Source organism: Methylobacterium sp. 092160098-2 (assembly GCF_028920805.1).
In the GTDB taxonomy this organism is placed as follows: domain Bacteria; phylum Pseudomonadota; class Alphaproteobacteria; order Rhizobiales; family Beijerinckiaceae; genus Methylobacterium; species Methylobacterium fujisawaense.
The window spans coordinates 1166350-1223143 of the sequence record NZ_JAQPZJ010000002.1 but is presented as its reverse complement, the minus strand read 5'-3'; the positions used below and the strand labels follow the sequence as shown (position 1 = coordinate 1223143).

Here is a 56794-nt window from a genome sequence, read left to right as displayed (position 1 = left end):
GTGCCTCCTGCAGGATGCCGGCGGTCGTGGCATTGCGCGGCACGTAGGCGAGCAACCCGAGATAGTCGCCGTCCTTCAGCCGGCCGAGCTGCGCCTTCAGCGCCGCCTCGAGGCCATCCGAGGCCTGCTTCAGGCCGTCGGCGTTGCGCGGGTCGGCGTAGAGGGCGGTCGCGTTGTCGGAGAAGAGTGGCGTCTCCGGGGGAAGGGCGCCGCTCGCCTCGGCTTCCGCGAACAGCTTCTTGGTCTCGACCTTGCTGGCCTCGACATCCGGCTGATCGAACGGGTTGATGCCGAGCACCGCGCCCGCCACCGCGGTGGCCATCTCCAGACGGTAGAATTCCTGGGGCAGCTGCTCGACCCGGTCGAGGGTGATGCGGGCGATCGGGTGGCCGTCCCGCTCCAAGGCGCGCAGGGCCTCGTCCTGCGCCGCCTCGGCTTGGCCATCGAGGCGCAGGTAGATGAAGAACCGGTCGCGGCCGTAGACTGCCGGAACATCGACCGGCTCGCCGTCCACCGGCACCAGGCCCTTGCCCTGCTTGCCGGTCGATTCCGCGATGAGCTGCTCGGCCCAAGCGCCGAAGCTGTCGATCGCCGGGGAGGCGATGACCGTCACCTTGTCCCGCCCCGCGAGCGCCGCCGCGCCCATGGCGGTGCCGAGCAGGACGGCGGGGTTCACCGCCGGAGGGACCACCGGCCCGCAGGAGCGAACCATGATCCGTGCCGTCTCGAGGAGCGCCTTCACGTCGAGGCCCATGGCGGCCGCCGGCACGAGGCCGAAGGCCGAGAGCACCGAGTAGCGCCCGCCGATCTGCTTCACCCCATAGAAGATCTTCTTGAAGCCGTCCGTCTTGGCGGCGCGCTCCGTGTCGGAGCCCGGATCCGTGACCGCGACGAAATGGTCGCCGGCCCGATCACCGAGCACCTCCTGGGCGCGGCCCAGGAAGTAGTCGCGAAACACGTTGGGCTCCAGCGTCGAGCCGGACTTCGACGCGACGATGAACAAGGTCTTGGCCAGATCGATGCTCGCTTCGAGGGCGCGCACCTGATCCGGATGCGTCGAGTCGAGGATCTGAAGCTTGGGGAAACCCTCGCGGGGACCGTAGGTCAGGCTCAGCACCTCCGGGCCGAGGCTCGACCCGCCCATGCCCAGTACCACCGCGTCGGTGAAGCCCTGGCCCTTCACCCATTCGGAGAAGGCGGCGTAATCGGCGGCCTTCTCAAGCTCCTCCTCGACGATGTGCAGCCAGCCGAGCCAGTTCGCCTCGTCGTGGCCCGACCACACGGTGGCATCACCCGCCCAGAGCCGGCGGATCGCGCCGCTCGCGCGCCAGGATTCGACGGACTTCTTCGCTTCGTTCGCCAGCGTCTCGTCGAGCGCCAGGCTCTGCCCGTCCAGCCGGTGGCCGAGCAGCGCCGCGCGCTTGCCCGCCACGGCGCCGAGCAGATTGTCGGCCGCGTCGATGAAGAGCTGAACGCCCTCCCGCACCAGCTGCTCGGCGATTGTCTCGATGTCGATGCCCGTCCGGGCCAAGCGCGCCATCACGGCCTCGGCGCCGGGCACGTCCTCCTCGATCGTCGCCCGCACCACGCCGTGATCGCGGAACGCGTCCATGGTTGCGGGCGGCATGGTGTTGACGGTGTTCGGGCCGATCAGCTCCTCGACGTAGAGGACGTCGGAATAGGCCTTGTTCTTCACGCCCGTGGAGGCCCAGAGCAGCCTCTGTGCCTTGGCGCCCTTCTCGGCGAGCGCCGTCCACTTCGATTCCGCGAAGATCCTCTTGTAGCGCTGGTAGGCGAGCTTGGCGTTGGCGATCGCCACCTTCCCCTTGAGCTGCTCCAGGGCGATCTTCTCGTCCGGGTCGTTGGCCTGCGCGATCTTCTCGTCGAGGAGCTTGTCGACCAGCACGTCGATGCGGCTGATGAAGAAGCTCGCCACGCTGGCGATCCGCGAGACGTCGTGGCCGGCCTTCGCGCGTTCGTCGAGACCGTCAATGAAGGCGCGTGCCACCGCCTCGTAGGCCTCCTGCGAGAACAGCAGGGTGACGTTGATCGAGATGCCCTCGCTGGTCAGTTGCCGGATCGCCGGGATGCCCTGGGGCGTCGCCGGCACCTTGACCATCAGGTTGTCGCGGGAGACGGCCTTGTGCAGGCGCCGCGCCTCGTTCAGCGTCTCCTCGGTGTCGAGGGCGAGGTAGGGCGAGACCTCCAGGCTAACGTAGCCGTCGGCGCCGTCGCTGGCCTCGTAGACCGGGCGGAGCACGTCGGCGGCGGCCTGGATGTCGGCGATGGCGAGGCCTTCGTAGAGGTCGATGACGCGGCTGTCGCCGGTCGCCTGCACGGATTTCAGGCTGTCGTCGTACTCGTCCGAGTGGCCGATCGCCTTCTCGAAGATCGACGGGTTGGAGGTGACGCCCCGCAGGCCGTCGCGCTCCACGAGCTGCTTCAGCTCGCCTTTCGCGACGAAGCCGCGTGCCACGAAGTCGAGCCAGACCGCCTGATCCTGTTCGTCGTGCAGGGCCTTGAGCGCGTTCATGTCGATTCCTCGTCTCGCGTACCGCGTCCCGGCCCCGGAACGCGCTCTCCTCGCCCTTGTGGGGAGGAGTCTGGGGATCGAAGATCCCGCGTGGGGGTGGTGCAGACGGAACCTGGGCGCTCGAACCTGCACGACCTCCGACCCTGACCCCGCTCCGCAGGAGGGAGGGGTACGGTGCTCCGCCTATTTCCTGTGCTTGGCCACCTGTGCCTTGGCGGCCTCCAGGACCTTCTCGGGGGTAAAGCCGAACTTGGTCTGGAGATCCTTGATCGGCGCCGAGGCCCCGAAGGTGTGCATGCCGATGATCGCGCCCTCGGTGCCGGCGTAGCGGTCCCAACCGATCACGCTGCCCTGCTCGACCGCCACCCGCGCCTTCACGGCCGGCGGCAGCACCGAGTCGCGATAGGCCTGATCCTGCCGCTCGAACAGCTCCCAGGACGGCAGCGACACCACCCGGGCCTTCACGCCGTCGGCCTTCAGCGCCTCGTAGGCGCCGATGCAGAGCTGCACCTCGGATCCGGCGCCCAGCAGGATCACCTCCGGCGTGCCCTCGCAGTCGGCCAGCACGTAGCCCCCCTTGGCGGTTCCCGAAGCCGCGCCGAACTTCGTACGGTCGAGCGTCGGCAGCGGCTGGCGGGAGAGGGCGAGCACCACCGGCTGGTTCTTCGACGAGAAGATCACCCGGTAGGCCTCGGCAACCTCGTTGGCGTCGGCCGGGCGCAGGGTCACGAGGCCCGGGATGCAGCGCAGCGACAGAAGCTGCTCCACCGGCTGGTGGGTCGGCCCGTCCTCCCCCACGCCGATCGAATCGTGGGTGAAGATGTGGAAGACCGGCAGCTCCATCAGGGAGGCGAGCCGGATCGGCGGCCGCATGTAGTCGGCGAAGACCAGGAAGGTCGCGCCGTAGGCCCGCAAACCGGAGAGGCCTAAGCCGTTCACGATCGAGCCCATGGCGTGCTCGCGGACGCCGAAATGCAGGTTGCGGCCGCCCGGCGAGAACGGACCGAAAGAGCCCGCGCCCTCGAAGGTCAGGTTCGACTTGTTGGACGGCGTCAGATCGGCCGAGCCGCCGAGGAGGAACGGCACGTGCTCGGCGATGGCGTTGAGCACCTTGCCGGACGATTCGCGGGTGGCGAGACCCTTGGCGTCCGGCTCGAAGACCGGGATGTCCTTCTCCCAGCCATCCGGGAGGCGGCCCTCCAGGAAGGCGTTCAGATCCTCGGCGTGATCGGCATCGGCCTCCTTGGCCTTGGTCAGCAGGTCCTGCCACGAATCGTAGAGGCCGGCGCCGCGCTTGCCGATCCCGTCCCGGAAGTTCTCCTGCACGCCGTCCGGCACGAGGAACTGGGCATCCTCCGGCCAGCCATAGGCGCGCTTGGCACCCTTGACCTCGTCCTCGCCGAGCGCGTCCGAATGCGCCTTCGACGTGCCCTGCTTCTTCGGCGCGCCGTAGCCGATCACTGACTTGACGATGATCAGGGTCGGCCGGTCGCTGGTTGCGAGGAACGTCTCGATCGAACCCGCGAGCGCATGCACGTCGTTGGCGTCGGCGACGCGCAGCACCTGCCAGCCATAGGCCAGGAACCGGGTCGCCACCTCCTCGCCGAAGGCCAGTTCGGTGTGGCCCTCGATGGTGACGGTGTTGTCGTCGTAGATCCAGCAGAGGTTGGCGAGCCGCAGGTGGCCGGCCAGCGATGCGGCCTCCGAGGCGACGCCCTCCATCAGGTCGCCGTCCGAGCAGATTGCGTAGACGTTGTAGTCGAACAGCGGCAGGTTCGGCCGGTTCAGGTGCTGGCCGAGGAAGCGGCTGCCCATCGCCATGCCGACCGAGTTGGCGACACCCTGGCCGAGCGGGCCGGTGGTCGTCTCGACGCCGGTGGTGAAGTGGTATTCCGGGTGGCCGGGCGTGCGGCTGTCGAGCTGGCGGAACTTCCGGATGTCCTCCAGCGACACAGCCGGGGCGTTGCCGCCGTCGCTCTCGGCGACGCCCGCGAGGTGCAGAAGGGCGTAGAGCAGCATCGAGGCGTGGCCGCAGGACAGCACGAAGCGGTCGCGGTTCGGCCAGTGCGGATGCGCCGGGTCGTAGCGCAGGTAGCGGTTCCACAGGGTGTAGGCGACAGGCGCCAGCGCCATGGGCGCGCCCGCATGACCGGAATTGGCCTTCTGCACCGCGTCGATTGCCAGCGTGCGGATCGTGTTGATGCTGAGCGTATCGATCTCAGCCAGGGCCGCCTTGGCGGGAGTGTCAGCACCGCTCATTGCAATCAAAAATCCCTTTTGGAACTAGTACTTTCAGAAGATCCTATAAGTTTCACCACTCAACTCAAGCCGACCATAAATTAGTATCTCCCGAAGAGAATAAACAAATTATGCGTTAAAATCACATCAAGATACGCCAATACATCAGCATATTGAGACAAGCAAGTGTTCGGTCCATAGACAATAAATCGACCACGCCGATAGACAAACTCTCGATGTCATCCTGAAATGCGTTGCAATAACTGAAAAATCAAGCGAGACTCATCAATAAAAAGCCAAACGATTATCCGAGACCTAACGCGAATTCTGCTGCGTCATTGCTGATATTCTTATCTTATCAGATTTGCGAACGCACGAAGAAAGGATGTCCCAATTCATTATCACATCTTTCCTCATTTTCGGTTTGGCCCAAGCTCGTTCGAATAGGCCCAACTATTTGATTAGCAGCACCTCAGGCATCCGGCGCCCATCTCCGGAATCGACGACGGAGCCCCATAAATCTACCTGCGGAAAGCCACGAGCTCACCAAAAGCTTTTTTTACAGGCCTTGTCTACATCGATCGGGAATTATTGTGTTACATTTGCAATAATTGCATCCGGTGCCAAGTCCCTTGCACATTCCTCAGCCCTCGCCGCAATCTGGCGAGCCCTCACTTGTTATTGTGCGTCGATAGCTCCAAGGGATGCTATGGGCGGAAATTAAAACGGGAAGCATGGCCATGTTGAAGACTGAGATGACTGCGCGAATCAAAGCTGACGGGTTCATCGCCGCTCTAGATCAGAGTGGAGGCTCGACTCCTAATGCACTGCGCCATTACGGCATACCCGAAGACTCCTTTGAAGATGAAGCACAGATGTTCAGTCTGATGCACGCCATGCGGGTACGTATTATATCGTCTCCCGCTTTTACCGGAGCGAGTATAATAGGTGCGATTCTTTTCGAGGGGACGATGAACGGGCTTGTCAATAATCGACCAGTCCCGAGTTATCTGTGGGAAGAGCGCGCTGTAGTGCCGTTCCTTAAAGTTGACAAGGGCCTTGAAGCCGAAACTCATGGTGTTAATCTAATGAAGCCGATTCCCAATCTGGACTCGGTTCTTGAGCGTGCCACAAAACTCGGTGTTTATGGCACTAAAATGCGCTCCTTGATAAATTTTCCAGATCAAAAAGGTATAGCCACTCTTGTGAACCAGCAATTTGCGACTGCGGCTACAATCGCAGCGCATGGCCTGATGCCAATCGTTGAGCCGGAGATCTCGATCGAAAGCCCTTACAAGCAAGCTGCGGAGGAAATACTTTTAGCGGAACTAACAGCTACCCTGGACGCCATGACGGAGGACTCGCAGGTTATACTGAAGCTTACATTGCCTGACGTGCAGAATTTCTATGCACCGCTGATTGATCACCCGCGAGTAGTCCGAGTCGTGGCCCTCTCCGGAGGGTTTTCACGCGCCGAGGCTTGTCGGCGGCTCGCAAAGCAACGTGGTATAATTGCTAGCTTCTCTCGTGCGCTCACCGAAGAATTAAGGGTCTTCATGGAGGAAGACGATTTCTGTAGTACGCTTTCAAAATCTGTAGAGCAAATTTACTCGGCCTCCGTTCACAAAACTTAGAAGGATCTGTACCATAAAGGGGTCGCCGTAAAACCGAAGGCCCCTCCCGGGGTGTCGGTCATCGTCGCCTGCCCAGTGGCACGCCCTGCTGCTGGAACGCTGCCTTTATGCGCTCCAGCGAGCCTTCCGCATCCCACTCGCTCGTCGCTGCACCGTGAGCGCTGTCTGGGCGGCACCTTCCGGCAGACGGTGTGAAGGCGACATACGGAGCGGATTGGGAGCTCCGTCACATGTCGATGTCAGGGCGTATGGCTATGTCGGAGCCGATCCGGCGCCTGGAGCTGTTCACCGGAGACGGCCCGCGGTGGACGTGGTCGGATGAGGAAAAGGCCGCCATCGTCGCCGAGAGCGATGGGCCGGGCACTTCGATCAGTGCGGTGGCGCGCCGGCATCGATTGAGCGCCTCGCAGCTGTTCACATGGCCGAGAGCGTCGAGGCAGCCAAGTGGATGACGCGCTCGGCCAGGGCGAAGACGTTCTGCAGCCAGAGCTGCAGGCGCGAGGGGACGGGATCGTCGCTGACCTCGACGACGTAGGCGACGTCGCGGGCCAGATGCGCCAGGCAGGTCTGGTGCTCGGCGGCGTGGCCCTGCTGGGCCGTGTAGCGATCCGAAATCCGCACCTTGGATCGATGCCCGTCCATCATCTCGTGCACCACGACGGCGCCGCGCGTCGGCGAGGCCGCGTGCACCACCGCGTCGGCCGAGTGGAACAGCCAGTGGTAAGCGTTCGAGCCCTCGATGCGCACGCCGGTCCCGTCGCAGGCGACAACCTCGGCCCGGCGCAGGGTCGCGATGGCCGCGTCACGACCGGCACGGAAGCGACCCTGCGCGCGGCGGAGCAGGTTCATCAACCCGCCCTGGCTGAGCGTGAGGCCGAACAGGTCGGAGAGCGCCGCCTGCAGCCGTTCGTAGGACAAGGCCTGAAAGGTCTTGAGGTACGTCGCCACCGCGTGCAGCCGTGGGCCGAACGGGGTGCCGCGCGCCGCTTCCGGCACCGGTGCGACGACCCGCTCCCCACAGCTCGAGCAACGCACCGCGAGCCGGTTGGGCTGCCTCACGATCGGCGCCACCGCGGGCAGCTCGATTTGCTCAGAGACGCTGACGACCTGCGCCGGAAGAGCGGCGTGCAGGCTGGCGCCGCAGCACGCGCACGCCGCGGGACGATGTTGGACGATCGTATCGGGATCATCGCTCAGCACCCGGCTGTGACCCTCGTGACCAGGCTTGGCGCCGCCGGGCTTGGAGTGCTCGCGCTGCTCCTTGCGATCCGTCGCAGGCGGCTTGGAGGAGGTGCGTGAGGTATTCTCCGGACGCTGCAGCCGCAGCACCAACTCGATCAGCTCCTCGCGGCTCAGCCGTTCCAGTTCGCTGCGGCCCATCTCACAAGGGAATCAGCGAAATCAGACCCGCGCAAGGGCGCGGGTAATTACCATACCATGTGTGTCGAAGCTTCGGCGCGCACACGCTTACAGCTGTCTCCTGCCGCCGCGATGTTAAGCCGACGGAATGCATGAAGCTACCAAGATTTTGAGAGGGGATCCAGTTTCAATGACCTCGTCGAGCTGGAAACCTGCACTTGTGAACAGCGAGCAGAACTGATCCAGCGTCCGCTCGCATCCCCCGAGCACTACCAGCATAAGCAGATCGGTCCACTTGCTATGACTCGGTTCCGGGCCGGTCGGCACGACGGCGTCGACCACCAGCAGACGAGCCCCGGGTTTCATTGCTCTGCGCACCGTGGTGAGGATCTTACACGCTTTGTCGTCCGCGTAATCGTGCATGATCCACCGCAACAGGTAGGCGTCAGCACCTCCCGGTACTGCAACAAAGAAATCGCCGGGTAGGAACGTAAGACGTGGGTGCTGTAGCATGTGCACAGCAATCTCGGGTTTGTCGAAGAGCAGACCGCGCACGTTCCGACACTGATCTAAGATTGCCAATAGCTGCGTGCCGATCCCGCCGCCAATGTCAGCGATGACCGGAAATTGCTGCCAGTCGTAAGCGTTCGTGACCGCGGGTGTGATGAGCGATGACGTGGCTTGCATAGACTGATTGAACAGCCTAGCGGCCTCCGGGTTACGCCGTCCGAATTCCCAGAGGTCGCAACCGTGGACTTTCTCGAAAGCCGTGTTGCCGGTCCTGACCGCATCCGTCAGCCCGGACCACACTCGTCGATGACCACCAATATCGCTGAGATGACTGAGGATCAGTGCACGCTGGGAACCGGGAAAATCCCGGCGCAACAAAGTGCTTGCATCGGTGTTGGCGAACACCTCCGGCGATACTTGGCTGAAGAAACCGTCGCTCTCTAAGGCTCGCAATAAGCGGTAAAGCGAAGGGGCATGGGTTCCGGATCGCTCGGCAACCGCAGCGAGCGAGAGGGGACCATCCGCCAGAAGCTCGGCTAGATCGAGAACGACCGCAGTCTCAAGTGCATGTGCCTGCCAAACCGCACTCCGAATTTTTCGGATCTGCTCCTGAATTTTTACGATTTTTTTTGCATCCATTACCTGCACCCACATAGTGCTACAGATGACTACGAACAGTAAATCACAGTAGAGCCGATTTCTGAGGGCTAATATAGACTGTTAACCCTGTATCAATTGCCGCTACTGCAGAATGCGGCGGAAAACGTTTCAGCAATGTGACGCTCAGCTGGCCTATTAGCTACAGCCATAGTCGCTGCGATCAATATTAGACTGTTTTCGAATGCGAAAGTTAGAGCGTGCCCCGGGGACCGGGCCTGTCGCGAACGCGAATGCGCTGAGGTTACGCCGTGCTGGCGTGCCTCGACCAGCGCGCGTGCTGGTCGAGGCACGCCGCGCCTTTGGCTTAGTAGGGCTGGAAGCCGTGTTGGATCAGGGTACTGGAGATCGCTTGATCGACGGCGGGTGGCCAACTCGAAGAAGTTGGCGGTCGGGCGTTCACAATCTCCGTCACCTGTTAACGCATGCGCGCTACGCCGCCGGCATGTCCGACCAGCCGGCGTCGGCCAACCTCCCTCCCGCCGTGGCCTCCTGACGCGACCAGATCGAGCGTCTGAGCGAGCCCGCTGCTTCCCCGAATCCGGGCCGTACTCGTCGACAAAGATGATGCCGTCGGCTTCAAGTGTGCTCACCGCAGCAGCTTGGCCGCCATGGTTGCGCTGGTGATGAACGCGGCCGCTCCAAGAACCGCGACGCTGAACCACCATAGCACGCGGTCGAACCGTGTGGGTCTGTGGTAGCCGACGAGCGGATCCTCGACCAAATCAATTAGCTGGTTGGGGTCGCTAAGCAGCAGCCGGTTGAGGCTTTCCGGAAGCGGGCGCACTAGCGGGTTGGCGACGTTCCGATCCTTGGCCATAATCTATCCTTCCAACGAGCACTTCGCCTTCAGCGCCTCTTCTGCGAATGGTCGCCGTCGAGCCTGACCGGATCGTGTTCGATCGCTTCCCCTGCTAGCGGACGAAGCCACGTCAGACCTGAGGTATCCCGATCTGGGAGTTTGCAGCGAAGGGGCGCGGGTACGTTAGAGAGCCCTTTGATCTTACCACGGGGCGGTATAAGCGGCGGCCTGAGCGAGGATTTCACCACAGCGCCCAGGCCACCTGCCGCAAGCCGTGCATTGAACGAATCCGACTGGTAGCAGCCGGACTAGGGCGGAGCTACATTACAGCATGATTTCAGTTCGGGGATGCAGCCTGTAATGCGGCGGTGCGCTACGCCAGCGGCAGCCCGGTCCGCACGCCCCAAGCCTTCGCCCGGCTCTAGGTGTATGAACTGATGCGGTGGATGCCCCCACCGACCGGCATCTCGTATGCCTGACGGTTGTATCGGAACCGATCATAGGGGTCATCGATGACGACGATCAGCATGTTGGCAGTCGATCTGTCGAAGGGCAGCTTTCAGGTCTGCGCCGTAGGTCCGGACGGGACGGTTCTCTATAACCGCGCGCTGTCGCGCTCTCGATTTGCCGCACTCCTTGCCGATCAACCGGCCTGCGTCGTGGCAATGGAAGCTTGTGCGACGTCGCATCACTGGGGTCGTGTGGCCCAGAAGAGCGGTCACGAGGTCCGGCTGGTGCCGGCGGTCTACGTGAAGCCGTTCGTCAAACGCCAGAAGAACGATCGTGCAGACGCAGAGGCGATCGCCGAGGCGGCCGCGCGCCCGAGGATGCGCTTCGTGGCGGTGAAGAGCGCCGAGACGCAGGGCCGCGCGGTGGCGTTCCGCACGCATCAGTGTCTGGTCCGTCAGCGCACGCAGCTGATCAACGCGCTGCGCGGCCATCTGGCCGAATTCGGTGTCGTCGCTCCGAAGGGGCCGGCCTACCTCAAGGTGCTGGAAGAGGCTCTGGCCGACGAAGTCGCTGATCTGCCCGTCGCGGTGCGGGCGATGGGGACTATCTATCTCGACCAGATCGCGGGGCTGACGCAGGTGATCGAGCGGCTGGCCGACGAACTGGAGACGGCGTCGCGGACGGACACCGATCTGCGACGCCTATGCACCATACCGGGGATTGGGCCGGTGACCGCAGGGGCCGTCGCCGCCTTCGCTCCGGATCTCGACACGTTCGCCAGCGGACGCAACTTCGCCGCCTGGCTCGGTCTCGTGCCGCGGCAGCGATCCACGGGCGGCAAGGCCAAGCTCGGTTCCGTCAGCAAGATGGGCCAGACCGATATCTGACGGCTGCTCATCGTCGGGGCCATGAGCGTGATCCGCTGGGTGGTTCGCAAGGGCGGGAGCGCGAACCGCTGGCTCGCGACCCTCGTCACGCGCAAACCGAAGATGGTCGCGGCGGTCGCGCTGGCCAACAAGATGGCGCGGATGATCTGGGCCGTGACGACGAAGCAGGAAGATTACCGGATGGCGTGACCGGAGCCCCGAGCGGGCGAAGGCACGTCGTGGCCGCGAGGCCGGGGCGAGCGATCGATGAGGAGTAGGCGACACGGACTTCGAAGTTCAAGGCAGGGACATTCAGACCCGGGGCTCGAGCGCATGCAGCTCTCTGAACCGATGTGAACCCAGCCTTCCGAACAGCATACCGGCCCGTGGCGTCATCGAAGGCCACATCGTGAGGCCTGACACACGTCCGATCGAAGACCCCGCCGAAACCTCAAAGATCATGCTTGCCAAACAGGGGGCATCCACACACGTCCCGTCCGGACCTACGGCGCAGACCTGAAAGCTGCCCTTCGACAGATCGACTGCCAACATGCTGATCGTCGTCATCGATGACCCCTATGATCGGTTCCGATACAACCGTCAGGCATACGAGATGCCGGTCGGTGGGGGCATCCACCGCATCAGTTCACTATCGGCCGCCACCAGCTTGCGGCTCTCGTCGGCATCGCTCCGATCAACCGCGACTCTGGCCTGATGCGGGGCCGGCGCTCCATCGCGGGCGGGCGAACGTCGGTGCGGGGCGTGCTGTACATGGCAGTCCTGACCGCCATCCGGCGAGGCTCTCCGTTCCGACCCTTCTACGAGCGGCTCATCCAGCGTGGCCGACCGAGGAGGGTTGCCCTCGTGGCGGTAATGCGAAAGCTTCTGGTGACGCTCAATGCCATCGTCCGCAACCGCACGCCCAGGCAGCCACTCACCGCTTGACCTTCAACACAGCCGCTCCGTCGTTCGGGCGCTGCCGTGGAGTACTTGGCTCATAGGGCATCCCTCGCAGCATGGTGGTCTACCGTACCACCACACCGCGGGATCAAACACCTAGACCGCGGCGAGCGCCTCGATCGGATCGTCCCGGGTGGCCAGCAGCCCGTGGAGCGGTCGCACGCCCTTGGCCTCGTGCCCGCGTTGGACGCCCATCGCGCTCCAATTCCGCCAACCGTCCTACGGCTGGCCGTCCATCCGCTTGATGCGGCCGACGTGCTGGCCGGCCTCTTCGGCCCCGAAATCGTCGTGGGTGCCGAGGAAGGTGCGGGCTTAGGTGAAGGTCACGACGTTACGCCGCCGCCAGGAGCCGAACACGCGCCGCCACTAGGCGTTCGCCGTCTGTGCGCACCGGCATGTCGGCGGAGACCTGCTGGACGAGCCCGCGCAGATCGTGGGGTGGTTCGTGCAGCGCTGGAGTGTCGAGGTCACCTTCCAAGAGGCGCGCGCTCACCTCGGGATGGAGACGAGAGCGGCAGTGGTCGGACAAGGCCATCGCCCGCACCACGCCCTGCCTGCTCGCCCTGTTCTCGATCGTCACGCTGCTGGCTGCACGGCTCCCGGCCCGCCTACGGCAACGGATCGCGGCCGCCGCGTGGTACCCCAAACCGCGCCCGACCTTCGCCGATGCTCTGGCCGCCGTGCGCTATGCGATCTGGCGCGAGCGGACTTTGGCAACATCACCGCGCCGATGCGCCCGAACAAAACCCCGCTTCCGTTTGCCAGCGCCCTGGGCCTATGCCCTCTGCCACGCCGCAGGAATGGCCAAAATTAAGCTTAGAGGTCCGGCAACTTTGGCTCGAGGAGGCAGAAGTTGGATCTACGCCTGGGGGCGGGCGTTCAACCTACCGTCTCACCCCGCCCGCAACCAGACGGCTTTATAGCCGTTGAAGCCCGGCACATTCTTGCGTCGCAGCATGTGAGGCGATGCCAGACACAACTGCGGGAAGCGCTCGAACAGGGCCGGCAGGGCGATGCACGCCTCGAGCCGCGCCAGCGAGGCGCCGAGGCAGAAGTGCGCGCCCCCGCCGAAGCTATAGTGCTTCCGGTGCGCACGACCGATGTCGAAGGCGTGCGGCTCCGGGTGCAGGGCCGGATCGTGGTTGGCCGCGAGCAGCATCGCCGTGACCGTCTGGCCCGCCTCGACCGGGCAATTGCCGATCTGGCGATCATGGGTTGTGTACCGGGAGACAGCCGTGAATGGCGGGTCGAAGCGCAATATTTCCTCGACGGCATCCGGCCACAGCGCATGATCGGACCTCAGGCAGGCAAGCTGCTCAGGATGACGCAGCAACGCGACAACTCCGTTGCCGATCAAATCGGTCGTCGTGAGGTTGCCGGCCAGAAGCAACAGCAGGGCGACGCTGACGATCTCGGCCTCGCTCAGACTCTCGCCCTCGCTCTCGGCGCGGGCGAGCGCGCTGATCAGATCAGCGCGCGGGCACTCCCGCCGCACGGCGAGCACATCCTTGATGCAACCGTGGATGCCGGCGAACGCCGCCCCCCGCCTCCGCTGCGCGTCTTGCGATGGGTCCGACGTCGGCACGGCGACGATGTCATCCGACCAACGCTTGAACTGCTCGACGTCCCCCTCATCCACGCCGAGCATGGCGGCGATGACGAGTGTCGGCAGCGGCGCGGCGTAGGCCGCGATCAGGTCGAAGGGGCGGTCCGTGTCGACGCGGTCAAGCAGATCGGAGCAAATCGCCTCGATCCTGGGCTGCAGCGCTTTGACGGCGCGGGCCGTAAAGGCCTGCGCCACGAGTCCCCGCAGCCGCGTGTGGTCCGGGTCGTCCATCTGTAGCATCGAGAAACGGCCGCGGTCGGCCTCTGTCAGGCCGCGGCGGCCGTGCGTCGTCAGCCGGCCCTTGAACGGGTCGCTCGACAGGGTGCGGTCGGCCATCATGGTGGCGATGTCGACGGCACGTGTGAGCACGACCCGGTCGAAGTCGCGATCCTGGAAGACCGGATTGGCCGCGCGCAATCGGTCAAGGCGCTCATGCGGCCGCTCCGCGAAGACGGGATCGCGCGCAGTCAGTGCTAAGCCGCCATCGATATGCGATTGCGTCTGCATGTCAAACTCCCTCCCCCGCGCAGCATCTCCTGACGCTCTCAGGTTACACAGCGATTTCAGAGGTTGGCTGGCGAACGCGCGATCACATGATCCACGTTTTTCCACGCTTGTGTCCAGACAGCAGACAGTCGCTAAACCACCCCGGGCGGTCATTCGGCAGTGTGGTTCAGCTTGTCTGGAAAAACGACCGTTTTCGCAACAAATCCAGACGGACGCGAAAACGTCTCCTAAGCGATCTGAACTTCTCTGGTGCTGATAAATTCGGTAAATGCCCCAATGCCTGTCCTGACCGACCGCCAAAGGATCGAACTCGCGGTTCCCGCCTACCTCCTCTACGCGCTCACCGGGGCGCCGGACGTGTTCGTTCCAGCTGATCCGGATCTCGTCGCGAGAGCGGAGGCGGATATCGCTGAACTGCGCGGCAACCTGCGGACTGCCTGCCTGGAGCCGTTTGCGGACCTGCCGCCTTCCAAAAGGCAGGCGCTCATACGCCGCCTTGAACGCCTCAAGCGGTTCGTGATCGTAGACTGGCACGAACGCCCGGCACTGAGCCTCATGCTGATGCTCTGGTGCTTCCTCAAGGATCTCACCGATCGTGAGGTCCTGATCCTGTGGGAGGGCTCGGCGATGGATCGGGCGACGCGGAAGCTGATGCCGATGTGCGAGCATGGCTTCGAGAAGCAAGAGGACGGCGTTGCAGCTCAGGAGCAGGCATGCGCGTTGCTCCGACGCCTCCAGGCTGAGGGACTATACCGCTGATCTCCAGCCTGAACTCGCAGCCGCAGCCGCTTTCGACCCAACTACGGAGTTTTCGGGGACTTTAGCATCGCCCAAATACCGTCAGGCCTCCCGCTACCGTTCTTGGCGGCCGTGCGCTCGTGGCCGCTACTCCGGGCGCCCAAGTTGGTCTGCCGAAGCTAATATCCGGGATGCGGATCGCTTCGGCATACGTAAGCTTGTCACGGAGCCGGTTCACGGGCCGAGGGATCTGACGAACGCGATCAACGCCTCGTTGACCTCTTGAGGACGCTCCTGCTGGGTCCAGTGCCCGCAGCCCGGCAGCGAGATGATGTTCTTTAGGAGAGGCACGCTCGTGGGAAGGGCCGCGATGAGGCAGTCCATCCCAGGACACTGCGGCACGACATCCTGGTCGCCGGCCAAGAAGAGGGCGGGAACGCCGATTTTGGCACCCTTGTAGGGCCGTCCCAGCTCCCAGTTACGATCGATGTTCCTGTACCAGTTCAGGCCCCCGCGAAACCCGCTCCGCGCGAACGTTTTGACGTAGGTGCCCAGCTCCTTCTCCGTCAGCCAGGCGGGACGGCCGATCGCCTCTGGCAGAGCGGCCGCAAAGCCACCGACGCGGGGAACCATCATCTCGGCGGGCATGCCCTTGATCGAACGGCCCTTCGCCGGCCGCTCGCCCGAGAGGAGCCAGAGGAAGCCGCCGAGCGCGCGCGCGACGTCGCCCTCCATCTCTGCCTCGGCGAGGCCGGGCTCCTGGAGGTGACGCATGTAGAAGTCGAGTTCGCCCGCGACGGGCCACGCCGACGACGGCCTGACATCGCCCTCCGGGATGTTCGTGTCGAACTACAGCGGTAACGCGATCACTTGCCGGCATTCGGAACTGTCCCTATCCGGGAGCGCTACGGCAGCAGGGCCCGAGCGGCCGTGGCCCCGACAGCGAGGCGGCAGCTCCCAAGCGTCCTTGCCCAAGTTCCCAGACTACTTGCGGCTGACGCTGGACGCAGCAAGCTGCGGTCGGACGGTCCCAATCGGGTCAACATTGATCGACACCGCGACGTCTGCTTCCACCTGTCGCACACGCGAGAGCAGTCGGGCGCCTCCGGCCAGCGCCCATCCAATGTCGAATGTCCGCTTCTTCCATCTGGCATCCGTAACCAGACCCTCGCAAGCCCACCCTGTGCTGTCGTTGAAGGCAAAGCAATATACGTCAAATGTCAGATTGTTTTTGCTTTTTGAAGCGATGGTTGGCCGCCGTAGCTATCGGCAGCTCTCAGCGGTGGCTCGCTCAGAAGCAGACTGGCAGAAAACCACCTAGCTCGGCCCTTATTCAGGGCATCACGCCTGTGAGCCCACAAGCCGCCAGGATCGTCACCAGCACCGTGAAGCTCACCAGCCAGCCTGTACCACCGATCCGCAGCGTAGGAAAAGGGACCGTCGCAAGCATGCCCGGCCGGATCAGGGGCCGATGCACTAACGAACTGACAGAAACGGCCAAACGCACTTCATTAATTCTGAAATCAAATCGACATAATATTGTAACACAATGATAGTACAAATATCTCGGTGACATAGGTTCGGATTGGATGGCCCGCCGCAACCTGGGGAAGAGCGTCTTTCGTGGACCGAGGAAGTTGTGCCTGCCTACCGTCTCCAAACAACGATGCGGTTCACGGACGGGCGCGATGGCTTCGCCATCGACAATATCGACATCGAGACGACGGATATAGAGAGCGCCCTTGCCCTCGCGCAGGAGTGGCGCCCTGAGGCGTCGGGCCTCGCGGTAGACGTGTTGATGCTGCTTAGCCCGGAAGGAACAGTCCTCTGGAGCCTCCGGTGCATTGGCGAGCCATGAGCGAGGGTCTGCGCCAGGCGATGCTCGGGCGGATGAAGGCCCTCCAAGCCAATATCACAACGTTGAACATGATCGCTGACGAATTGGAGAAGTCCGCCAACCTGCTAGATGCCCAGCCTAAAGCCAAGGACATGCGCGGTCTCGCACGGCGGCAACGAGTAAAGGTCCTGGAGATGCGGACCCGTTCGCTGCGCTCCAGAAGGTCTACTCCGAGCGCTATCATCGCGAAGCATGAGCCGGTTCAAGAGCCCCCCAAGCGGATGAACTTGGCGCAGTCATCGTGGACGGCGCGGGCACTGGACTTGGCTGAGATGAGCCAAGGCCCCTGGAGCCGCCGGCCGCGCCCATGAGCGTTAGCGCGGTGGCTGCCGGCGGCACACGTGTGGCTAACCCGCTAGGCAGGCGATTCCGAGTTGGCCGGTTTGGCCGTTCGTCGGATCGGCCCTGGGGAGCCTTGACCTACTGAGCGCGGCTTTTTGGACCGGACTACCTGCGCCCCAGGTCGCACTGAGACGTCTGAGCAGCTCATCAAGCAGATGAGGCATTCATCATCTCGATTGCGGCGCCTACCGTGACCTCACGCTCGTTACTTCAACGCAGGAGGCTCACATGTCCCTCACCGCTCACTCCCCCGCCCGCACCCGCCGCTTCACAGCCGCCAAGCTGCTGCCGGTCGTCTTCGCCGGCCTAGCCTTCAACAGCACGGTGCTCGCCTCCGCTGCGCAGGCGCGTTCGCTGTCTGCAGCCTCGTTCGACATGCCGGCCGCCGCTCAGCTGGTAGACCTGCCGATGCTGAACGTGAGACCGGCTTTCGCCGCATCAGCGCGGTGGGCCAGACCAAGTCTCCGGGCGCGGCCCTGGACGAGCGGACCGGCTCCACGGCCGCGCTCGACACCAAGAGCCGGCAGCTCGATTGGCTGATCAACAACGCCATCTGCACAGGGTGCTGATCAAATTAGTGTGACGCAACGACGCCCGGCGCCCCCTGCCGCCCGTGAAGTGGCGCACCGTAGAGTAAATCCGCGCGAAAGTCGGCCGTCAGCGCGTGCACCGATCGCCACTGACCGTCTACCTGCACGAAGAGCACTGGACCTAAGCCCGACGCTTCCCATAAATCCACGTCTTCCCATTCCCAATTGCTCGCATTTTGATGTGCGTTGGGGATTGGCCGCCAAATCGGAAGATACCTAGCGCACAGTGCTCGTTTTCCGCAGAGAAGCCCTTGACGAACCTCCGAAGCCGTCGTGTTCGTTGCGCACGTACATCAAGGAGGCACAAATGGATGAAAGCACATCAGTTCCGACAGCAGCTAAGGTTGATGTTACAGAACTCGCCGCCGACATCGTCTCGGCATACGTGTCGAACAACTCGGTTCCGGTCGCTGAGCTGCCGGCACTCCTATCCGGCGTTCACGCTGCAATCGCCGGTTTGATCAGCGCACCATCTTCCGCCGCGCCGAAAGTGGAGAAGCCGACCCCCGCCCGGATCCGTAAATCGATCACACCGGATGCTCTGATCAGCTTCCTTGATGGCAATCCGTACAAGACGCTGAAGCGGCACCTGAGCGGCAACGGACTGACGATTGAGGAGTACCGCGAGCGCTTTGGCCTGCCGCGCGACTACCCCACCACGGCGCCCAACTACTCGGCCCTTCGGTCGGAAATGGCTCTTAGGCTCGGTCTCGGCAATCAGCGCCGGAACGCGGCGCCGAAGGTGGCAGAGGTCGCCGAAACCATCACCGAGCCGAAGGCCCGCGGCCGGAAGAAGGCTGCTGAGCCTGCAGCTACACCTGCCGAGAAGCCGGCTCGGGCCCGCAAGCCGAAGAAAGCCGCTGCTACGGTTGAGGCCTGACGGACACGCAGTTTGAACCTCGCCGCCCGATCTGCTCACGGGCCGGCGGGGCTCAGTGCCGTTTCTCACAGCCGGATCCCGGATCGGGATGCCAGTCGGTAATGGCGGTCGGTCCAGGCCAGATTGGACGGACTGTCACTCCCCATTGTTTTAATTGAGTTTTAGTCCTCCGTCCGACAGCAGGATCTCTCCGGTAAGATAATCCGACGCCGCCAGCAGAGCGACGGCCTGCGCAATGTCCTCCGGCTTGGCAGCTCGACGCATTGGCGAGCACTCCCGCCAGAGCGTCTGCGCGGCGGTCTAATCAGCAGTCAGGGGTGTGTCCACCAATCCAGGGCAACGGCATTCACCCGGATGTCCGGGGCCAGCGATACGGCCAGCAGCCGGGTCATGTGGTTCAGTGCCGCTTTCGAGGCAGCATACGGGAAGGGGAAGATCACGGAGGCCGAGGCGCTGTCCGGCCTGATCGAGTCTCGGCAGCCGTCCGCCGGCTGACACGACTCGCCCCGGCGCCAAAGTCCCACAGGAACTTACCGAGACGAGGGAAGGACTGGCGGCCAAGCTCGCGTAGGAAGCTCTAGGAGGACCGTCGGCTCGTGCCCGCGCACGGATGCCTCGCTGGAGCCCCGTCGCCGTTGGGCCGCCTCGGGGCGGCTTCCACCGGGGCTCGCGGCCCGTTTCACGCTGGCGGAGCAGGCGGTCCTCAGCCTCGTGGCAGCCGAGGTGGCCCGCCGGGAGGACTACCAGCTGTCGATCGAGAACATGGCGGCGGTGGCGGGTGTGTGCCGCTCGACCGTGAAAGACGCCATCCGCGAAGCCCGACAGCTAGGAGCCTGTCTGAGTAACGGGGCTTGAAGCCGGGTAGAGGGGGCGAGAGGGGAGTCGATGAGGGCGGATCAGCGGCCTCAGCGGCCTGCCTGTGCCAGCTTCAGCAGGTTGTGAGCCGTGCAGATCATCGCCCACTCGCCCCGGACCTGATCGAGCCCTCTCATCAGGAACTGCCGGAAGCCTCGGGCCTGCTTGATCTGCCCGAACACCGGCTCGACGACCTGCTTCCTGAGACGGTACCGACTGCGGCGCCCAGCCCGCTTCAGGCGGGCGGCCATCGCGCTCATCAATGGCATCTTGGTCAGCCTCCGGCGGCCGGCTGCGTCCGCCTCGCCATGACGCGCCCGGCCCGGAGCGAGGTAGCCCGTGATGCCCCGCTCCTTCAGCGCGGCGAGGTTCGCCTCGTTGGCAAAGCCGGCATCGCCTGAGACCTCCCGCGGCTTGCGCCCGAGATGAGCGCGGACCCCGTCCATAAGCGGCACGAGCGCGCGGTGATCGGCGGAGTTGGTCACGAGGCGGTGCGCGATGATCACCTGATGGGCTGCGTCGACCGCGATCTGGCCGTTGTAGCCTTGTACAAAGCCGTCGCGCGTGGGCAGGATCCGGCTGTCCGGGTCGGTGAAGTTGCGCTGCGCTCGGTCGGGCGGACTGCCGTCTTCGCCGCGCAGTGGCCGTCCCTGCCAACGCATGCCCGACGAGGCGCCCGGACCGTTCTCGTCCTCTGGATCGGGCGGATCAGCCGCCTCCGCCTCCAGCGCGGCCTTGGCGGCGCGGATCGCTTCCAGCCGCCGCTGCTTGTCGGCCATCCAGTCCGGCGTCTCGTCACCTCGACGGCTGGCACCGTGAGCCTGATTCTCCGCCGCGTCAGCCTCATGCGCGCGCTCCAGCCAAGCGTCCACCTCAGCGGCCAGGGCCGGCTCGGCCGTCTTCATCCGTCCGTAGCTCATCGCCTTGTGGCGTGAGGCGTTCGCCTTCAGCTTGGTGCCATCCACCGCCACGTGAGCGAACTCGACCAGACCGGCGGCCCGACATAGGCGCAGCACCTGCACGAACAGGTCCGACAGGGCCACGAGGTGGCGCTTGCGGAAGTCGGCGATGGTGCGGAAGTCCGGTCGGTTCAGGCCAGTGACGGCCATGACGTCGACCCGCTCCTCACAGGCGCGGGCAAGCTGACGCGAGGAGTACAGGCCGCGGCTATACCCGTAGAGCAGGAGCGCCACCATCATGCCGGGATGGTAGGGCGGGTATCCACGCTCCTCCGTGTAGGTGTCGAGAATGGCCGAAAGGTCGAGCGCCTCCCGCACCGTATCGCGCATGAAGTGCGCCATGTGCCCGGGTGGCACGAACTCGTGCAGCGAGGGCGGCAGAAGCCAGCCCTGATCGACGTCCCAGGAGCGAAACACCTTGGCCATGAGCCGAGTGAATCACCCCGCAGCCAATCCGTCGAGACACTTCCTCGGACAGGCTCCTAGGCCTATTGACAGTCGAAGAGCGCCAGATCACCGGCTTTCGCAACGACACGAACGTGATCCGCATCATCAGCCCTGAATGGCAGGCCTGGATCCGGCTGGCGCGGAAAGGAGGTGGCAGTTCGTCACCTCCTGCCCGAAGGGAGGGCCATCACGGCCCCACCTTTCAGGGGTTGGGGTCGAGCGTAACCAGCACGCCTACTGAGGTTTCAGTTCTGGGAAAAACGAGGCCAGCGGAACCGAAAAAAGGCTGTCGAGGGGCAGCAGGTGACCTCAACCGATCAGACCAAATAAGAATTCTCTCGGGCCGTAGGTTGGGCCGAGCCGTGCCGTGGCATCATGCGCCCGGACCGATAAGATCAACGGAAGAGCGAATGCGCTCGGGCAGGCGCAAGAACCGCAAGCCGTTCTGCACACAAAAATACCCGGCGCAGCGCGAAGCTGGCCGGGTGGAGTGAGTCTCTTGGGAGAGACGCCAACCTTAGCTCAAGTCGTCGCTTGATGTTGCTCGGAGCGCGACGGAATTAGGCTACGGCTGTAACCCCATGATGGCCAGATGACATGGGCGCGTAACGCAGCCGATCCAGGATCGGGGCTTGATGGTAACGAGTCGATCTCAGCCGATCGGCCGCCCCGGCATCTCGGCCGTAATCGCCAGCTTGCTGTCCACCAGAGTTGCACCCGCATATGGCCGAGTCTCGCGACCCTGAAGCTGCAACAGATCCGACGGTCACGAGGGCATTCCGTTGATGCGGCGTGACGCGGGACAATCCATGACACGTCTGCCGGCTTTGACCTTAGTCTCCGTACTGCTCGCATCATCGGCAACGGCGCGATCTGAGAGTGGTGCCTTCACGGGAACGGGCGCCGGTCCACTCTCAACTCAGACCGCACCGAACACGACTGCGGTCGGCCGGACAAGGCCGCCGGACCGTGCGGCGAGCCCATCGTCAGAGGATGTCCTCCTCCGGTCAACGCCCGAGCACCTGAAACAAGACGCGATCACCAAGAGCATCTGCATCGGCTGCACGGCGCGGTGAACGCGGAAAATTCACCGCCTCTCCTGGAGAAATTACATTGAAGATCTTGTTCGCGGTCTCGCCTGTCATCAGCCACCTTAGCCCGATGCTGGCCGTAGCGCGGATGGCGCTGGGTCGCGGTGACGAGGTCGTGGTCGCGACCGGCACCCATCTTAAGCTGGCGGTCGAGAACTCCGGCGCTCGCTTCCTAGCACTCGCTCCCGAGGCCGATCTGGATTTCTCCAGGATCGAGGAGGTGTTCCCCGAGCATCACGCACTCCCGCCCGGTCCGGAACAGATCCGCAACGCGCTTCAAATTTTCTTCCTTGATTTGATGCCGCCACAGCTCACGACCTTGCGCACCGCCATCATCGACGAACGTCCCGATATCGTCGTGACCGACAGCGGGTTCATGGGCCGTGCGGCGTTGTTCCTCGATCCAAGCCGCCCACCCGTGCCTCTCGTCTCGTGCGGCTTCACCCTCCTATCCCTGGACCGTCCAGACGGCGCCCCGTTCGGTCTCGGCTTGCCTCCCGCTCAAGATGATGCTGATCGAGCGCGGTACGCCGCGATCGCGGCTGAGTTCGAGGCTACCGTCGAAAAGCCGACCCGCACCTATGCCAACGCCAAGCTGGCGGAGCTAGGACTGCCGCCGCTGCCGTGCTCCGTCCTGGCGTCCTTCGTCCTGTCGGCGGACGCCTATCTGCACCCGACCGTGCCGGCGTTCGAGTACGACTATGGCGAGCTGCCCGCCCACGTCCGCTTCGTCGGCGCCCTGCCGCCGCCTGCGCGGGAGAGAGCAAAGCCTGAGTGGTGGTACGAGCTTGACGGGGGCAAACCGGTCGTACTCGTCACGCAGGGTACGGTCACCAACGCCGATTTCGGCGAGCTGGTCCAGCCGGCTCTGGCCGCGCTAGCTGACCGCGACGACCTGCTGGTGGTGGTCACAACCGGCGGACGACCTGTGACGAACGTCGGGCCGGTGCCGTCCAACGTGCGGCTCGCCGAATTTCTGGACTACGGGCAGCTGCTGCCGAAGCTGGCGGCGGTGGTGACGAACGGGGGCTACGGCACGGTGTCGCTGGCGCTGCGGGCCGGCGTGCCGATCGTGGCCGCGGGGCGCACGGAGGAGAAAGCCGACATCGGCGCGCGGGTGGCATGGTTTGGGGTCGGTATCGAGATTCCGGCGCAGCGCCCGACCTCTGAGCAGTTGCGGGATGCGGTCGCGCGTGTGCTGTCGGACCCGTCGTACCGGGCCCGAGCCAGGTCGATCGCTGCGGACATGGCCGCCATCGATACGCGAGCTGAGATCCTGGGCGTGCTCGACGTGTTGGTCGAGCGCTCGATTGGCCCCCCAGTTCAACGCGCTGTCCTGCCAGCCTGATTGGTTTTGGCGGCACGCGGGCCGCGCTGAACGGATGCCCGATGCGCAGACCGCTCGCAATGGAGGCGCATGATGTCGAACTTTGCCGACCGCCCCGCCGCGCGATCGTGCGTTGGTCTCGCCTGCGGCCTGCTCGCCGCTGGGCTTGCCGCCGGGCTCCTACTCGGCTCGCTCCTGAACGCCGTCGTCCACAACGGGATGCTGGATCCTGGCGTGCGCCTGCTCAGCAACTCCTTCACGGTGTCCGATCTTGCCAAGGAGCTACAGGCAGCCTTGGAGGAGAAGCGGCGTAGGTAGACCAACTCTCCCAATGCGCCCCCTGTGTGGGGGCGCACAAAAACGGGCGAACGATCGACAGAGTATGCCGTTGAGAGGTCACTGCCGGCCAGGCACAGCCGCCGCGATCAAGACCGCCAACCGACGATCTTCCTCACGCGACCCGACTGACCGGATGGCTTCCCCGTAAAGTCAAACGCACACGCATGGAGATCGTCATGAAGCTGCATCTGCTCGCCGCGGCCGCTTTGGTTGCCGTTGCTTCCCCCGCCTTGGCACAGGGCATCGACAGCAAGCACAGCCCCTATCCGGCCTCGGCCTACTCGGGCTACGCCGGTAACACCTCCGAGTTCCTGCTGCCGGAGATCTCTGTGACGCACTACCGGGCCGCGCCCGCCTACCGGTACTCGGGACAGCACGCGGGCGGCCCGGCTGACGCCCTACGTTGACGGTGCGGCGGGACCCAACTCGGAGCTAACCCAGCTTTATGTAGGCCGGAATGACGCTGCGATAAACAGATCTTCGCCAAGCGACAGCGCGATCAGAAGACGAAATTCTAGCTCACACAGGCTGTTAGCCCAGCAACTTCGTCGAGCAACACCGCGCCTTGATGCTCGATGTGGAGGCGCTCGGTTGAGGATCATCTCTTCTCAGCGCAATATTCTATACTTGCCTGATGGATCGCCCAAGCATATTGCTCAGTTGTAGGGAATGGCATCCTTTCGGATCGGAGATGATCTTGATGAAACGTTTTGCTCTCGCCTCGGCAGCGGCGCTGGCTGCTCTCGCCTTTGTACCAACCGGTGCTGATGCACGTGGCTTCGGTGGCGGCGGTTTCCACGGTGGTGGTTTTGGCGGCTTCCGCGGCGGCGGGTTTGGTGGCGGTTTCCGCGGCGCCGGCTTCCGTGGTGGCTTCCGTGGGGGATACGGTGGTTATGGCCGTGGATACGGATACGGTCGTGGATACGGGTATGGTGGCCTGGGGCTGGGCCTCGGCTTGGCCACGGGCGCAGCCGTTGGATATGGCCTGGCTGGCGGCTATGGGTACCCCTACGGCGGATACGGCTACGGATATGGCGGCCCATACGGTGGGTACGCTCCCGTGGGCTACTATGGTGGTCCGTACGGCTATTACCGTCGGCCCTATGGCTATGGGTACTACGGCTACTGAACCGGGCGCACGGGTGCCGTACACGCTCCCGTAACCGAGGCCTCGCCATCATGCTGTCGAGCCGCGTTGCGTATCGGCTCGGCTCACGCTGGTGAGATCAGGCGCTCCCCCACCCCGTGAGCAGATCGGGGGGGGCCGAGCGGCCGATACGAGATGTCAGTCAAGCGCCTGCGGGTGCCGCGACGGGGTGCCGAAGACCGTCTCAGGCTTAAACTGGCAGCCCCTGTGCGTCCGGCAGTGCTGCAGTTTCAAGCTGCCTGCACCGCCGTAGCTTCGGTTGTGTCCCCTGGCGTGGTGTAGCTTCGGCGTGGCCACCACGATCACCGGCGTGGGCCAGATTGATCAGGCTGCCAGGGTGGGCAGGCTGACGAGGGGATCATCGCCGATTGGGGCGATGCTTTCCAGGGTGATGTAGCGGGAGCGCTGGACGGCCCACTCGTCGTTCTGTTCCAGTAGGATCGCGCCGACGAGGCGGGTGATGGCCGCCTCATTGGGGAAGATGCCGACCACCTCGGTCCGGCGTTTGATCTCACCGTTCAGGCGTTCCAGCGGGTTCGTGGAGTGCAGCTTGACCCGATGCTGAGTGGGGAAGCCCATGTAGGCCAGCACGTCCGGCTCAGCCTCGTCCATCAGGGCGGCGAGCTTTGGGACCTTCGGCCGGAGCTGACCAGCCACTCGCCGCCACTGCTGACGGGCCGCCTCGGCGTTACCTCTTGGTCGATGCCGATGAGGTCAGGCGCCTGCTGCAAGACGGGACGCCGAGGGCGGGATACACGAAGAGGGAAGTCGGAAAGGTCGCTGCCGGCCTTAGCCAGGAGGTCGTCGTCGCCCTCGTCGCCAGGGGGCGATTGACCGTGGCGGAGGAGTTCTGCCCGGCGAACCGCCGACGCATCCCCGTCGTCACCCGCGAGAGCGTCGAGGCGTTCACCGCGCGCTACGCGACCGTCGCCGAGATCGGCAAGGCCAACGGCATCCCGGCCCGCACCGCCCTCCGCCTGCTGCAGGAAGCCGGCGTCAGGGCGGCGTTCGACACGTCGACCGTCGATGCCTGGATCTACGAGCGGTCGATGGTTGGCGACGCCATGCAGATCTTGCAACCGACCCCGTTTACGGGTCCGAACCGATCCGTGGGCCGTGCCGACCGAGGGCTGGCGCCGGGTTGGGGCGTCCAACTCCTCGAAGGATGACAATCACCATCCTCGCCTTGAGCGAGGCAGACTCTTCATCCACAATCTTGACCGGAACAAACCAAGCCCAGGCGTACTAACCAACACTTGATCGCAGGGGAAAGGCTGCCTCGTGCCCGTCATCGTGCGTCACCGGCTTCCCGAGTGCGGTCACCGTTTCGAGACGGCGGCGCCGCCCCAGGAGGAGGCCCGACGGACCAGGCCTCGCGATCGACGCCTCGGCGCCATCGGGCGCTCGTCCTGCAAATGGACAGCCATTCAGGGGGATTGGTAGCCATGCCGGTTCGTCGGGCGGCCGGCGGCCAAGCCGTTAAGGGTCTCGGCAAGGGCTCACGGACGAAGACGCCACCCGATGCTCCAGCGCCCGTGCGGGTCTTCATCTCGTACTGCCACCGGGACGATGGCGCGCGCGACCGCCTGGACGTCCACATGGCGCAACTGAAGCGCGAGGGGGTCTCCGTCTTCTTCGACGGTGACATGATCGCCGGCACCGAACTCGACCCGCGCATACGGCGGGAGCTGAGGCTGGCCGAGATCTTCGTGGCACTCGCGAGCCCCGCCTATCTCCATTCCCGCTACTGTTTCGAGACCGAGTACGGTTACGCCATGCGCAAGGCCAAGCGCGGCGGCATCCACCTCGTCGTGGCCCTGGTCGAGGAGTGCCAATGGCGGCACACGCGCATGGCCCGTTACAAGCTCCTGCCGAGGGACGGGAAACCGGTGAGCAAATGGCGTCCCCACGGGGACGCCTACGAGGACATCGTGAACGGCCTGCGCGGCGTCGTGAAGGTCGTCAAGGCGCAGCGGTCCACGGCAACCGAACCGTGGAAGACCCGGGGCTCCATGGTGCCGGGAGGCAAGCGTCTCACCGCGACCGGCGGGGCATCCCCGACGAAATCGGCGACCGTCAAGCCCAAGCGAACCTCGACCTTGGTTTCCAAGCAGCGCGCACCTTCGAGGAAGTCGGCGCCTGGACCTCGAAGTGGCACCCCTCGGAACAGGGGCGCCCGACCCCGGCCCTCATAAGGACGGCGACATCGTTGCGCGCGCACGAAGCCCCGGGTCCAGGGCGCCCCGGCCATCGCGTCGGCTGGGGATGCCCGGTCACATAATCCCGGGTGCGGTCGGCATGTAGTCGGCCCATGTGCCGTCGGCGGGCGAGAACTGCGTCCGCCCCAGGGCCATGGCGACCTGGCAGGCCACGACCAGCTTCCGCAACAACTCCTCGTCGGCCGCCTGAAAGCTTTCCAGCGTCAGGGGTTCATCCTCGGAGATGACGTGGCGCAGGTACGCCAACCTGCCGACGACCTGCTCGGGGCCGTAGCCCTCGCGGGCGAGCCTTTCGGCCATCTCCGGGATATCCGATGGCTCGATGGGGATCTCGACCTCGTCGAACACGAACAGCGGCCACGTGGCGACGGCTTCCGGCAACGGGAGCTCCTCGCGCGCCTGGCAAAGGGTGAGCTGCCGGACGGCGCAAGCGAGCGCATCCTCCCGCGTCCCCATGGCAACGACGCTACCCACCAGCGTGGGGACCCCGACAGGCAGGTTCCTGAACGCCAGGTCCGCGTGCCAGCCCTCGGCAATTCGGTAGACGTGGACCCCCGCCACGTTCGACAGCCGCCAGTACGGCATGGACGCCTCGGCCTAAGCCGTGACAGCCCTTCCGAGGGCATCGGCCGGCGAGCCCAGCTTTCTCCTCAGATCCCCGAGAAGGAAGGCGGCGCGCCGGCAATTTGCGTGGGCACCGTGGTCGTATCGCATGCCATCCCCCGTCGCCGTAGCCCTTGGCCGGGCGTCGACGGACAGGGTCGATCACGACATGGAAAGCCACAAGGCTCAGGGAAAACCGTCGCGGCCCGTCGGTGGTGCCGACGGGCAAACCCGCTGGCTTCAAGGCGTGAAAGTTGACGTCTCCTCCTCGTCCTCCGAGTCGACCGGGGATCCGGGAACGTCCTCGCGACCGTAACGGGTGGTCAGGAACCGGCAGCGTTCGGCGACGGCATCGGCGAGAGGCAGGGTCAGATCCTTCGATAGACCGCCTTCGACGGCCCTCTTGGACACGTCGGCGAAGGCGTCGGGCAGGCGCGCCAGGAGGTCGCGCATGGGGCCAAGCGCATCCTCGGGCTGCATACCGCACCCTCGGGTCTCGGCTTCCCAATGCCGAGGCAGGATTTCATCGAACTTGTACTTGCCCCCGATCCGCATCGCCATCTTCAACTTTCGCGTGTCGGTCTCGTAAGGCCATATCGAAGCGATGTCGTAGAGGGGGGCGAGCCGCATCTTGCCCGATGCGGCATGCAGGATCGAGTAGTTCTTGGCATGCGCGTCCGAGCCGCCGATTATCTGGTTGAAGACGACGGCCTTGAGGAACGCGCGGCGGGTCGCCAACGAGTCCTCGCTCCAGCGAAGCACGTCGTTGACGATGGCCCGGATGCCGGGTCCCCCATCGTTCTCGTACTTGCTCCACGGCGGTACGCCGAGGGCTTGGCACATATCCTCCTGATGGCTGCGCAAGACGCGCGTGCCCTGCACGACCCGGTCGTATCGCTCGACCACAATGGCGACCTCTTTCCCGAAGCGCATCACCTCGGTCCTGGCCGCGCGCATGCCGACCGTGGCGGCGACTTGCAGGCAGACATGCTCGTTCTCGGCATGCCCGGCGAAGCCCATCACCGGCGGCTTGAGGATGTGCGTCGTCGGCACCCTGCCGGAAGGTACGCCCCAACGTCCATCGAGACGGATCAGCGCCGTCTTGGGCTGGGCACCGGCCAGGGAGAATTGGCCGGTCTCGCCCCTCGCTCGCCCCGACGTGCCGGCGTCCCGCCGCAACTCGGCGAGGCGCCGGGCGACTTCCGCATCGTCGATCCATACGATCTCGCCGGGCCCAGTCACGGCATCGAGACGCTCCTCCCGCACGAGCTGGATAGCGCCGGGGCAGTCCTCTCCGGTGTGGGCGAGAAGGGCGAACGGGTTCCGTGCCGACACCTGGAACTTCGCGGCCCAGCCCGCGAGCGTTTGCTCGCTGTCGGGCAGGAGGTTCCAAAGGAAATTGGTGATCGCGTCGCCTCGGTGGACGGCTGCGGTCAGTGGCATCGACATGGATAGCGTGACCGCACGCGCTCCGCGTTCGAGCCAAGCGGGGTCGTAGGTCAGGACGAGGCGGTTCCCGTCCCGGGTTATCCGGCCGAGCGGGACGCCGCCCATGAGGACGTGCAGCAAGCTCGGCGTGCTCATGGGGAGAAGCCTCCGGCCTCGTCAGGAAAGTCGAGGACGAGATCCGCGTCGTCGTCGACGGGGCGTTCGACGTGGCGCATGCCGCGCGGGACCGCATCCAGGTCGAACCCGGCCAACGACAGCACTTCCAGCATCGTCCCGATGTAGATGTTCGGCGTGACGCCACGCTCGATGTCCGACACCCAAGCTTGCGACTTGCGGATGCGCGCCGCGAACTGGGCTTGGCTCTCACCCAATTCATGACGTCTGCCCTTGAGCAGCGCTGCGAAATCGTGGGGCGTTCTGAGAGCAGGCATAGGTGATTTATACCCAGGTCGGTATGAAGGCTATGATATATCCATGTCGGTATAAATCAAGGACCATACCCAAGTCGGTATGAGTCTCCTTTTATACCCGGATCGGTATATCGGCCCGCACATGGCTCGCGATGGACCGTACCGGTGGTATGGCCGCCCTCGCACGTGAAGGCCTCGCGTCGCCGGTTGGCTTGGGAGCCAAGGTCGTACCCCATGTCACCCCGTGACCCTTCCGAAGTGCGCGTCCCGGATTACGGTCGGGCGCGGCGTCGAAAGCCACAAGTGAAGCGTGTGCGCGAAAGCATCACGTAAGCCCGCCACCCGCAGCCCGGCGGGGAGGCCACAGCATGTCAGCCCGCCAACCTGCAGCGCCTTAACCGCCGCTTGGTCGCGCCTGGACCGCGAAACTTTGCAGCGTTTCGGACCGAAACTTTGGGTAAAATCCCTGGCCTTCCCCTAAGGGAAAAAACACAACTTTGGAAAAGGGATCAGCATCCTCAGCCCGATCAGACTGGCCGCGAGGTCGGAGACACCCTGGGGGCACCCGCTCCTGGGGTGTTTCTTCTTTGAGGGTCGGGTACGGATGCCGACCGGCTACGCCTCGCCATGACGTCGTCGCGAGTGGGATCCCTAAGGCCCTAACCGTCTGGGCGGCCCACCGCCTCCACTCTGCCACGCCGCATGAATGACCAAAGTCGAGCTAAGCCGCGATCCTGGGGTGGCTGCGTTACGCGTCCATCTCGTGCAGCTGCCATCGCGTTACAGGCGCAGTCTCGTTCCAGCACTCTCGCGGCACTTCCAAGAGCCCCCTCGACCCGGCCAGCTTTGCGCTGTGCCAAGTCTTCTTGAGTGCCGAGAAGCGGGTGAACGGAGCAGTGAAGGTGTCTCCGCAGCCCCCATGGGCTTGCGACACGCGCCGTCAGATCGGTACTCAGCGATGTCTAGCGCGATTCAATGCAAACCGGTCAGGTCATATGCCTGAGGAATTAAGTCCGAACGATTGGAACAATCACTTCGACTTGGTAAATATTGTTCGATTACATCGCGAAGATTTTTCAGGTGTAACAATTATGAAATCGAAATGCAACATCCGCACTGCACTCTCCGTCATTTAATACTATGAAAAATCACCTGATAATTTAAAGTTGTCATCGAGTATTGATTGTTGATCCGGATGGAGGCAAACAAATGCCGAATGACGCTAACACACAATATCCGTGCGGCGATAAAGTCCGTGATTTAGGTCCATGCGAACAGTATTTCTGGCTTAGCAATCAAGCCTCTCCAAAACATTTCGTCGTCTGCATGGAAGCCAAGGGTCGGACGCATATTGAGCAGTGGAAGGGAGCTTTGGAGAGCGTACAGCAGCGGCATCCGCTTTTGCGGGTATGCATCGATCATCGCGCCCCTTCACCGCCATGCTTTCGAGAATTGCCCAAACGGCCGATACCTCTGCGCGTAATTAACGGCGAAGTCGCGCCTGATTGGCACCTGGAACTGGCGCGCGAGCTCAACGAGCCCCTGCCGCCTTCTGGTGAACTGCTAGTACGCGCGGTGCTGATTTACGGTGAAAATGCAAACACCGTCCTATTCACGACACATCATGCTATAGGAGACGGGATTTCAGTCGCCTATATGCTTCGCGATCTAATGCGTGCTTTGTCCCGCGAGCCTCTCCTCAAGCTAAGCACACCGCCAGCACAAGAGCAGACGTTCAATCTGCGCAAAAGCGACCTTTCAGCTCATGATGGGGTGAAAATGTCCGCGTCGCGCCCGCCAGCCACTCGCCTTCATCGGCACCCGGCGGGGCCAACAATTGATAACCTTCAGTTTTCCGTTGAAGAAACAGCACGACTGCGAAAATGCGCTCGAGAGCATGACACTACAGTACATGGCGCTTTGACGGCAGCCCTCATTTCCGCTGGCTGCGAGCAGGCCGAAGGCTGGCGCAATGCTCCAGTGAGGCTGGTTTCGCCAGTTAATACGCGCGGCGTCGTTGGGATTGGCGAGGATTTTGTCCTATCCATCTTGTTTCCCGTTGGTGTATATGAAACTGGTCGGAAGTTTTTCTGGGAGCTCACACGACAAATCACGAGCGATCTAAGTGGAGCACGCCGTAAAGATATTGTGAAGGAAGCTTTACAGAGCTTCACTAACCTGCTTGCCACGCTCGACTCAGTGGAGCAGATCTCGAATTTTGAGATACAAGCTTGTGCATCTGAAGCTATGCTATTAAATCTCGGTGTTCTACCGTTCGAATTCAATCATGGAGCTTTAGCGGTAACTGCTTTCTGGGGACCGTCGGTGTTCGTAGGCCTGGAAGGCGAGCAGATGATTGGTGTCGGTACTCCGCACGGGTCTCTACACTTGCTTCATAGTAGCTATACACCGATTTCCGGACTACTTGCCTCGGTAAAAGCGCATTTATTCGATGCGATAATGGATGGCCAGTAGTCTGTACGCGGGACCTCCTTGGCTTCTGTTACGATGCGAAGAGCGCCTTTTGATGAGAGGCGCAGTTGGCCGAAAGACCGCAAGGTTTTGCGTTATCAAAACAGACGGCATCCCTGAACCCGCTCTTTGAGGCTCAGGGACACCGTCAGGTCAGGCGGCCTGCCGGCGAAAGGCAAGGATGCCATGATCCTCACCGGTATCGCGAGCTGCGACCACCCGTGCCACGTCCTGCCTGAGCAGGTAGACTGAGACGACCAGCAGGACCAGATCCTTCAGGAGGAAGGCGGCGTTCATCGCCATGGCGGGGAACCCGCCAGCGCCCGCATCCCAGGCATCGGGCACAAACGGCAGGATCGTCAGAGTCGAGATGAAGGTGGCGGTAGAACCGAGGGCGCCCAACACACCCAGCTTCTTGTTCCAAAAGCCCAGGAGCAGGAGCGTGCCAAAGGTCCATTCGGAGGCGCCGAGGAAAATGGCCGTGCCGCGTACGCCCAGGATCGGGATTGTCCAGAAGGTGAACGGGCCATGCGTGATCAAGGGGAGAAGGCCCCGGATCTCAGCTTCGAACCACTTATCGTATCCGAACCAAGCGAAGATGACGACCATCGCCGCCCGGATCAGGTGGTAGTCGAGGTCGCGCCGGAGCAGGCCTGAGCGAGCCAGCTTGTCGATGAGGAAGTTCATAGTGGCCTCCACTGCGTTGCATTCAGTGCGTCCTTCGTACCGGCCGGAAATGGGACTTGTAATGTCAGTTGTGCTCCATACTATGCCTGAACGTCTCAACCAGGGTGTCGGGACGGATCAGCTGGCTCGACTCAGCCGACCGCTGGAGCGGCGCGGTGGCGTGCGGGTACCCGAACCCAGGCGCGCTCGGCGACCGCAATGTCGAACTTGCGCGCCTCGACCGCGCTAGCCTTGGGGTTGTCACCGCGTCAACGGCGCCTCCGCCCAGCACTCACAGCTCAATGCTGCGCCTCCACCAACACCGCCACGCGCGGCAGTACCGAAATCATGGCCAGCACTGGCGCACCGCCGTAAACATCTACAAAAAACGATCGCACGCTATTGGCAAAATCCGGGTGGTGTGAGCTGGGTGTAGGACGGGTATCTGGGGGCATGTCGCAAACCCGTATGCGAGCTGCGGAGGGGGGCTCTGCTATCCCGCGTCATGCTTTGATCGCGGCGGGAAGTCCGAAGCAATGCGCGAGTAGCTGATTCTGCTCGGGCACGACCCACGGACCGGCAAAGCCGAAGCCCTTGCGCAGGCATAGCAAGGCATCGAAGCCGCAGGTCATGCGCCGAGCCGTGTTGAACGAGCGGAACCCGCCCACCCACGGCATTGCTTGCTTGACCCGGAAGTGGTCGCTCTCGGTCCCTTGCTGCAGATGCTTGATGACGTAGTGGGTCGGCATCCGGGGTAGCAGGCCCGCTTGGCGGCTCTTGGCTATGGCCAGCGGGCAAGCATGTTGAGGATCATAGGCCAGTTCCGAGGACGTAGTGTCACGCCGGGCAGGTAGGGCTAACGAGCCGTGAACCTCAGCGCGTCCGCGTTTGCAACAGGCCCCGCGCAGCCGCCCGTGGCTCAACGACGGCTCGGGCAAACGACTACGGCCGCTCCACCACAATCACATGTGGTGCTTCGACTTCGTGCAGGCATAGATCCACAACGGCCGGAGCTTGCGCGTCCTGACGCTGATTGACGAGCACAGCCGGGCCCGCCTCTCGCTGAAGGTGGCGCGGCGCATCAACAGCATCGGCGTGATCGAGGCCCTGGCCGATGCGATGTGCCTACATGGCATCCCGGAGCATATCCGTTGCGACATAGCCGCGAGATAGTCTCCAAAGCGCTGCGCAAATGGGCCGCCAAAGCCGGCTTGCAGATCCAGTACATCGCACCAGGATTACCGTCGGGGAACAAATGGTGCGGGAGCTTCAACGACAGACTCCGTGACGAGTGTCTGAGGCAGGAGATCTTCTACTCACTGAAGGAAGTACGGATCGTGATTGGCCTTTGGCAGAACACGTGCAACAGCGTCCGATCGCATTCATCGCTGGACTATGGGCCACCCGTGCCTGTCAGCCACCCGGATCTGACCTTTCGGCTACTCATGGGTGCCATCATGCAGTAACCTCCCATTTGCCCCGCCCCAATATACAGGTCATCGAGTCAGCAGCGCCATTTTTGATGAATTTTCTACATATGCGACACTTGATCCAAGGGCCTTATCCCAACAGCAAGAAAACTTTCAATCATCGCGTTGACCTGATCAGCGACTTCAATCGTGTTGAAATGACCGGCCAGCAATGTCTTGGCAGTCACGAGCTGCGGGCACAGCTTCTTCAGGCGATCAAGGTCGCGCATCTGCTCGATTTGTGGGACCTCGGCCGAAATGTAGGCCATCGGGATCCGACTGTTCTCTGTCAGCACTCCTGAGACAGATTGAGGCCCTTCACGAACGGAGGATGTCTGGTTCATCTTAGCCCCCAGGAGGGAAGATGAAACAGACATCCGGGCCGGCACGTAAGCCGACAGAAGCCGTGATCAAGGACATCCGCCGGGCCACGCGCCGGCAGTTCTCGGCCGAGGAGAAGATCCGCATCGTTCTGGAAGGGCTGCGCGGCGAGGGCAGCATCGCCGAGTTGTGCCGCCGCGAGGGTATCGCCAGCTCGATGTACTACGGCTGGTCCAAGGAGTTCCTGGAAGCCGGCAAGAAGCGGCTGGCCGGCGACACGGCACGGGCCGCCACGGCTGATGAGGTCAAGGAGCTGCGCCGCGAGGCAGGTGCGCTGAAGGAGGTCGTGGCCGACCTCGTCCTGAAAAACCGCCTGCTCAAAAAAACTAGGACGGCAAAGCTGGCTGTCTGGTAGCTTGCGGACCTGGAGACGCCTGATGGAGGCGCGCCCTGTCCCGCACCTAAATTCGCGTTCCCGATCGTGAGCGGACGCTGGTGCCGCTTCGCCGGCTCTGCCCAGGCTGCGGAACGAGCATGCGCATCCGCTACGAGAACCGCCGCACGCTGGTGACGCTCTCCGGCACGGTGCGGCTACGGCTGAAGATCCGTCGCTGCGAGGCGGAGAGCTGTGCCCGCCTCCACACGCCCTACCGACCAGAGGCCGAGGGCGCGCTCGCCCTACCGCAGCATGAGTTCGGCCTCGACGTCGTGGCGCTGGTGGGCGCCCTGCGTCACCGCGAGCACCGCTCCGTCCCGGAGATCCACGCGATCCTGCGCGGGCGCGGTGTCGGGATTGCCGAGCGCAGCGTGACCAACCTGCTCGACCGCTACGACGAGCTGCTGGCCGCCCAACTCGGCGACCCTGTTCACCTGCGCCGGCAACTGGCCGGGCAGGATCGGATCGTCCTCGCCCTCGACGGCCCGCAGCCTTACGTCGGGCATGAAGTGCTCTGGGTCCTGCGCGACTGCCTCTCGGGCACGGTGCTCCTGGCGCGCAGCCTGCTGTCGAGCACAGCCGAGGATCTCGCTATCCTACTGCGCGAGGTGGTCGAGGCTGTGGGCCGACCGATCACGGGCGTGATCAGTGACGGCCAGCACTCGATCCGCAAGGCGGTGGCCGCCGTGCTGCCAGGCGTGCCGCACCAACTCTGCAACTCTGCCACTTCCACTTTTTGCGGGAGGCGGCGCTGCCGATCTTTGAGGCTGACTGGCACGCCAAGAAGGAGCTGAAGAAGGGCGTGCGCGGGGTTCGCCCGATCGAGCGGGCGGTGGAGGGGCGGACCGATCCAGAGGCGGAGTTGGTACGGGGCTACGCGGCGGCCGTGCGCAGCGCGATCACCGACGACGGCCGCGCCCCGCTCGACGCGGCCGGCCTGCGGTTGAAAGGCCGATTGGAGAAGGTGGCCGGGAGCTTGGAACGGGTGCGCTCAAAAGGGGGCCCGGAGCACAGGGCAGCCGCCCGCTCGCGCGGCTCCAGCACCTGATCGAGCGAGCGCTCGCCGGCACGGCGCCGCTCTGGCCTGCGGTGGAGCAGGGCTTCGTCTTCGTGCACGCTGCCGCGCGCCTCTTGGCCAATCCTGCCGAGGAGACGGGAGCCAAGGTCCGGCGCCGCTTCGATGGTCTCTTGGCATCGATGCGGCGTCACCGCCACCGTGTCGGCGATCTCGGGGTCGCCCTCGACCACTTCCGCAAGGTGGCGCGCAGCTACTGGCCCGGGCTGTTCCACGCCGCCGACCGGACCGACCTGCCGCGTACCAATAATGCTCTGGAGCAGCTGTTCGGTTCGCAGCGCTACCACGAACGGCGTGCCACCATCCGTCCTCGGTTCCGCGCCGGAGCCGGGATCCAGTTCCGGGAGCAGAAGGGATGACACGGCTCAGCGGCTACAAGCCGCCAGAGGAACGGCCCGAACGCGGGTTGCCGCGCTGGCTTGTGTTTGTGATCGCCACCCTCGCCTTCAGCACTCCGATCGCGGGGCTGTTCCTGATGATATGGCCAGTCCTGCTGCGGCGGACGAGCCTTGTTGCCGACGGCATCGAGCTGATCTTCTTGGCAGTCGCGACCGTGCTGATCGGCGGTGCCATAGCCTCCTACATCCATCGGGATCGGGGCCAGCGCCTGTGAGCTGGCCCAACTCCGCCCAGCTGCGGGTGCTCTCGTTCCTCTCGCTAGCGCCTACCGGACAGTTCGTCGAACTGGCGCAGCTCGAACAGACGCGGAGGCTCCGCCCCGGTGATGACCTGTTCGTTCCGTCGTTGGTGGATCGCGGCTGGGCGGAGATGCGGCCAGGGCCGCGTTGCAGCGTGCGGATCGGCTCACAGCTGGTGAGATCGGGCCCTCCCCGCCCGTGATCAGATCGGGCGGGGCCGAGGGGCCGATGCCGGCCGTCAGCATGGCCATTCAGTGCGCCGTCGCTGCGTCGATCCGCGACCGAGCGAACAGGCTTGCGCCGATCGCGGCACCAGCGGCCCGAACCAGGCTCGCCTCAGCGCAGGTGGACGCCACCCGCAGGCCGAGGGGCTGTAGGCGCTCCGTTTCAATGCAGTAGGCGGCAACCCGCGCGCGCCCGTGCTCGGGTAAGGCGGACAGCAAGCGGTCGCGCTCGCCATCGTCCGCGCGGTAGAGGGCCGAGATCAGCTCGATCGGCACCGGGTACCGCGCCAGGAACGCCGCCGTTGGTCGGGGTGACGTTGCCATAGAGCCCTCGCCGCTTCGCTGATGCGGCAAGGGTCAGCTGATATGGTTAACAGCACGTTGCAGGCATCGGCGCCGACGCTCCGTAGGATGGCAAGGCGCACGTCGCACGGCAGCTCGCCAAGGCCCGCGTGCAGGCCTACCCCTTGAGCTGCTTGTTGCAGGCCGAGTAGTAGCCGCCACCCTTCTGGATCCACTTGGCGTCGCCGAGGGTGCCTGCGGCCTTGGCCGCGTTGTAGCTGTCCAGGCAGGTATGCATCCGGGCCTTGCCCGCTGACTCCTTGGCGTATTTCGGGTCGATCGCCCGAGGGTAGGCCGCCGATCCGAGGGACGGCGCCGCTGTCGTCCTTGAAGTTGTCGTGGTCGGTGCCGGCGCAGGTGGAGCGGCCGTCGAAGCCGCCGGGGACAGCGGGTTCGGCACAGTGGTAGTGGCAGCGTCGGACGCCGTGCCACATTCAGCCTTGCGGAAGTCGTTCCACTTCTGGCCGTTGAGTGTCCCGGCCTGCTTGGCGGCCTGGTACTTTACCGAGCAATCCTTGGCGGACAGGGCTGCGGCTGGCGTGGCGAAAGCCGTAGCGGTCAGGGCGAGGAGGGCAGCTGAGAGGATGGGCCGGACCATAGTGCGACATCTCCAAAGCGTTGTGATTTCAACTGTGCAGGGCGTGACATCGAACTAGTGGAACACGCCGAAGAACCACAGCAGCAGGATGATCGGCAGCGGGATACCCAGCAGCCAAAGCAATCCACCTTTCATCATGACAGCCTCCGTTTCCTGCCTACTCCGCCCAAGGCTTGGGCGGTTATTGGCGTGAACGCACGAGGGTGTGAAAGCGATGCTATGCATCAGCATGAAAGCTGGGGATACTGCGCAGAAGGATCCTGTACCACCACTATAGCCAGCTATCTGGTGTCTGCCGCACGATGCCCGGCGACACCGCTTCGGCGTTGCGGATCTGCCGGGCCTCATGGATCGCCTTACGGGTCAGGCCCAGATCCGTGACGGCAGGGATGTTCCCGGCCGGAACATCCCTTTTGCCCTGGCCACCGTGCCCCTGTACCTCGCCCCGCTGCTGCGCGGCGTCGTACTCATCCGCCAGGCGGCGCTTGGCCTGGGCCTCGATCTCGGCGGCGCGGTGGGCCCGAAAAAAATTTGCGGAAAGTGCACTGAACTGAGCACCCGAAAAGGGTTCTAGCGCGCCGAGAGCCTAACCACCCCGGCGCGAGGCCGGCAGGGGTACCCGGGCGCCCAACAGCCCATGGTCACCTCGACGCACAGGAACCCAGAGGATGGACATGAGTGAAAAGTACAAGCGCGACAGCGCAGGCCAGCTGTACGCACGTGTGGAGAATGTACGCATAACTGTGGCACACAGAAGCGGCGCTAAGGACTGGGGAAAGCGCAGGGAGTTATCTGAAAATATCGGCCTATCAAGATGCCACTTCGGAAAAACTGTTCCCAGGCCCTGATATTCCCATCAGGAACCAGCGCTCCGACGAGGACATCTTGGACGCTGCCGTTGCTCTACTAAGGCTCCTCGTCTCATAGCCAGGAAGGGTGCGCCCAAGCACCCGCAGCTCGGCCGGTCTCATCCGCGAGAGCGAGACCGGCCGGGCGACGGCGGCACCTGCACCTGCTACAGCAGCGCTTCCCCTGCTGATGCGCCCGAGGTGTTCGCGCCCCATACGGTGCTGTTGCAGGCGGACACGCGGCGACAGGCAGGTGCGGGCCAGTTCCCTGTACCTTGCCCGTGAGGCCTTGGCCGGGCAGCTGCGTGAGGGTCGGCGCATGCGGGGACTGGAAACCGCGGGGCGCCGGCCCACGGCCTGTTAGTGCGGGTGGTAGGCGGCGGTACCGGCGCGGATCAGCGCCGCAGGGCCGCGATCCAGGCCGCCACCGGATCCACCACGTACGCCACGTACGCCGCCCACGTCCGCGCCCAGCCACCCAGGGGCAGATCGGCGTCCGGCCGGGCCGCCATCAGCGCCGCCACGTAAGCGTCCTCGTGGGGTTTGCACTCGTCCAAGGCGTTGCGCTCCCGGCCGGGCCGGCTGCCGTACTCAGGCTGCCGGTCGTACGCCTCGCGCACGCACCCGTGCCACGCTCGCTCAAGGGCGGGCGGGTTGGCCGGCTCGGCCGCAAGGGCCGAGACCGGCCCGACACCCGCGAGGGCCACGAGCAGGGCCAAGGCCTGGATGTGCAGCGGCCGCTTACTCATCGTCGTGCGCGCCGGCCGGCTGCGCATCCGCCACTACCGATGCCCCAGCCATGTTGCCGGTGGCCTGCTGCAGCTCGTGCTGGGCAACGCCGTCAGCCAGCGCCGCCAGGGCAGCCATCAGCACCAGGGCGATGGCAACTCGGATCAGGATCGGGCGGGTAGGCATCGGCGGCATCCAGGGGCACCACCGGCGTACCAGAGGCCCATGGGCTCAGCTGCCGCGCGCGGAGCACACTAGGTACAGAAAGCGAACGGCAGAGCCTGCGCCGCGCGCGTAGCGCCAGCATCAGCTCATGAAAAAACCCGCCGACCTGAGGCAGCGGGTTGTTGCAGGGTCCACGCTCTTCAATCCGGACTGTCCATTGCCGCCCGAAGAGCCACTATCCCTGCTGGTCGTGGTTGGGTGGACCGTCCTGGTCCGCATCGGCGATGCGCGACGTTCGGGGGCTGGTGCCGTGATGTCTCATGGCGAACCTCCTCTCCGGTGTCGGCGCCGCATGCGATGCGCGCCGAGACGTCGAGGCTAGGAGCCTCCATGAGTGATAGCAAGGCCCAGACGTGGTTGGTCTACTCGCAGACCTCGACCCGGCGGATGTGCTCGTATCCGTACGGGTCGATGTAGGCGCGCCGCTCGAAGTGGCAGGCTCCGTACGGACCTGGCGCGACGTAGACCGGCCGGCCCGGGTAGTATCCGTTGTTGGCCGAAGCGATCGCGCTGCCGGCCACGACGCCACCAAGCGCGCCAAGCGCCACGGCACCCCGCATTGCCTCGCCTGAAATGCTCCCGAACGTTGGGTCGTTGCCGCATCTGATTTGCTCCCGACGCAGGTTTGGCGACGGGGGTGGCGATGAGGCGGGTGAGCATGGCGACGCGCGATGAGCTGCTTATGGCGTTGGCGGCCCGGTACCGAGGCAGCGGACGTGCGGACAAGACCCGCATCCTGGACGAGTTCGCGTCCGTGACGGGCTACCACCGCAAGCACGCGATGCGGCTGCTCCGGGCCGGCCCACCGGGACAGGCCCCGGCAGCACGGCCGGAACGGCGAGTCTACAACGCGGCGCTGCGCGAGGCGCTGAGCGTGCTCTGGGAAGCTTCCGACCGGATCTGCGGCAAGCGTCTGAAGGCGATGATCCCGACGTTGCTGCCGGCGATGGAGCGCCACGGACACCTCGACCTCGTACCCGAGATCCGGGCTGCGTTGCTCGCGATCAGCGCGGCGACGATAGACCGGGCGCTCGCTCCGCAGCGCGAGCGTGCCGGCGCCGGTACGCGCCGCCGCAGATCACCCTCGGCGCTGCGGCGGTTGATCCCGGTGCGGACGTTCTCGGACTGGAACGACCCGCCGCCCGGCTTTATCGAGGTCGATCTCGTGGCGCATTCCGGTCCGGTCGCTTCGGGCGCCTTCATTCAGACGCTGGTGCTGACCGATATCGCCACCGGCTGGACCGAGTGCGCCCCGCTCTTGTTCCGGGAGCAGACGCTGCTGGTCGGCGTGCTGTGCGAGGTGCGCGCCCGGATGCCGTTCCCGCTGCTCGGGTTCGACTCGGACAACGACAGCGTGTTCATCAACGAGACGATGCGGGACTACTGCTTGGCCGAGGGGATCGTGTTCACCCGCTGCCGGCCCTATCGGAAGAACGACCAAGCCCATGTCGAGCAGAAGAACGGCGCGATCGTGCGCCGCATCGTCGGCTATCGGCGGTTTGAAGGCATGGCGGCCGCCCGTAAGCTCGCCGCGCTCTACGCGCGGACGCGGCTGTTCGTGAACGCATTCCAGCCGTCGTTCAAGCTCGCCGAGAAGGAGCGCGACGGAGCGCGGGTGCGCAAGCGCTATCATGCGCCGGCGACACCCTGCGACCGGCTCCTGGCCGATCCACGCATATCCGAGGAGGTGCGCCGCAGGGTCGAGGCGGAGCGCGCCGATCTTGATCCGGTGCGGCTGCTGGCCGAGATCCGGAGCGGGCAGCACGCCCTCGTCGCGATAACCGAGGGCACCCTCGCGCTGCCGGTCGATACGCCGGCTGCGCCCATCCCGGTCGCCGACTTCCTGGCGGGGCTGCGCACGGCTTGGCAGATGGGTGAGGTTCGACCGACGGCGCAGCCCACGCTGAAGCCGAAGCGTGGACGCCGTCGCCCCGATCCCCTCGTCGCAGCCACCGACGACCTGCGGTCCTGGTTCGAGGCGGACCCTACGCAGACCGGAAGCCAACTACTCCTGCGCCTCCAGGCCTCCAATCCCGACCACTACCCCGACGCCCTGCTCCGAACGGTACAGCGCCGTCTCCGGATCTGGCGCAGAGAGGTCGCCTCCCAGCTGGTACTCGGCATGCCGAGTCAGCTGCCAGCGGCCGCGCTCTCGGGAACATACGCGTGAGGCAACCTGCCCAACGTTCGGGAACATTCCTCAATGAGGCAACACGCGGGCGCCCTCGGGGCCGCCTTCGGCGCCGTGGTGGCGATCGTTGACCTGGCGCTGATACCAGTAGGTGCCTCCATGCTCGATATCCGCGGGGCCGCCGAGACCGTGGGGATCGTGCGGCGGCATCGGAAGGCCGGCGGGCGGGGCCGCCCCGACATTCTCGTGGTCCCCTCCCGCGTCGATCGGCGCACCGGATCGGGCCGCGATGTGGTTGGGACGCTGGCCGGCCTTACAGAGCCCGTAGCGCCCCCGATAACGCTCAAGGCAGTAGTGGCGGACAGCCTATCTGGTGGCGAGCCGGTGCCGGCAGAGACACCCTCGGGCCAGGAGTTCGTGGCCCTGGCCGAAGCTGTGCGCGTTCGATTGGAGACGCTGTGATGTCCCCCAAGCCCCGCAACAAAGCCAGCATGGACGCCGAAGCCGTCGCCCGCATGATGGCCGCCCAGGACGAGGAGGACGCCACCCCGGTGGCCGAGACCGCACCACAGGAACCGTCACCTCAGGCCCCTGCGGTGCCCCCTCCCCCGGCAGAGCCGCCGGCGGTGCCTGCATTCGACCCGGGCAAGGTCGATGGGCGAACCCTGCGTCGTACCGGCCGCGAGCCGTTCGCCACCCGGATCAAGCCAGAGACACACGAGGCGCTGAGCCGGATCGCCTACCACCGACGCATCACGATCGCGGAGGAGATGGCCGTCGCGGCCTTCGATAGAGGCTAGAAAGCTCCCCGCATGATAGGCGCAAGATCGCGCCTTGAAGGATGCGAGATGACCGCAACAGCGTGGATCGCCCTGGTGGCACTGGCGTTCGCAGGCTCTCAGACCTGGATTGCCCGCCGGAAGCCTACGCCAGTTCCGTCGGCCGCACTGCGGCTCGGTGCGGATCGACGAAACGTACATCAAGGTTCGCGGCCAGTGGCGCTATCTCTACCGAGCCATCGACAAGTACGGCGAGGCGGTCGACTTCCTGCTCACCGCCAACCGCGACCTCCATGCCGCCAAACGCTCCTTCCGTAAGATGCTTTCGGCCGAGCCGCTGCTCGCCCCGGACCGCATCGGCACGGATGGCGCCGGCCCCTATCCATCCGCCATCGCCGAGAGCCGGGACGAGGGCCTGCTACCCCGGACGCCGACCCACTACGTCACCAAGCACCTGCAGCAGGGCATCGAGAGCGACCACTTCCGGGTGAAACGCCCCATGCCGCGGGTGGTTGGCTTCCGCTCGTTCAACACGGCCCGGCGCACGATCTGTGGCTTCGAGGCGATGCTGTGGCTGCGCAAGGGCTTCGGCTTTGCCGGCGCGTGGACCGTGCGCGAGCCGAACCGGCTGCTCGGGGTCTGCTTCGGACTTCAACCGGTTAACGAAATCTGAAACCGGGGCGGTTCTCGCCTTTCCTGCGGCCTTCGGGACGGCTTGCGACAGGCCCTTCACGATCATGGGCCGGCTCCGGATCGGAGCCGCAAGTTCGACGGGTATGGCTAACGACCCGTGAACGGAGGCGCATGCGCGTTTGCGACACGCCCTGCGTCCGCGCCGTCGTCGATCGCGGATCTTCGCCCGGCCGCTCGCGTGGCCTCAGGCGAGGTCAAACAGTTCGGAGACAGGTGGGATGCCCAGCAGGCATTCCAAACTATAATTCGGATAGCCCAAAATCAGTCAGTCAGTTCACCGGCCATGCTGTGCTCCCTTTGAGTGGGGTCGCGCCGTGGGCATTCCAGCGCGTGCACCACGGTCGGCGCCCGCGCGATCAGACCCTGACGAGGACGATTTCGCAGGGATGACACTTGCCGCTTGAGGAAGACCGTCCTTAGCTAGTGGTCGAAATCCGACGCTTGGTACCCGCAGCGAGGGGCCGCTTCCGACCCCTCGCCGACCCTCAGAAGGTCCGCTTTCCGGCCGCTGGGCGGACGATGACCTACGACCGGAACAGACGGGTTTGCGACCGTCTGCCTCTGAGCAGCACCAATATGCAACCAGACAACACCACTCCGCTTGGTGTCGATAATGAATAATATTCAAGACAAAGATTGTAAAAGAAACTTGATGTGCTAAATAAAAACGCCAACAACATAGAATAAGACGCCGTCGGATGATCGTCATATTTTGAACTTAAATAAAATCAATGCCGAGTACTATGTTTTCTGCAATATAAATCAGCAATTATCGATTTCGTTCCGTTTCAGTTACTCTATAGTAATGTCCGGAAATTTTTTCAACAGTTGTTCTAGCATTGCTATTTATCGCTAAGAAAGAAGATCCTGGCATGGCAAAAATTCGATCAATGTTTCCGGATGACGCTCCACCTGATCTGTCTCATCGAAGACAACATACTCATAAACTCCGTTTCCGTAATAGTTAAGCTGCGTCCCCTCAAGAAGAACTATCATTCTAAACGGAGAAGAATTTTTGGAGGGTTCAGGAACAGTGTTACCTTGGATGTTATTAAGGGAGTTGCGCTGCGTTTCGACGATCTGATCAAATTTTGTAAGTCGGGCCTCGAATAATGTGTTCGAGCAGAAATATGCGCTCAAAGACATCAAAGTTATCCCAACGAAAATTGACGCTGCTCGCCGAAATCGTAACTTTAGTATTTCCAGCATTGAATATATAAAACCTATAACGGCAGCAAATTTTATTATCGCAATAGAAAGAGACGTCCAAGCGGGCCTGTCCGTTAAATCAAGCCAAAGATACGCAACAAAAAGTAATCCAGGGATCAGTAGGAATTCAGCTGCCCAAGAGTCTTTCCCGACTGTCACATTTCCGTCCGTGCTGTGCTTTCGGATCTGCTTTGGTCTCACGCGATATGCTCCGATATGTAAGATGACTCCGAAATCTGCAGATCATCGATTAAAATTATGAGGCCCCATTATCGATCATATGGTTTGTACGCTTTCTTATTTTCTGGATTGTATGGTGGGAACCCTGTCACCAGATATTGCAGGAAATTCAGATTTGATAAGACCGTCTGAAGCATAGATGTGTTTTGTGACGCAGACAACAAAGAAGCTCAAAATCAATCCACCGAGAAGGTCTATTAAATAGTGACCACCAATCGGGATTGTTGAAAAAACGACAACAACAGCCCAAGCCCAAGAAATTTGAGCTATGCAGTTGGTCCTTCGCCAAGCGTAAGCTGTCAGCACAGCCATCGCAGTATGAAATGAAGGAAAGGTGATTACGCCCTGAAGCTGCGTAACATCGATCACGCTCGGTTCGGCGCTGTAGAAAATGCGGAACGCGGGAAGATGATAGTTTCCAGCAAGAGGGAGGCGAGCGATTACGTCGCTTGACACCCCTAGCGTGGCGAAAGCTCCGATAGCAGGAGCAATCAGGGCAATTAGAGAACAGATGAACGCCGTTGCAATTATATTCAGACTAAAGCACCAAGCTTCATCATAATTACTTATCAAACACTGACCTATGAGCGTAGCGAAGATTAAGGGTATTGAAGCTTGATAGGCAATTGTTAGTAGATTTACTATGGTCCCATCCTGCGACAGAAACTTCGACACAGAAGCGGCATCGAAACCAAGCGCATGGTCGGCTCGCACGAGCAGTGTGTCTATGAGTGGCATTCGTAGCTGAAGACTAGCCAGGGCGATGACGCCGACGCTACAAAGGCCAATGATGGTGATGGCAAGGGAACCAAGTAGCGTTGCCAGTAAGGGTGACGGCCGCATCGCCGAATAGTACGAGTGCAGCAAGAGCATCAAGAAGAGGACCCCGCCGGGAAATGTTATGCTAGGGGCAAGGCGAGCGCCCGATGCTACAAGAACCGCGGCGGCGATAGCTATCGTGCAACCCGCCACTGAAAACGCTTGCGCTCGATACCGCTGCATGATGCCTACCTCGTGACTGGAACGAGGTAGCAGCCAGGAGTTTCGAGGTCGTTTCAGGAGGGCCCGACAACGAATTTCCGCCCCGACCGGAAGATGCCGGGCGGCCGACGCATTACCATCACTGGGAAGCGCCGACGGCTATCCGAGCGTTTGGCTTGGGTCGGATGCGGAACGTCCGCTTCGAGGCGAGCGGCTGACTTCCGCTTCCCACCGACGCTGTGTCAAAACGCGGAGGCGGTAGAAGGACCTTCTCTCGAACTCCCTGCCGATATCGAAAAGAGCACCCTGCTGGCCTTGGGGTCGCCATTTGGAGGGCGGGAATTTCTCGTGCAGAGAAGATTGTTCTGCAACTTCGGAGCGCGCCTGCGTTTTTACACACCCTCCACCCGTAGCGGACCCTGACGGTGGGTACCAAGCGTCGGATTTCGACCACTAGCAGCTGTCGTGTCGCGCCCTCCCCTCGACGTCACGCGACGTTTCGCACCATCTCGATCAAGCAACAGCAGGAGCGCGGCGGCAGCCTTAAGTCCGCCGCTGGGCGAGATCCAGTACGCGAAATCCGGCTTGGTCATGCGCTTGCCGGGTTGCAGGGACAGGTCCCCTTTCCACGCCCAAAGACCAAAGCATGACGTTGTTCGGTCGGCCGCGACATCGTACCCGTCCTGCTCACGGCTTTCCTTGTATGCATCGGCGACTGCCGAGACGGCCTCGTTGAAACAGGCTCCCTGCGGCAGCAGTGCGTGGATGCATCGGGAGTACCCGAGGACTGAAAATATGATGGGGGCAGAAATGCGGCGCCGCCTTGCTTGACGCAACGCGTCCAGAGGCCATTTTGTGCTGCTCCTCGACTCCGGCGCACAAGGTGGAAGTGCGCATTTCCCGAGAAACTGCGCTTCCATTCCTGCTGCGTTGAGGATCCCGTACTCCCAGGGTCCTCTGACGATGCGCCGGGCACTGAAGCTTTCATGATCCCAAGCGAAGCCGAACAGGAGCTCGCCAGCTTCGACGTCGAGGTAGTTCATCGACTTGTGTGTCAGCGCTTTTCCGTCAGCGGGTTGGGACTCCTCCAACATGGGACAGGCTGCGGACTGAAGACGATAGTACCTGATGGTGTATCCATCGACTTGTGCCACGTGCATCTGGCCACGCGCGTCTTCGACCCGCTGGCCGTGCTTTCTCAATATGCGAAGTGCGGCTTCCCCGACGATCGGAATAGCTTCGTCGCGCTTGAGTGGTAGACGGTCGAAATAGCGGATGCTCATGTGGGCCTCGCATGCAGACCCTCTTTCAGATCACCTGGTTTGCGACTCTTGTCAAAGGGACACCGGCCGGGATCTCAGGTCGGTCCACACGCGAGCCACGCCCGGTTTCCCAAAGGCTCCAGATCTTGCGAGGATGGAGCCGTGACGAAGCATACCCCACCTTTTTCTCCCGAGGTCCGCGAGCGCGCGGTGCGGATGGTGCTGGAGCACCAAGGCGAGCACGGCTCGCAGTACGGCACATTCCGCTCGATCGCGGCCAAGATCGGCTGCTTGGGTGAGGCGTTGCGCAACTGGGTGCGCCAGGCCGAGCGCGACCGGGGCGTGCGAGCCGGACCGACGACGGACGAGCGCGAGCGGATCAAAACCCTGGACCGGGAGAAAGGCGAGCCTCGGCAAGCCAACGAGATCCTGTGCAAGGTGTCCCCGTATTTTGGCCAGGCGCAGCTCGGCTTCCGGTTCCGGTCATGATCGCCTTCATCGACGATCACCGCAGCCTGTACGGTCGTCCTTCGACAGGCTCAGGATGAGGCCGATCTGCAGCGTGCTGCCGATCGCCCCGCCAATGTACCACGCCTATGCTGCGCGGAGGGCTGATCCTGGCAGACTGCTGGCCCGAGCCAAGCGGGACGCGCGGCTCATGATCGAGATCCGGCGCGTGTACGACACCAGCTTCCGGGTCCACGGCGTGCGCAAGGTTTGGCGGCAACTCGCCCGCGAGGGGATCCTGGTGGCGCGCTTCACAGTGGCGCGGCTGATGCGGACGATGGGCTTGGCCGGCGTCGTCCGAGGGGGCAGGGTTCGCACCACCGTTCCCGATCCGGCCGCCTCCTGCCCGCTTGGCCGGGGCAACCGGCAATTCAAGGCCGAGTGCCCGAGCAACTGCGGCGCTCCCTAGTTTGGGACCAGGGATCGGAGATGGCCGAGCACGCGCGGCTTCGGATCGACACGGGCGTGCAGGTCGACTTCTGCGATCCGCGGCCACCTTGGCAGAGGGGGACCAACGAGGACACCGATGGGCATCTAAGGCAGTATTTTCCCAAAGGCACCGATCTTGGTGCTCATAGTACGAGCGACCTCGTAGCCGTAGCCGCAGCTCTCAATAGCAGATCACGCAAGACACTCGGGTGGCGATCGCCCACCGAGGCACTGGACGCCGTGCTCCGATCCGTTCAGGAGGGCGTTGCGACGACCAGTTGAGACCGTACAATACATGAGCATCCGCTACACCGAGCGCCTCGCCGAGGCGGGTATTGAGCCTTCTGTCGGCAGCGGTCATTAGCGACGGGCCACGATCAGCCGAAGCGAATGCCATCGAGGGGTGTGATCGGTCGGTCCGGCCGCAGACCATCACCAAGGGCAACGTACTGCCTCCAAATCTCACGCGTCTGTGTCGCCTGCCGAGATGTCGCAGCGGGGCGCTACGTCCGCCGATCGAATGGATTATGCGGCCGCAAAGATGACGACGGCGTCGATCCGCCGGAATGAACCACCAGCTTCAGATGAGAATTAACTATGTCGCCCAGTCATCGCGGCAGTGTGCGATGCAAATGTCGAGTCACGAGGAGCAGCCCCCCTCCCCTTCCGATCACAAATTCGGTCGGCCGACGTAAATCAGCCTTCGAGAACTCATGATGTCTGGTTTGACGATCGAACCGGGTCGATTGTCCGGGCCACGACGCCCGACGCTGCCGGTCTAGCCCCAGCGGCTCGTTTTGCGCGGTCTTCTGATCGCCTAGTGGGACGTTTCCACACCGCGAAGCGGGATTGGCACCGACAAGAATGCGATAGATCCAGGCTCGCAATCGACCGATCGAACTGCGCCGATCACGTGTTCGTCGACGCATATCCTGAGGCAGTCATACCTTGGAACCGCCGTCGGTGTCGCGAAGCACCGATAAGGGACGGCTTGCCGATTGTCGAGACAGGACCACACATCCTCCAAGCACATCGCACTCGGCCGTCCCGATGCCCCTTCGTATCGGTTTCATTGCAGCCGAATCTACTTCTTGCTCGCCCGAAACGCGGCAAGCATCTCGGGAAGGCGTTCGGCTAGATACTCGCCGAAGCCGGGTACGGTCATTTCCTCGGTCGTCACGCGTACTCCCGAAGCACTCCTTTCCACACGGGCGAAGCGCATACCTTTGCCATCCTTGAGGGTCTCGACCATCGGTCTCGCCCTTCGAACGGTCTGAGGAGCCAGATGCGCCAGGATCACTGCGAAACGCTCGCTGGACGCTCTACCATGCAGAGCAGGAGAGGCGAGGGCAGCCTCAATGTGATCGGGAGCAGCAGCTTTGATGCGTTCCGCGAGGGTCAGCCAGCGCGGTCGGCCAATTTTTGGAGCAGGTCCAATCACAGCGAGGATCGGCGAAGGGATCGCGGAAGCCACGGCGAGGTAGTTAACGAGGTCCGGCCGATGAACGCCCATGGCCTTGAGTATCGTCTGACGGGCCACCCCTGCCCGTTCCATATTCAGCGCGAAGTGCGCTCGCTCTATGTAGCTGAGATCCTCCCTCGCTAGATTCTCAGATCCCTGGGCAACCAGAAGATCGCCATCGCTAAGCTCGCGTACGACCGCTTTTACCGGTTTGCCTAGAATCCTGGCTGCACGCGTGCGTCGCCGGCCATACGCGATCTCGTAGCGGTCGCTTTTCGTCGGGTGGGGACGAACCAGGATGGGGGTATGCTGCCCCTCTTCGCGGATCTGTTCCAGGAACGCATCGAACATCGGATCGGTCGGATCGGGAATCCTATCGGCGATCTCCGACGGTTCGCATAAGTCCGGGTCGAGCTCGACGATCGCGTCGGCCGGAGCATTGACGTCGGGCCGGGAGGCTGCCCACATGGCTGCCACGGACCGCGCCGCATTCGGCCTTTTCACGGGGGAGGGCCCCGTAGCACCTGCTACGGGGCGGTAAGTCCCTGATCCTTCAGGTTCCGGCTGCTCTGGCAAGCTTGCCGGCACGGGCGTTCCCATGATGGCGCTGAGACGTTTTTTCTGACTCACGACCTTCCCCATGCACGGGCTATCAGCTTCTCGATCTCGCCGTTCACGGCATCGAGCGCATCGAGAGCGCGGCGGTACGTCGAACCGGTTACTTCATCCCGGCGGAGCGGCGTTTCATAAACGGTCTGACCGCGAAGGCCCGAATTGGATATCGCGACGGATTGCAACATCGCCTTCGTCAAGACGCGATCTCCGAAAAGACCTCGGAGCATCGCGACAATCTCGGTTTGCGGAGTATCCTGAGGTTCGAAACGCGTAACTAGGTATCGGAACCAATCGTGGGTGGGCGCAGCGCCTTGCTCCCGTACGGGAGCCATCAACTCATCCATCATCTTCAGGAACTGATGCATGCTCGACACGTCGAGCATTTGCGGGTGTATCGTGATCAGAAGCGACGTCGCTGCGCAAAGCGCCGCGATGGTCAAATAGCCCAAGCGGGGAGGGCAGTCGATCACGACAACGTCGTAGCGCTCACCAACCTCGCCGAGGGCCATCGCCATCCGGGCGAAGAAAGGCGGCTCGACATCACCGGGTCGGCGCCGGGCGGATTGCATCGGCGCTTCGAACTCGAACACCTCGAGTTCGAGATTCGCCGCGACGAGATCGAGCCCTGTGAAGTACGTTTGCATGATCACGTCGCTAAGCGGTCGCCTTTCGGCGCCATACTGAATCGCGTCGTAGATGGTGGGGTAAGGCTCGCGCTCGTTCTCAGGCCTGACCCCAAGCAGAGTGGACAAACTGGCCTGCGGATCAAGATCTATCGCGAGTACGCGGTAGCCTCTCAGAACGAGAGATTGGGCAAGGTGCGCGGAAGTCGTAGTCTTTCCGGAACCACCTTTGAAGTTAACGCAGGCGATAACCTGCAGATGTTCACCCTTGGCCGGATCCCGATGCGGCAAGTAGCGCTTTCCCACTCGATCGATCGCGTCGAGATGCGCCCGTAGAGCGTGAATGTCGGCGAGGGTGTACATGCGACGCCCCCCAGGTGCGACCTCCGCCTCCGACACGAGCAGTTCAGGTGAGAGTTGGCGGATTCTGCTGTCGGTAACTCCTAAGATTCTAGCCACTTCACCGGAAGTAAATCGCCTAAGCGTCTTGGCCTCGGCCGGCGAAAAAACAACAGCAGCGATCTCTCGGAGTTTCGAGCCGAGTATCTTCGCGTCATCGCCCGCGGTCTGGTTTGATGCGGGCACCAGCGGCCCGCCGTATGGAACATGCTGGTTCATCAGTCCGATCCCGCTTGCGCTGTATGGTTAAAAACCACCAAATCACCGCAAATGAAAGGGATGATCTGCGAAGATGACCGCGACGGGAGCCTTATGTGACCGGAAAGCATCGCGAGATTGCGGGATGGGAAGCGGTCGCCGGCGGCCAGCCCAATTGGTTCGCGGCTCGTCCCATTTGCGGCGCCGACATTCCTAAGCCAAAGTTTGAGGTCATGGGCCGACTCCGCAATCTGGGGCGGCGGCGACGAGGAGCTCTTCGGCTCCGGTTCCGGCATCAACTTCGGCTGCGCACCGAGTCACGGGCATCGTAGGGTCGATCCACTCCCGTTCTTTCTCGCAGGCGAGCCGACTTGATCGAGCATTCTTTTGAAACCGGGTGCCCTGCATTTACGTCATCTTTCTCCGTCGCATTGCCATCAACTCGGCCTCAATCCCATAGCGCCCTTCTGCGCATAGGCGCACGAGCCGGCGAAAGTATCCGCCAGGATTTTTGATCCGAATCTCACCACGTTGCGCCTCATCGTCGTGTATCTGCGCGACGATGAGGACCAAAACGGAGGCGCGGAACGCCCCTATAGAGTCGCAAGCTTCAGCCCAGGCGGACGGGTGCGCTCCAATTCCTCCCCGCATCAAACGGCCAACCTCGATGACGTCCAGCTCTGTTTTGAGGCTCACACCGAATTCGGTCGCCACAGGGCAGGCAGACGCAACGAGGCCGGGCTCGAGCAGTCGGTCCGGCCCAGGCTCCTCCCGGGAGCCTTTTGTACAAGGATCGGTAGGAGATCCGGTGTTTTGTTCTATATGGCGGCTGGAATTGCCGGCAGAGGCGGCCTGATAGAAGCGTTCCTCTGCCATGGATTGTAGCTCTCCCCAAGCTTCGAGCACCTGATCAGGATTGGCGGCAATGTCCCGCCTCCGCGGGGTATCGCGCTCCAGAGACTCGCGTGCCGCGAGCAAATCAGAGGCCTCGATTTGAGGAAATCGCATTAGAAGGGCGCTGATGGCCTCGGATACGGCCCGGCGTCGGACGGTCAAAAGATCGAACGAACGCCGTCTGTGAGTTTCTCTCGAGGTCGCCTCCAAGATCGCGTGCGCCCACTCGCCCTTTCGCGCCACGATTGGGGTGAGATCGAAACCGTAGGCGTCGATGATTGCGCCGCCGGGCGCTCGAATTGCGAAGCGCTTGCCATTGGCGCTGTCCCGCGGCGTGATGACTTCGAGGGCTACAAGGTCGCGCAGGCCGTAGCGGAGCGCACGCTCCGACAGCCCGGTCATCCCACACAGGTGCTCGTTAGAGGGCCAAACCACCAAACGCTCCCACTCCTGCTCACCCCAGACAGCGCAAAGCGCCGACAGGATCGACCGCAGGGAAGGGCGCAGGCGCAGAGCCTTGGCAGCCTCCCGGCCCGCGGCCGAGAGCTCTTTGCGAGAGATCGTTCGCCCGTCTTCGAGCGCACGTCTCCGACCGGCGAGGGCGGCGCGCGTGAGCGGCCGGCCACCGGAATGAACCGTTTCCACCTTTCACCTCCTCTAGGAGGCAAAGCGGGATCGTTCACCCGCGAGGGTGTCATTGACGGGCGGTGCCCAGGAAGGTTAGAAAGGGTTGCGAATCACTTTCTGACCTGGGCCCCCACCTAGCGATGAGAGATCCAAAGGCCCTACGGCTCCCCAGCCGTGGGGCCTTTTGCTTTGCCGTGGTTACATCGACTTGGTCTCCGTAAACGCTGCCTTGAGCGCGTGGACGATAGCGGTACGACGGTTCGGAAACCGACCAGCCTTCACGGCCTCATCGATCGCCTCACGCACCGGCGCCGGCACCCAGACATTTGTCTCGACCTCACCGGAGGCCTTGCGCGCATCGCGCAAGCGCTTCACGCGGGCCTGAGACTGCATGTCGGGCATCGGGCATACCTCCCACGACTCGTAGCGTTACGAGTAGTCGACTGATTCTGGGGACCGAGTCCAGCGACCGCCAAGATTCATTCGGGGATTGATAGGTTATTAGGGATCGCGCTGAGGTTGATTCAGTGAGGCAGCCGAAAGCTGAAGCTAAGCCGTACGCTGCCGCGTCGGCAGCATAGCGAGTTCGGGCTGACACCATCAAAGGTCAGCTGTAGGGGGTGACACTAATCCAGCGACCGTCGTCGACGTGCGCTTGATGCGTGCTCTGCTCCCGCTCAGGTGGTTCATCGCTGCATCTGGTGGTTCAGGCTGTGGGGAGTCGGCGTCGCGGCAGGTCGAACTTGGCGCGGCCGTCCGTGGAGCGCTTCAACTGCTCGAGGCAATCGACCTCGGCCAGGCGCCCCTGCTGCTCCGGAGCGATCGTAAGCCGGCGCGAACCGCAGCCTCGTCCTGCCGCCGGAGGGTCGTGTCCCTGGAGGTGGTGTAGCTCGCCGGTATCGGGAGAGCCCGCCTGCGCGCCCTTCACAGCGCTGTAGCAGGCGGGATCTCTCGCGGGGTGGTCATCGGCGGTTGCCGGGTAGGGTCGGGTTGCGAGCACCAACCTCGAACCCGAGAGACCCCCGATGACCGACGAGATGATGGCCCTGCGCGGGCTGATGGAGAAGAGCGCCGACGCCGATCTGCTGCGCGAGATGATCGGCTTTGCGGCCGAGCGGCTGATGGAGTTGGAGGTCGGTGGCCTGACCGGCGCGGCCCACGGCGAGAAGAGCGCCGAGCGGCTGGTCCAGCGCAACGGCTACCGTGACCGGGATTGGCAGACGCGGGCCGGCGCGGTGGAGTTGCGCATTCCGAAGCTGCGCAAGGGCAGCTACTTTCCGGGCTTCCTGGAGCCGCGCCGCATGGCCGAGAAGGCGCTCACGGCTGTGATCCAGGAGGCCTACATCCAGGGCATCTCAACCCGCTCGGTCGATGACCTCGTCCAAGCGATGGGCGGCACAGGCGTGTCGAAGAGCCAGGTCAGCCGGCTCTGCCAGGAGATCGACGAGCGCGTGGGCGCGTTCCTCGACCGGCCGATCGAGGGCGAGTGGCCGTATCTTTGGATCGATGCGACTTACGTGAAGGTGCGCCAGGACGGGCGTATCGTCTCGGTCGCCGTCATCGTGGCGGTCGGTGTGAACACTGACGGCCGTCGCGAGGTGCTTGGCATGGATGTCGGCCCCTCCGAGGCCGAGACGTTCTGGACGGCATTCCTGCGCAAGCTCGCCCGGAGAGGTCTGCGCGGCGTCAAGCTGGTGATCTCTGCCGCCCACGAGGGCATCAAGGCGTCGGTGGCCAAGGTGATGAACGCGAGCTGGCAGCGCTGCCGCGTCCACTTCATGCGCAACGTGCTCGCCCATGCCGGACGCAGCGGGCGGCGTGTCGTCTCCGCCTTCATCGCCACGGCATTCGCCCAGGACGACGCCGAGGCGGCCCGTCAGCAGTGGCGGCGAGTGGCTGATCAGCTCCGGCCGAAGGTCCCAAAGCTCGCCGCCCTGATGGACGAGGCTGAGCCGGACGTGCTGGCCTACATGGGCTTCCCCACCCAGCATCGGGTCAAGCTGCACTCCACGAACCCGCTGGAACGCCTCAACGGCGAGATCAAACGCCGGACCGAGGTGGTCGGCATCTTCCCCAACGAGGCGGCCATAGTCCCTCGCACAACGTTGCCGAACTTGAGCCGGCTGGCGACCGGTGCCGCGGGGATCTGAGGGCGCAGCACCGTCATCGGAGCGGTTTGGGCCTCCTGGGATGCGGAACACCACCTGGACCTGCCCGTGATCGACCTCGATCCGCCGCACGAGGGCACGGATGATCTCGCGACGGCCCGCCCAGTTGAGGGTATTCAACCCGGCACGGACCCGATCGGCGAACGCCTCCAAGCGCCCGATTACCAATTGTAAGCTGCGCTCGGTCTCATGTGCCGAGAGCGCTGCATCCCGCTCCGTGCGCAGCCGTTCCAGACGCTGCTTCAGCCGCGTCAGGCGCGGCTTGAACTCGTCGGCGTCGATCACGTCCTCGGCGTAGCCGTCGATCAGCCGGTCCATCCCGCGGCGCAGGCGCGTCATCTGCCGCTCCAAGCCATCGACGTCTTGATGCACGTGACCGTCTCGGGCTGCCGCTGCGCGCCGCTCGTGCTCGGCCGCCACCCTCTGCGGGTCGGCCAGCACCGCCTCGACTTGATGCCACACCGCCTCTTCCAGCTTGTCGCTACGCACCGAGCGATTGCGACAGATGGCTTGGCCACCGAACCGATGCGCGTCTGTGCCTGTGCAGCGATAGTAGCCGTAGTCGGCCGGCCTTTGTCCTCCGACGAGGCCGCGCGCCATCTTGCCATAGAATGCGTAACCGCACTGCCGACACACCACGAGGCCTTGCAACAGCCATCCCGGTCGACGGCAGCCTTCGCGCTTGCGCTGTCGGTTCTCATCCAGCTGTTCCTGGGCCGCCGCAAACAGGTCAGGGTCGATGATCGCAGGCACTGGAATGGCGATCCACTCCTCCGGCGGCACCGGTGATGCGGTGCTGGTACGACGCATCGTCGAGGACTGCCCACGGATCGGACGCAGTCGCACTGACGTCGGCGCGATCGCGCGGGTACGACCATACATGGCTGTGCCCTGGTAGGTTGGATTGCGGAGCATGCTGCACAGCGTCGTGGCGTCCCAGTCCGCCTTCCCCGTGCGGGTCGGGTAGCCCTGAGCCTCCAGTCGACGACACGCCGCGCGCAGGCTGATCCGCTCGACGCCAATCCAAGAAAAGACCTGTCGAACCGCGCGTGCTTGGTCCTCCATGATCTCGATCCGCGCCGCACCGCCTGTGGCGTGCCGGCCGATGTAGCGATAGCCGTAGGGAGCATGAGCAAGGGCACTCACAGCTCCCGACAAAGCTGAGTGACGGCGTCCGCGCCGGCATCGCTCCAGGATCCGGGCGCGTTCATACTCGGCGATGACGCCCTGAACCTGCAGCAGGAGGTCGTCCTCGGCCGAGCCGCCAAGAGCGCGGTTGAGGAACACGATCTCGACGCCGACACGGCGAAACTCGTCGACGAGCAGCACTTGATAAGCGTAGCGCCGCGCCAGCCGATCGGGAGCATGAACGTAGAGGCGCTCCACCTCACCTGCGGCCACAGCATCGCGCAGCCGCTCCAGAGCTGGCCGTGCGAGCGTCGCGCCGCTCACCCCCTCGTCGACGTAAACGTGCTCCGCGCTGATCTGGATGGCATCGACAGCGGCGCGCTCCTGCAGCGCGGCGAGTTGACTGGCCACCGTGTTGTCTTGCACCTGCCCGTCGCTCGAAACCCGCGCGTACAGGGCGGCTACGATCTTAGCCATGGTCAGTCCTCCTGCGCATCAGAGGTGTGGCCGGAACTTGGCTTGGGATCGCGGCGGTGACCATCGGCCGGATCGAGCGGCGCGGGATCGGAACCAGACGTTCGTAGGCGTCGGCCAAGCACTGCGGCGCGATCCGGCAGACCTCGAAGGAGACTTGCAGCCGAAGTTCGGGAGGCGTGCTGCGTCGAGCCATGGACGCGCTCCTCAGATGGCGCGGCTGAGCTGCGAGGCAGACGGGTCAGCACGCCAGCGCGGAACCCCTCCCCATACTGCGCTCGCAGCGCACCGCGATCCAGGGAAGTGCTCCAAACAAAATTGGCAACGTTGTGGGAGGGACTATCACACGCCTTGTAGGCGCGATCCTGCTGGAACAGAACGACGAGTGGGCCGTCCAGCGCTCCCGCTACATCACCCTGGAAAGCATCGCCCCGATCGGCGATGATCCCCTCGTCAGCCTGCCCACCCTGGCAGCCTGATCAACCCGGCCCAGGCCGGTGATCGTGGTGGCCACGCC

At 63.6% G+C, this 56794-nt stretch carries 47 protein-coding genes and 13 pseudogenes (1 of these 60 cut by a window edge); 29 read left to right on the top strand and 31 right to left on the bottom strand.

What is annotated here, in order from left to right; genetic code table 11:
• A protein-coding gene (locus PQI07_RS31375; RefSeq protein ID WP_274928791.1) for a bifunctional transaldolase/phosoglucose isomerase crosses the window boundary here: on the bottom strand, positions 1 to 2533 show its 5' portion. Its footprint begins 314 nt before the window's first position; the window shows 2533 of its 2847 coding nt (coding positions 1-2533); its start codon is at positions 2531 to 2533; its stop codon lies off the left edge, out of view.
• 183 nt (positions 2534 to 2716) lie between these two features.
• A complete protein-coding gene (tkt, locus tag PQI07_RS31370) occupies positions 2717 to 4792 on the bottom strand; it encodes a transketolase (protein ID WP_274928790.1) in 2076 nt (691 codons plus the stop codon).
• Between the two features lie 719 nt (positions 4793 to 5511).
• Between tkt and PQI07_RS31365 the strand changes: the two genes are divergently transcribed.
• Both PQI07_RS31365 and PQI07_RS37980 read left to right on the top strand, forming a co-directional pair.
• Entirely contained in the window at positions 5512 to 6405 is an 894-nt protein-coding gene (locus PQI07_RS31365; RefSeq protein WP_274928789.1) for a fructose bisphosphate aldolase, read from the top strand.
• A gap of 230 nt (positions 6406 to 6635) precedes the next feature.
• The gene (locus PQI07_RS37980; RefSeq protein ID WP_446720993.1) at positions 6636 to 6857 is read left to right on the top strand and encodes a transposase; all 222 of its coding nucleotides are present in this window, start codon (positions 6636 to 6638) and stop codon (positions 6855 to 6857) included.
• Here PQI07_RS37980 and tnpC read toward each other — a convergent pair.
• The 3 genes and pseudogenes from tnpC to PQI07_RS31345 form a co-directional block, all read right to left on the bottom strand.
• A pseudogene (gene tnpC / locus PQI07_RS31355) lies at positions 6826 to 7785 on the bottom strand (IS66 family transposase); the annotation flags it as partial. The gene PQI07_RS37980 and the pseudogene tnpC overlap by 32 nt on opposite strands.
• A gap of 114 nt (positions 7786 to 7899) precedes the next feature.
• Positions 7900 to 8913 (bottom strand): methyltransferase, encoded by a 1014-nt coding sequence (locus PQI07_RS31350; protein WP_274928787.1) that lies wholly within the window; start codon positions 8911 to 8913, stop codon positions 7900 to 7902.
• Positions 8914 to 9520: 607 nt separating this feature from the next.
• A complete protein-coding gene (locus PQI07_RS31345) occupies positions 9521 to 9751 on the bottom strand; it encodes a hypothetical protein (RefSeq protein ID WP_274928786.1) in 231 nt (76 codons plus the stop codon).
• A gap of 494 nt (positions 9752 to 10245) precedes the next feature.
• Here PQI07_RS31345 and PQI07_RS31340 point away from each other — a divergent pair.
• The 3 genes and pseudogenes from PQI07_RS31340 to PQI07_RS31330 form a co-directional block, all read left to right on the top strand.
• A pseudogene (locus PQI07_RS31340) lies at positions 10246 to 11259 on the top strand (IS110 family RNA-guided transposase).
• A gap of 340 nt (positions 11260 to 11599) precedes the next feature.
• Positions 11600 to 11764, top strand: a complete 165-nt coding sequence (locus tag PQI07_RS31335; RefSeq protein ID WP_274928785.1) for a hypothetical protein — start codon at positions 11600 to 11602, stop codon at positions 11762 to 11764.
• Positions 11686 to 11994 (top strand): annotated as a pseudogene (locus tag PQI07_RS31330) (transposase); the annotation flags it as partial. The gene PQI07_RS31335 and the pseudogene PQI07_RS31330, both read left to right, overlap by 79 nt.
• Before the next feature lie 346 nt (positions 11995 to 12340).
• Here PQI07_RS31330 and PQI07_RS31325 read toward each other — a convergent pair.
• Together PQI07_RS31325 and PQI07_RS31320 are read right to left on the bottom strand one after the other, a co-directional pair.
• Complete coding sequence (locus tag PQI07_RS31325; RefSeq protein WP_274928784.1) at positions 12341 to 12589, bottom strand: hypothetical protein; 249 nt, start codon at positions 12587 to 12589, stop codon at positions 12341 to 12343.
• 312 nt (positions 12590 to 12901) lie between these two features.
• Positions 12902 to 14122 carry a cytochrome P450 gene (locus tag PQI07_RS31320; RefSeq protein ID WP_274928783.1) on the bottom strand — a complete coding sequence of 407 codons (1221 nt, stop codon included), beginning with the start codon at positions 14120 to 14122 and terminating at the stop codon, positions 12902 to 12904.
• A 276-nt stretch (positions 14123 to 14398) separates the two neighbouring features.
• On the opposite strand from PQI07_RS31320, the gene PQI07_RS31315 reads away from it, so the two are divergent.
• Complete coding sequence (locus PQI07_RS31315; RefSeq protein WP_274928782.1) at positions 14399 to 14881, top strand: hypothetical protein; 483 nt, start codon at positions 14399 to 14401, stop codon at positions 14879 to 14881.
• A 213-nt stretch (positions 14882 to 15094) separates the two neighbouring features.
• Here the strand turns inward: PQI07_RS31315 and PQI07_RS31310 are convergent, their stop codons facing one another.
• The gene (locus PQI07_RS31310; protein ID WP_274928781.1) at positions 15095 to 15634 is read right to left on the bottom strand and encodes an alpha/beta fold hydrolase; all 540 of its coding nucleotides are present in this window, start codon (positions 15632 to 15634) and stop codon (positions 15095 to 15097) included.
• A 1080-nt stretch (positions 15635 to 16714) separates the two neighbouring features.
• Here PQI07_RS31310 and PQI07_RS31305 point away from each other — a divergent pair.
• The 3 genes from PQI07_RS31305 to PQI07_RS31295 all read left to right on the top strand — a co-directional run bounded on the left by PQI07_RS31305 (position 16715) and on the right by PQI07_RS31295 (position 18569).
• Positions 16715 to 17068 carry a hypothetical protein gene (locus tag PQI07_RS31305; protein ID WP_274928780.1) on the top strand — a complete coding sequence of 118 codons (354 nt, stop codon included), beginning with the start codon at positions 16715 to 16717 and terminating at the stop codon, positions 17066 to 17068.
• A 477-nt stretch (positions 17069 to 17545) separates the two neighbouring features.
• A complete protein-coding gene (locus tag PQI07_RS31300; protein WP_274928779.1) occupies positions 17546 to 17668 on the top strand; it encodes a hypothetical protein in 123 nt (40 codons plus the stop codon).
• 328 nt (positions 17669 to 17996) lie between these two features.
• Positions 17997 to 18569 (top strand): Ros/MucR family transcriptional regulator, encoded by a 573-nt coding sequence (locus PQI07_RS31295; RefSeq protein ID WP_274928778.1) that lies wholly within the window; start codon positions 17997 to 17999, stop codon positions 18567 to 18569.
• A gap of 150 nt (positions 18570 to 18719) precedes the next feature.
• Here the strand turns inward: PQI07_RS31295 and PQI07_RS37975 are convergent.
• The 3 genes and pseudogenes from PQI07_RS37975 to PQI07_RS31280 form a co-directional block, all read right to left on the bottom strand.
• Positions 18720 to 18848: pseudogene (locus PQI07_RS37975) on the bottom strand (SDR family oxidoreductase); the annotation flags it as partial.
• A 32-nt stretch (positions 18849 to 18880) separates the two neighbouring features.
• Complete coding sequence (locus PQI07_RS31290) at positions 18881 to 18961, bottom strand: hypothetical protein (protein ID WP_274928929.1); 81 nt, start codon at positions 18959 to 18961, stop codon at positions 18881 to 18883.
• Positions 18962 to 19474: 513 nt separating this feature from the next.
• Positions 19475 to 20809 carry an IS1182 family transposase gene (locus PQI07_RS31280; RefSeq protein WP_274928777.1) on the bottom strand — a complete coding sequence of 445 codons (1335 nt, stop codon included), beginning with the start codon at positions 20807 to 20809 and terminating at the stop codon, positions 19475 to 19477.
• 1134 nt (positions 20810 to 21943) lie between these two features.
• On the opposite strand from PQI07_RS31280, the gene PQI07_RS31275 reads away from it, so the two are divergent.
• The 4 genes from PQI07_RS31275 to PQI07_RS31260 all read left to right on the top strand — a co-directional run bounded on the left by PQI07_RS31275 (position 21944) and on the right by PQI07_RS31260 (position 24716).
• A complete protein-coding gene (locus tag PQI07_RS31275) occupies positions 21944 to 23269 on the top strand; it encodes a glycosyltransferase (protein ID WP_274928776.1) in 1326 nt (441 codons plus the stop codon).
• 69 nt (positions 23270 to 23338) lie between these two features.
• A complete protein-coding gene (locus tag PQI07_RS31270; protein ID WP_274928775.1) occupies positions 23339 to 23566 on the top strand; it encodes a hypothetical protein in 228 nt (75 codons plus the stop codon).
• A 197-nt stretch (positions 23567 to 23763) separates the two neighbouring features.
• Positions 23764 to 23994, top strand: a complete 231-nt coding sequence (locus PQI07_RS31265) for a hypothetical protein (protein WP_274928774.1) — start codon at positions 23764 to 23766, stop codon at positions 23992 to 23994.
• Positions 23995 to 24278: 284 nt separating this feature from the next.
• On the top strand, positions 24279 to 24716 hold the full coding sequence (locus PQI07_RS31260; RefSeq protein ID WP_274928773.1) for a hypothetical protein: 438 nt from the start codon (positions 24279 to 24281) through the stop codon (positions 24714 to 24716).
• A gap of 342 nt (positions 24717 to 25058) precedes the next feature.
• Here the strand turns inward: PQI07_RS31260 and PQI07_RS31255 are convergent.
• Positions 25059 to 25421, bottom strand: a pseudogene (locus tag PQI07_RS31255) (transposase); the annotation flags it as partial.
• Positions 25422 to 25429: 8 nt separating this feature from the next.
• Here PQI07_RS31255 and PQI07_RS31250 point away from each other — a divergent pair.
• Positions 25430 to 25903 (top strand): hypothetical protein, encoded by a 474-nt coding sequence (locus PQI07_RS31250; RefSeq protein WP_274928772.1) that lies wholly within the window; start codon positions 25430 to 25432, stop codon positions 25901 to 25903.
• A gap of 276 nt (positions 25904 to 26179) precedes the next feature.
• The gene (locus tag PQI07_RS31245) at positions 26180 to 26929 is read left to right on the top strand and encodes a toll/interleukin-1 receptor domain-containing protein (protein WP_274928771.1); all 750 of its coding nucleotides are present in this window, start codon (positions 26180 to 26182) and stop codon (positions 26927 to 26929) included.
• Between the two features lie 78 nt (positions 26930 to 27007).
• Here PQI07_RS31245 and PQI07_RS31240 read toward each other — a convergent pair whose 3' ends face one another.
• The 3 genes from PQI07_RS31240 to PQI07_RS31230 form a co-directional block, all read right to left on the bottom strand.
• Complete coding sequence (locus PQI07_RS31240) at positions 27008 to 27538, bottom strand: hypothetical protein (RefSeq protein ID WP_274928770.1); 531 nt, start codon at positions 27536 to 27538, stop codon at positions 27008 to 27010.
• A gap of 258 nt (positions 27539 to 27796) precedes the next feature.
• The gene (locus PQI07_RS31235) at positions 27797 to 29140 is read right to left on the bottom strand and encodes a type II toxin-antitoxin system HipA family toxin (protein WP_274928769.1); all 1344 of its coding nucleotides are present in this window, start codon (positions 29138 to 29140) and stop codon (positions 27797 to 27799) included.
• A complete protein-coding gene (locus PQI07_RS31230) occupies positions 29137 to 29436 on the bottom strand; it encodes a helix-turn-helix domain-containing protein (protein WP_274928768.1) in 300 nt (99 codons plus the stop codon). The genes PQI07_RS31235 and PQI07_RS31230 overlap by 4 nt, the downstream gene beginning before the upstream one ends.
• A gap of 1188 nt (positions 29437 to 30624) precedes the next feature.
• Between PQI07_RS31230 and PQI07_RS31225 the strand changes: the two genes are divergently transcribed.
• Positions 30625 to 31890, top strand: coding sequence for a condensation domain-containing protein (locus PQI07_RS31225; protein WP_274928767.1), 1266 nt, complete (start codon positions 30625 to 30627; stop codon positions 31888 to 31890).
• 150 nt (positions 31891 to 32040) lie between these two features.
• Here PQI07_RS31225 and PQI07_RS31220 read toward each other — a convergent pair whose 3' ends face one another.
• Entirely contained in the window at positions 32041 to 32574 is a 534-nt protein-coding gene (locus PQI07_RS31220; RefSeq protein ID WP_274928766.1) for a YkgB family protein, read from the bottom strand.
• 482 nt (positions 32575 to 33056) lie between these two features.
• Positions 33057 to 33374 (bottom strand): DDE-type integrase/transposase/recombinase, encoded by a 318-nt coding sequence (locus tag PQI07_RS31215; protein WP_446721003.1) that lies wholly within the window; start codon positions 33372 to 33374, stop codon positions 33057 to 33059.
• Between the two features lie 79 nt (positions 33375 to 33453).
• Between PQI07_RS31215 and PQI07_RS31210 the strand changes: the two are divergent.
• Positions 33454 to 34019 (top strand): annotated as a pseudogene (locus tag PQI07_RS31210) (integrase core domain-containing protein); the annotation flags it as partial.
• 65 nt (positions 34020 to 34084) lie between these two features.
• Here PQI07_RS31210 and PQI07_RS31205 read toward each other — a convergent pair.
• Positions 34085 to 34291 carry a hypothetical protein gene (locus PQI07_RS31205; RefSeq protein ID WP_274928765.1) on the bottom strand — a complete coding sequence of 69 codons (207 nt, stop codon included), beginning with the start codon at positions 34289 to 34291 and terminating at the stop codon, positions 34085 to 34087.
• Between the two features lie 95 nt (positions 34292 to 34386).
• Between PQI07_RS31205 and PQI07_RS31200 the strand changes: the two are divergent.
• From PQI07_RS31200 to PQI07_RS31190, 3 genes and pseudogenes are all read left to right on the top strand, one after another.
• Positions 34387 to 34728: pseudogene (locus PQI07_RS31200) on the top strand (transposase); the annotation flags it as partial.
• A 149-nt stretch (positions 34729 to 34877) separates the two neighbouring features.
• Positions 34878 to 36162: pseudogene (locus PQI07_RS31195) on the top strand (ISNCY family transposase); the annotation flags it as partial.
• Positions 36163 to 36209: 47 nt separating this feature from the next.
• A complete protein-coding gene (locus PQI07_RS31190) occupies positions 36210 to 36467 on the top strand; it encodes a hypothetical protein (protein WP_274928764.1) in 258 nt (85 codons plus the stop codon).
• Between the two features lie 276 nt (positions 36468 to 36743).
• Here PQI07_RS31190 and PQI07_RS31185 read toward each other — a convergent pair whose 3' ends face one another.
• Entirely contained in the window at positions 36744 to 36992 is a 249-nt protein-coding gene (locus PQI07_RS31185) for a hypothetical protein (RefSeq protein WP_274928763.1), read from the bottom strand.
• A 184-nt stretch (positions 36993 to 37176) separates the two neighbouring features.
• Entirely contained in the window at positions 37177 to 37656 is a 480-nt protein-coding gene (locus PQI07_RS31180) for a hypothetical protein (protein ID WP_274928762.1), read from the bottom strand.
• A gap of 346 nt (positions 37657 to 38002) precedes the next feature.
• Here PQI07_RS31180 and PQI07_RS31175 point away from each other — a divergent pair, with 346 nt between their 5' ends.
• On the top strand, positions 38003 to 38230 hold the full coding sequence (locus PQI07_RS31175) for a hypothetical protein (protein ID WP_274928761.1): 228 nt from the start codon (positions 38003 to 38005) through the stop codon (positions 38228 to 38230).
• A gap of 669 nt (positions 38231 to 38899) precedes the next feature.
• Here PQI07_RS31175 and PQI07_RS31170 read toward each other — a convergent pair.
• From PQI07_RS31170 to PQI07_RS31160, 3 genes are all read right to left on the bottom strand, one after another.
• On the bottom strand, positions 38900 to 39253 hold the full coding sequence (locus PQI07_RS31170) for a hypothetical protein (RefSeq protein WP_274928760.1): 354 nt from the start codon (positions 39251 to 39253) through the stop codon (positions 38900 to 38902).
• Complete coding sequence (locus tag PQI07_RS31165) at positions 39246 to 39419, bottom strand: hypothetical protein (RefSeq protein ID WP_274928759.1); 174 nt, start codon at positions 39417 to 39419, stop codon at positions 39246 to 39248. The genes PQI07_RS31170 and PQI07_RS31165 overlap by 8 nt, the downstream gene beginning before the upstream one ends.
• A 401-nt stretch (positions 39420 to 39820) precedes the next feature.
• On the bottom strand, positions 39821 to 40066 hold the full coding sequence (locus PQI07_RS31160) for a hypothetical protein (RefSeq protein ID WP_446721002.1): 246 nt from the start codon (positions 40064 to 40066) through the stop codon (positions 39821 to 39823).
• 35 nt (positions 40067 to 40101) lie between these two features.
• Between PQI07_RS31160 and PQI07_RS31155 the strand changes: the two genes are divergently transcribed.
• From PQI07_RS31155 to PQI07_RS31140, 4 genes and pseudogenes are all read left to right on the top strand, one after another.
• A complete protein-coding gene (locus PQI07_RS31155) occupies positions 40102 to 41628 on the top strand; it encodes an integrase catalytic domain-containing protein (protein WP_274928757.1) in 1527 nt (508 codons plus the stop codon).
• A 33-nt stretch (positions 41629 to 41661) separates the two neighbouring features.
• Complete coding sequence (locus PQI07_RS31150) at positions 41662 to 42051, top strand: P-loop NTPase family protein (protein ID WP_274928756.1); 390 nt, start codon at positions 41662 to 41664, stop codon at positions 42049 to 42051.
• Positions 42051 to 42389 (top strand): hypothetical protein, encoded by a 339-nt coding sequence (locus PQI07_RS31145; protein ID WP_274928755.1) that lies wholly within the window; start codon positions 42051 to 42053, stop codon positions 42387 to 42389. Before PQI07_RS31150 ends, PQI07_RS31145 begins: the two co-directional genes overlap by 1 nt.
• A 124-nt stretch (positions 42390 to 42513) precedes the next feature.
• Positions 42514 to 43041: pseudogene (locus PQI07_RS31140) on the top strand (IS6 family transposase); the annotation flags it as partial.
• Positions 43042 to 43913: 872 nt separating this feature from the next.
• Here the strand turns inward: PQI07_RS31140 and PQI07_RS31135 are convergent.
• The 3 genes from PQI07_RS31135 to PQI07_RS31125 all read right to left on the bottom strand — a co-directional run bounded on the left by PQI07_RS31135 (position 43914) and on the right by PQI07_RS31125 (position 46774).
• Complete coding sequence (locus tag PQI07_RS31135; RefSeq protein ID WP_274928754.1) at positions 43914 to 44471, bottom strand: hypothetical protein; 558 nt, start codon at positions 44469 to 44471, stop codon at positions 43914 to 43916.
• A 96-nt stretch (positions 44472 to 44567) separates the two neighbouring features.
• On the bottom strand, positions 44568 to 45383 hold the full coding sequence (locus PQI07_RS31130; RefSeq protein ID WP_274928928.1) for a phosphatase PAP2 family protein: 816 nt from the start codon (positions 45381 to 45383) through the stop codon (positions 44568 to 44570).
• 500 nt (positions 45384 to 45883) lie between these two features.
• Positions 45884 to 46774, bottom strand: coding sequence for a hypothetical protein (locus PQI07_RS31125; protein ID WP_274928753.1), 891 nt, complete (start codon positions 46772 to 46774; stop codon positions 45884 to 45886).
• A 195-nt stretch (positions 46775 to 46969) separates the two neighbouring features.
• Here PQI07_RS31125 and PQI07_RS37970 point away from each other — a divergent pair.
• Positions 46970 to 48044 (top strand): annotated as a pseudogene (locus tag PQI07_RS37970) (IS30 family transposase); the annotation flags it as partial.
• 729 nt (positions 48045 to 48773) lie between these two features.
• On the opposite strand, the gene repB reads toward PQI07_RS37970, so the two are convergent.
• The 4 genes from repB to PQI07_RS31095 all read right to left on the bottom strand — a co-directional run bounded on the left by repB (position 48774) and on the right by PQI07_RS31095 (position 52909).
• Positions 48774 to 49619, bottom strand: coding sequence for a plasmid partitioning protein RepB (gene repB / locus PQI07_RS31110; protein WP_274928927.1), 846 nt, complete (start codon positions 49617 to 49619; stop codon positions 48774 to 48776).
• 158 nt (positions 49620 to 49777) lie between these two features.
• On the bottom strand, positions 49778 to 51007 hold the full coding sequence (gene repA / locus PQI07_RS31105) for a plasmid partitioning protein RepA (protein ID WP_274928752.1): 1230 nt from the start codon (positions 51005 to 51007) through the stop codon (positions 49778 to 49780).
• A 387-nt stretch (positions 51008 to 51394) separates the two neighbouring features.
• A complete protein-coding gene (gene repC / locus PQI07_RS31100; protein WP_274928751.1) occupies positions 51395 to 52525 on the bottom strand; it encodes a plasmid replication protein RepC in 1131 nt (376 codons plus the stop codon).
• 180 nt (positions 52526 to 52705) lie between these two features.
• Positions 52706 to 52909, bottom strand: a complete 204-nt coding sequence (locus PQI07_RS31095; RefSeq protein ID WP_274928750.1) for a ribbon-helix-helix domain-containing protein — start codon at positions 52907 to 52909, stop codon at positions 52706 to 52708.
• 623 nt (positions 52910 to 53532) lie between these two features.
• Between PQI07_RS31095 and PQI07_RS31090 the strand changes: the two are divergent.
• Positions 53533 to 54597: pseudogene (locus tag PQI07_RS31090) on the top strand (IS256 family transposase); the annotation flags it as partial.
• A 126-nt stretch (positions 54598 to 54723) separates the two neighbouring features.
• A complete protein-coding gene (locus PQI07_RS31085) occupies positions 54724 to 54849 on the top strand; it encodes a hypothetical protein (protein WP_274928749.1) in 126 nt (41 codons plus the stop codon).
• 333 nt (positions 54850 to 55182) lie between these two features.
• On the opposite strand, the pseudogene PQI07_RS31080 reads toward PQI07_RS31085, so the two are convergent.
• Positions 55183 to 56280 (bottom strand): annotated as a pseudogene (locus tag PQI07_RS31080) (recombinase family protein); the annotation flags it as partial.
• Between the two features lie 221 nt (positions 56281 to 56501).
• On the opposite strand from PQI07_RS31080, the pseudogene PQI07_RS37965 reads away from it, so the two are divergent.
• Positions 56502 to 56756, top strand: a pseudogene (locus PQI07_RS37965) (IS256 family transposase); the annotation flags it as partial.
• Positions 56757 to 56794: the final 38 nt, after the last annotated feature.

Bases quoted from the DNA above. Each gene is read 5' to 3' on its own strand.
- PQI07_RS31350 (WP_274928787.1), bottom strand. From the start codon at position 8,913: ATGGATGCAAAAAAAATCGTAAAAATTCAGGAGCAGATCCGAAAAATT.
- PQI07_RS31165 (WP_274928759.1), bottom strand. From the start codon at position 39,419: ATGCCTACCCGCCCGATCCTGATCCGAGTTGCCATCGCCCTGGTGCTG.
- PQI07_RS31240 (WP_274928770.1), bottom strand. From the start codon at position 27,538: ATGCCGTACTGGCGGCTGTCGAACGTGGCGGGGGTCCACGTCTACCGA.
- PQI07_RS31305 (WP_274928780.1), top strand. From the start codon at position 16,715: ATGAGCGAGGGTCTGCGCCAGGCGATGCTCGGGCGGATGAAGGCCCTC.
- PQI07_RS31225 (WP_274928767.1), top strand. From the start codon at position 30,625: ATGCCGAATGACGCTAACACACAATATCCGTGCGGCGATAAAGTCCGT.
- PQI07_RS31230 (WP_274928768.1), bottom strand. From the start codon at position 29,436: ATGCCTGCTCTCAGAACGCCCCACGATTTCGCAGCGCTGCTCAAGGGC.
- PQI07_RS31310 (WP_274928781.1), bottom strand. From the start codon at position 15,634: ATGCGTCACCTCCAGGAGCCCGGCCTCGCCGAGGCAGAGATGGAGGGC.
- PQI07_RS31155 (WP_274928757.1), top strand. From the start codon at position 40,102: ATGAGGCGGGTGAGCATGGCGACGCGCGATGAGCTGCTTATGGCGTTG.
- PQI07_RS31295 (WP_274928778.1), top strand. From the start codon at position 17,997: ATGGATGAAAGCACATCAGTTCCGACAGCAGCTAAGGTTGATGTTACA.
- PQI07_RS31190 (WP_274928764.1), top strand. From the start codon at position 36,210: ATGACACGGCTCAGCGGCTACAAGCCGCCAGAGGAACGGCCCGAACGC.
- repA (WP_274928752.1), bottom strand. From the start codon at position 51,007: ATGAACCAGCATGTTCCATACGGCGGGCCGCTGGTGCCCGCATCAAAC.
- PQI07_RS31150 (WP_274928756.1), top strand. From the start codon at position 41,662: ATGAGGCAACACGCGGGCGCCCTCGGGGCCGCCTTCGGCGCCGTGGTG.
- PQI07_RS31180 (WP_274928762.1), bottom strand. From the start codon at position 37,656: ATGGTCCGGCCCATCCTCTCAGCTGCCCTCCTCGCCCTGACCGCTACG.
- PQI07_RS31170 (WP_274928760.1), bottom strand. From the start codon at position 39,253: ATGAGTAAGCGGCCGCTGCACATCCAGGCCTTGGCCCTGCTCGTGGCC.
- repB (WP_274928927.1), bottom strand. From the start codon at position 49,619: ATGTGGGCAGCCTCCCGGCCCGACGTCAATGCTCCGGCCGACGCGATC.
- PQI07_RS31095 (WP_274928750.1), bottom strand. From the start codon at position 52,909: ATGCCCGACATGCAGTCTCAGGCCCGCGTGAAGCGCTTGCGCGATGCG.
- PQI07_RS31220 (WP_274928766.1), bottom strand. From the start codon at position 32,574: ATGAACTTCCTCATCGACAAGCTGGCTCGCTCAGGCCTGCTCCGGCGC.
- PQI07_RS31245 (WP_274928771.1), top strand. From the start codon at position 26,180: ATGCCGGTTCGTCGGGCGGCCGGCGGCCAAGCCGTTAAGGGTCTCGGC.
- tkt (WP_274928790.1), bottom strand. From the start codon at position 4,792: ATGAGCGGTGCTGACACTCCCGCCAAGGCGGCCCTGGCTGAGATCGAT.
- PQI07_RS31125 (WP_274928753.1), bottom strand. From the start codon at position 46,774: ATGAGCATCCGCTATTTCGACCGTCTACCACTCAAGCGCGACGAAGCT.
- PQI07_RS31335 (WP_274928785.1), top strand. From the start codon at position 11,600: ATGCTGATCGTCGTCATCGATGACCCCTATGATCGGTTCCGATACAAC.
- PQI07_RS31315 (WP_274928782.1), top strand. From the start codon at position 14,399: ATGCCTGTCCTGACCGACCGCCAAAGGATCGAACTCGCGGTTCCCGCC.
- PQI07_RS31320 (WP_274928783.1), bottom strand. From the start codon at position 14,122: ATGCAGACGCAATCGCATATCGATGGCGGCTTAGCACTGACTGCGCGC.
- PQI07_RS31205 (WP_274928765.1), bottom strand. From the start codon at position 34,291: ATGGCCTACATTTCGGCCGAGGTCCCACAAATCGAGCAGATGCGCGAC.
- PQI07_RS31260 (WP_274928773.1), top strand. From the start codon at position 24,279: ATGATCTTGATGAAACGTTTTGCTCTCGCCTCGGCAGCGGCGCTGGCT.
- PQI07_RS31265 (WP_274928774.1), top strand. From the start codon at position 23,764: ATGAAGCTGCATCTGCTCGCCGCGGCCGCTTTGGTTGCCGTTGCTTCC.
- PQI07_RS31365 (WP_274928789.1), top strand. From the start codon at position 5,512: ATGTTGAAGACTGAGATGACTGCGCGAATCAAAGCTGACGGGTTCATC.
- PQI07_RS37980 (WP_446720993.1), top strand. From the start codon at position 6,636: ATGTCGATGTCAGGGCGTATGGCTATGTCGGAGCCGATCCGGCGCCTG.
- PQI07_RS31290 (WP_274928929.1), bottom strand. From the start codon at position 18,961: ATGACCCGGCTGCTGGCCGTATCGCTGGCCCCGGACATCCGGGTGAAT.
- PQI07_RS31345 (WP_274928786.1), bottom strand. From the start codon at position 9,751: ATGGCCAAGGATCGGAACGTCGCCAACCCGCTAGTGCGCCCGCTTCCG.
- PQI07_RS31280 (WP_274928777.1), bottom strand. From the start codon at position 20,809: ATGGCCAAGGTGTTTCGCTCCTGGGACGTCGATCAGGGCTGGCTTCTG.
- PQI07_RS31270 (WP_274928775.1), top strand. From the start codon at position 23,339: ATGATGTCGAACTTTGCCGACCGCCCCGCCGCGCGATCGTGCGTTGGT.
- PQI07_RS31130 (WP_274928928.1), bottom strand. From the start codon at position 45,383: ATGCTCTTGCTGCACTCGTACTATTCGGCGATGCGGCCGTCACCCTTA.
- PQI07_RS31235 (WP_274928769.1), bottom strand. From the start codon at position 29,140: ATGAGCACGCCGAGCTTGCTGCACGTCCTCATGGGCGGCGTCCCGCTC.
- PQI07_RS31145 (WP_274928755.1), top strand. From the start codon at position 42,051: ATGTCCCCCAAGCCCCGCAACAAAGCCAGCATGGACGCCGAAGCCGTC.
- PQI07_RS31175 (WP_274928761.1), top strand. From the start codon at position 38,003: ATGGATCGCCTTACGGGTCAGGCCCAGATCCGTGACGGCAGGGATGTT.